The following is a 42,690-nucleotide window of genomic DNA, read 5'->3' as shown; positions in this document are numbered from 1 at the left end:
TTCGCCTTTCGGCGCTCCCGAACTCTACCAGAGTTCTTCCGGCCCGTTTTCCCCGCCCGAATCCGAATCGAGTTCCGAATTCCGGGCGGAGCCGCGCGGCCGGCGGGGCAACTCGGAGAACATTACGCACCGAGCTGCCCCGCGTCAAATCCGGCCGGTCAGCCCCCGAACCGGATCAGACCTCGACCACGACCGGGAGGATCATCGGCCGACGACGGTAGTTGTCGGCCACCCACTTGCCGATGGTGCGGCGGACCAGCTGCTGCACCTGGCGGACCTCCAGCACGCCGTTGTCCGCCGACTTGCGCAGCGCCTCCTCCAGCTTCTGCGCGACCGGCGCGAAGGCCGTGTCCTCGATCCCCGAACCGCGCTCCTGGATGGTCGGACCGCTGACGATCTTGCCGCTGGTGGAGTCGACGACCACGAAGGCCGAGATGAAGCCCTCCTCGCCGAGGATCCGGCGGTCCTTCAGCGAGGACTCGGTGATGTCGCCGACCGAGGTGCCGTCCACGTAGACGTAACCTGCCTGGACCTTGCCGACGATCTTGGCGACGCCGTCCTGGAGGTCGACCACCACGCCGTCCTCGGCGATCACCACGCGGTTCTTCGGGACGCCGGTCTTGATGCCGAGCTCGGCGCAGGCCCGCAGGTGACGCCACTCGCCGTGCACCGGCATCAGGTTCTTCGGCCGGCAGATGTTGAAGAAGTAGAGCAGTTCCCCGGCGGACGCGTGGCCGGAGACGTGCACCTTGGCGTTGCCCTTGTGCACCACGTTGGCGCCCCACCGGGTCAGACCGTTGATCACTCGGTAGATCGCGGTCTCGTTGCCCGGGATCAGCGAGGAGGCGAGCACCACGGTGTCGCCCTCGACGATCCGGATCTGGTGGTCGCGGTTGGCCATCCGGGAGAGCGCGGCCATCGGCTCGCCCTGCGAACCGGTGCAGACCAGCACCACCTCGTTGTCCGGCAGGTCGTCCAGCGTCTTGACGTCGACGATCAGGTTGCCCGGCACCTTGAGGTAGCCCAGATCGCGGGCGATGCCCATGTTGCGGACCATCGAGCGACCCACGAAGGCCACCTTGCGCCCGTACTCGTGCGCCGCGTCCAGCACCTGCTGGATGCGGTGCACGTGGCTCGCGAAGGAGGCCACGATGATGCGCCGCTCCGCGTTGGCGAAGACGTTGCGCAGCGCCGCGGAGATGTCCCGCTCGTGCGGGATGAAGCCGGGGACCTCGGCATTGGTGGAGTCCACCAGCAGCAGGTCCATGCCCTCCTCGGCCAGCTTGGCGAAGGCCGGGAGGTCGGTGAGGCGGCCGTCCAGCGGGAGCTGGTCCATCTTGAAGTCGCCGGTGGCCACCACCATGCCGGCGGCGGTGCGCACCGCGACCGCCAGGGCGTCCGGGATGGAGTGGTTGACCGCGATGAACTCGCAGTTGAAGGGGCCGATCTGCTCGCGCTGCCCCTCCGCGACCTCCAGCACGTAGGGCCGGATCCGGTGCTCGGCGAGCTTGGCCTCGATCAGTGCCAGGGTCAGCTTCGAGCCGATCAGCGGGATGTCCGGGTTCTCCCGGAGCAGGTACGGGACGGCACCGATGTGGTCCTCGTGGCCGTGGGTCAGCACGATCCCGTCGACCTTGTCGAGGCGGTCCCGGATCGAGGAGAAGTCCGGCAGGATCAGGTCCACGCCGGGCTGCTCGTCCTCGGGGAAGAGCACGCCGCAGTCGATGATCAGCAGCCGGCCCGCGTGCTCCAGCAGCGTCATGTTGCGACCGATCTCCCCGAGGCCGCCGAGCGGGGTGATCCGGATCGCGTTGGGCGCGAGTGCGGGGGGCGCGCCGAGTTCGGGATGGGGGTGGCTCAAAAGACTCTCCGTTCACGCAGCGCGCCATATGCCGCGGAGGACTTCCCCCGCCGGCATATGGCGCGCGGCATCGCTCGTTCCTGTCAGTTCGGTCCGCTCGTGTTCGAGCGGCTCGCTGTTGTGCCTCGCGCCTGTCGTCTCCGGTTCAGCGGCAGGTCCCGCAGCGGCGGTGGGGCCTGGCGAGCCGGGGGCGCGCACGTCTTGTGCTACAGATGTACCCCGCCGGCGGCGAGATCCTCCTTCAATCGGGCGATCTCCTCGGGCGTGGCATCGACCAGCGGCAGCCGGACCGGGCCGCCGGGCTGCCCGGCCAGCGCCAGCGCGGCCTTGCTGAGGATCAGGCCCTGGGTGCGGAACATGCCGGTGTAGACCGGCAGCAGCGCTTGGTGGATCGCGGTGGCGCGGGCGGTCTCGCCGGCCTCGTAGGCCTGGACCAGCTCGCGCAGCCGGTCGGCGACCAGGTGGCCGACCACGCTCACCATGCCGACGGCTCCGACCGAGAGCAGCGGCAGGTTGAGGATGTCGTCGCCGGAGTACCAGGCGAGCCCGGAGCGGGCGATCGCCCAGGAGGCGGCGGCCAGGTCGCCCTTGGCGTCCTTGTTGGCGACGATCCGCGGGTGCTCGGCGAGCCGGACCAGCGTCTCGTGGCTCAGCGCGACGCCGGCGCGCCCCGGGATGTCGTAGAGCATCACCGGCAGGCCGGTGGCGTCGGCCACGGCCACGTTGTGCCGGTAGATGCCCTCCTGCGGGGGCTTGCTGTAGTAGGGGGTGACCACCAGCAGGCCGTCGGCGCCGGCGGCCTCGGCCTGCCGGGCCAGCTCGGCGCTGTGCGCGGTGTCGTTGGTGCCGACACCGGCCACCACGTGGGCGCGGTCCCCGACCGCCTCGACCACGGCGCGGACCAGCTGCGCCTTCTCGGCGTCGCTGGTGGTGGGCGATTCGCCGGTGGTGCCGTTCAGCACCAGGCCGTCGTTGCCCAGGTCGACCAGGTGGGAGGCCAGGCGCTGGGCGCCGTCGAGGTCGAGTCCGCCGTCGGGGGTGAATGGGGTCACCATCGCCGTCAGTACCCGGCCGAAGGGAGCGTTCGGTGTGGAGGTCGGAGCCATGGTCCAAAAATACTCGTAGCCGATGAGGAGGCCGGTAGTCCGGTCCGGGGTTAGGACCGGCAAGCGCCCTGAAAAGCCGCTACCGAACGGCCGGAAAGCGGACAATCCATAGGATTCCGGTGCTACCTGCTCGGGGGTTCAAGTAGCACCGGAATCCGTGCCCCGAGCCTATGGAGCACCCCAATCCCCCGCAATCCAGACATGCCGGGTCAGTGCGCCCGTATGCCTATCGCGCCAGGTCAGGGCGCGAGCCGGCCGTGCTCGTTGAAGGCTGCATGGGTGAGCGGCATCAGCTCCGCCCACAGGGCCTCCATTTGCTCGGCCACCAGCTCGATCTCGCGCTGCGGGAAGGACGGCACCTTGGCCCGCTCGTCCTTCGTGCGCAGCGACAGGAAGTGCATCAGCGAACGGGCGTTGCAGGTGGCGTACATCGAGGAGAACAGGCCGACCGGGAGCACCGCCCGGGCCACCTCGCGGGCCACACCGGCGGCCAGCATCTCCTGGTACTCGGTGTAGGCGGCGGTGTAGGCGCGCTCCATCGAGGAGGTGGTGGTGCTGTGCTGCTCGGGGGTGCCCTCGTGGAACTCGTACTTGCCCGGCCGGCCGACCTGGACCAGCTTGCGGTCCTCGGCGGGCACGTAGAACACCGGCTGCAGCTCGCGGTAACGGCCGCTCTCCTCGTTGTAGGACCAGCCGGTGCGGTGCCGGTGGAACTCGCGGAACACGAAGATCGGCGCGCTGATGAAGAAGGTCATCGAGTTGTGCTCGAACGGCGTGCCGTGCCGGTCGCGCATCAGGAAGTTGATCAGACCCTTGGACTTCGCCGGGTCCTGCTGGAGCGCGTCCAGCGACTGCTCCCCCGCGGTCGAGACCCGGGCCGCCCACAGGACGTCCGTGTCGGTGGCGGCACTGCGAACCAGTTCCACCGTGACATCGCTGCGGAAGGTGGGGGTGGCCCCCTGGGCGTCGGTCACGCGTTACTCCTCTTTCTGGACCATCCTCGCGAACAGCCTAGGCCTGGACCAGGACCGTCTGGGCAGTCACTGGTGGTACCAGGCTCAGCCGCGCAGCTTGATGGCGTGGTGCATGGTCTTGCGGGCGCGCGGGGTGTCGCCGGCGTCGGCGTAGGCGACGGCCAGGCGGAACCAGACGCGCCAGTTCTGCGGGTCGGCCTCCGCCTCGGCCCGGCGCTTGGTGAAGACCTCGTCGGCGGAGGCGCGGTCGATCCGGCCGCCGCTGGTGCGCCTGAGCTCGTCGACCGGCAGGCCGCCCTCGGCCGCCAGCTCCCGGGACATCGCCTCGGTGGTGCGCCCGAACCGGATGGTCTGGCGCAGGAACCAGATCCCGATGCCCGGGATGATGAAGGCGCAGATCCCGATGCCGATGCCGGCGGGCTTGCCGGTGGCGATCAGCTGCACGCCCTCGCCCATGCAGACCAGGGAGACCAGGAAGAGGGCGGCGGCCAGGATGAAGAAGCCCGTGCGCGAGGTCATCAGAGGTCCAAGAAGTGTTCGAGGCCGAAGGTCAGGCCCGGGGTCTCCACCACCCGCCGCACGCCGAGCAGGATGCCCGGCATGAAGCAGCTGTGGTGCAGTGAGTCGTGGCGGATCGTCAGGGCCTCGCCGGTGTCGCCGAAGAGCACTTCCTGGTGGGCCAGCAGGCCGCGCAGCCGCACCGCGTGCACCGGCACTCCGTCCACGTCGGCGCCGCGGGCGCCGGGCAGCGCGTGGGTGGTCGGGTCGGACTGCCGGGGCAGGCCGGCCGCGTCCCGGGCCGCCGCGATCAGCTGGGCCGTGCGGGTGGCGGTGCCGCTGGGGGCGTCGGCCTTGCGGTTGTGGTGCAGCTCCACCACCTCGACCGACTCGAAGTACTTGGCGGCCTGCTGGGCGAACCGCATGGTGAGTACGGCGCCGATGGAGAAGTTGGGCGCGATCAGGCAGCCGGTGCCGGGGGCGGCGGCCAGCCAGCCGGTGAGCAGCTCCAACCGCTCCGGGGTCCAGCCGGTGGTGCCGACCACGGTGTGGATGCCGTTGGCGGTGCAGTACTCCAGGTTCCGCATCACCGCGTCGGGGTGGGTCAGCTCGACGGCCACCTGGGCACCGCTGGTGACCAGCTCCTCCAGCGCGGAGTCCCGCCCGAGGGCGGCGACCAGCTCCAGGTCGGGGGCGGCCTCGACCGCCTTGACCGCCTCGGAGCCGATCCGGCCGGCGGCGCCGATGACGGCTACGCGCAGGGTCATCTCTTGGTCCTCACTTCACAGGTAGTCGGCGAGCCCGGCCGCCCGCTTGTCGCTGATCGGACCGATCACCGCGAGCGAGGGGCGGCGCGCCCCCAGCACATCACGGGCCACCTCGTGGACGTCCTCCAGGGTGACCCCGGCGATCTTCGCCAGTATGTCGTCCACCGACAGGTGCTGACCGTAGGCGAGCTCGGCCTTGCCGATCCGGTTCATCAGCGAGCCGGTGTCCTCCATGCCGAGCACCGTGGAGCCGGAGATCTGGCCGATCGCGCGCTGCAGCTCCTCCTCGGTGATGCCCTCGGCGATCACCCGGTCCAGCTCGGCGCGGCAGATCCGCAGCACCTCCTCGACCCGGCGCGGCTGGCAGCCGGCGTAGATGCCGAACAGGCCGCTGTCGGCGTAGGACGAGGAGTACGAGTAGACCGAGTAGGCCAGGCCGCGCTTCTCCCGCACCTCCTGGAAGAGCCGCGAGCTCATGCCGCCGCCGAGCGCCGAGTTGAGCACGCCCATCGCCCAGCGCCGCTCGTCGTGGCGGGGCAGGCCGGGCCCGCCGAGCACCAAGTGGGCCTGCTCGGTGGGGCGGTTGAGCACCTCCAGGCGGCCCGCGGTGCGCAGCTCCCGCTCACCGCGGCGGGCCTCGGCGGGCAGCGCGTCGGACTTGGCCAGCAGCTGGGCGAAGGCGGCCTCGACCTGCCGGACCACCGCCTTGTGGTCCAGGTTGCCGGCCGCCGCGACCACCAGGTGCTCGGGCCGGTAGCGGCGCTTGTAGAAGCCGGCGATCTGCTCCCGGCTGAGCGCCTTGACGGTCTCCTGGGTGCCCAGGATGGGCCGGCCGAGCGGGGCGGAGCCGTAGAGCACCTTGGCGAACAGGTCGTGCACCACGTCGCCCGGGTCGTCCTCGGCCATCGCCATCTCCTCGAGGATGACGCCGCGCTCGGCCTCCACGTCCTCGTGGCGGACCAGCGACCCGGTGACCATGTCGCAGACCACGTCGATGGCCAGCGGCAGGTCGGTGTCCAGCACCCGCGCGTAGTAGCAGGTGTTCTCCTTGGCGGTGAAGGCGTTCATCTCACCGCCGACGGCGTCCAGGGCGGCCGAGATCTCCAGCGCCGAGCGCCGGGCGGTGCCCTTGAAGAGCAGGTGCTCCAGGTAGTGGGTGGCCCCGTTGAGCTGCGGGGTCTCATCCCGCGAGCCGACGCCGACCCAGATCCCGAAGGTCGCCGAGCGGACCGTCGGCAGGGTCTCGGTGACGACCCGCAGGCCGCCGGGAAGCACGGTGCGGCGGACCGTCCCGGCACCGTCGACGCCCTTGAGGAGGGTGCGGGTGCTACCGGGGCGCTGCTGCGCAGCCGAGGCCTGGGCCACGGGCCATTCCTTCTTTCGAATCTTCGGAGACAACAGGGTGCGGCCCGTACGCCGAGCGGGCGTACGGGCCGCGGTGCCTAACGGTGCGTCACTCGGACGCGGGGGCCGCCTCGGCGCCCTCTTCGCCCTCGATGACCGGGATCAGCGAGAGCTTGCCGCGCGGGTCGATCTCGGCGATCTCGACCTGCACCTTGGCGCCGACGCCGAGCACGTCCTCAACGTTCTCCACCCGCTTGCCACCGGCCAGCTTGCGGATCTGCGAGATGTGCAGCAGGCCGTCCTTGCCCGGCATCAGCGAGACGAACGCGCCGAACGTCGTGGTCTTGACCACGGTGCCCAGGTAGCGCTCGCCGACCTCCGGCATGGTCGGGTTGGCGATCTGGTTGATCGTCGTACGGGCAGCCTCCGCCGAGGGACCGTCGACCGCACCGATGTAGATGGTGCCGTCGTCCTCGATGGTGATGTCCGCGCCGGTGTCCTCCTGGATCTGGTTGATCATCTTGCCCTTGGGGCCGATGACCTCACCGATCTTGTCCACCGGGATCTTGATGGTGATGATGCGCGGCGCGTTCGGCGACATCTCGTCGGGCGCGTCGATCGCCTCGTTCATCACGTCCAGGATGTGCAGGCGGGCGTCCTTGGCCTGCTTCAGCGCGGCGGCCAGCACCGAGGCCGGGATGCCGTCGAGCTTGGTGTCCAGCTGCAGCGCGGTGATGAAGTTGCGGGTACCGGCGACCTTGAAGTCCATGTCGCCGTACGCGTCCTCGGCACCGAGGATGTCGGTCAGCGTGACGTAGTGGGTCTCACCGTCGATCTCCTGGGAGATCAGGCCCATGGCGATGCCGGCGACGGCGGCCTTCAGCGGCACACCGGCGTTCAGCAGCGACATGGTGGAGGCGCAGACCGAGCCCATCGAGGTGGAGCCGTTGGAGCCCAGCGCCTCGGAGACCTGGCGGATCGCGTAGGGGAACTCCTCGCGCGACGGCAGCACCGGGATCAGCGCGCGCTCGGCCAGCGCACCGTGGCCGATCTCGCGGCGCTTGGGCGAGCCGACCCGGCCGGTCTCACCGACCGAGTAGGGCGGGAAGTTGTAGTTGTGCATGTAGCGGCGCCGGGTCTCCGGGGAGAGGGTGTCCAGCTGCTGCTCCATGCGGAGCATGTTGAGGGTGGTGACGCCCAGGATCTGCGTCTCGCCGCGCTCGAACAGGGCCGAGCCGTGCACCCGCGGGATCGCCTCGACCTCGGCGGCCAGGGTGCGGATGTCGGTGACGCCGCGGCCGTCGATGCGGACCTTGTCCTTGATGACGCGCTCGCGGACGATCTTCTTGGTCAGCGCGTTGTAGGCGGCGCTGATCTCCTTCTCGCGGCCCTCGTACTCCGGGAGCAGCTTCTCGGCGGCGACCGCCTTGACCCGGTCCAGCTCGTTCTGGCGCTCCTGCTTGCCGGCGATGGTGAGCGCCTTGGCCAGCTCGTCCTTGACCGCGGCGGTCAGGGCGGCGAGCACGTCGTCCTGGTAGTCCAGGAAGACCGGGAACTCGGCGGTCGGCTTGGCGGCCTGGGCGGCGAGCCGCGACTGGGCCTCGCAGAGCACCTTGATGAACGGCTTGGCGGCGTCCAGACCGCCGGCCACGACCTCCTCGGAGGGGGCCTCGGCACCGCCGTTGACCAGCTTGATGGTCTTGTCGGTGGCCTCGGCCTCGACCATCATGATCGCCACGTCGCCGTCCGGCAGCACCCGGCCGGCCACGACCATGTCGAAGACGGCCTCCTCCAGCTCGGAGTGGGTCGGGAAGGCCACCCACTGGCCGCGGATCAGCGCGACCCGGACGCCGCCGATCGGGCCGGAGAACGGCAGGCCGGCCAGCTGCGTGGAGGCGGAGGCGGCGTTGATCGCGACCACGTCGTACAGGTGGTCGGGGTTGAGCGCCATCACGGTGGCGACGATCTGGACCTCGTTGCGCAGGCCCTTCACGAAGGACGGGCGCAGCGGGCGGTCGATCAGGCGGCAGGTCAGGATGGCGTCCTCGGAGGGGCGGCCCTCGCGACGGAAGAACGAGCCGGGGATCCGGCCCGCGGCGTACATCCGCTCCTCGACGTCCACGGTCAGCGGGAAGAAGTCGAAGTGCTCCTTCGGCTGCTTGGACACGCTGGTCGCCGACAGCACCATGGTGTCGTCGTCCAGGTAGGCCACGGCCGAGCCGGCGGCCTGGCGGGCCAGGCGGCCGGTCTCGAAGCGGATGGTACGGGTGCCGAAGGAGCCGTTGTCGATCACGGCCTCGGCGTAGAACACGTTCTCTTCCACCTGGAAGATCTCCTCTTTCGTACGTCTCCGGGAGAGCGCCCCCGCGCTTGCCTGCCGGGGTGGCCCTGACTGCCGGGCCGGTCTTCGATCGAAGCCCCCGGGGCTCCCGCTCGTTCGGCGGGACTCCGGCGGCCACTACCGAGGACCGGCGCCTTCTCGGCTGCCAGGCTGCGGCGGCGGGCGTCTGGACGCTCTCCTGGATGCGGGCGGCTTCCGTTTGAAGCCTTCGGCCCGCGTTCGGGTTGTCATGCGGCTGGTGTGGGCGCGGTGCTCGCGCCATCACCCGGCATGCCCACAACCCTACGGTGCGAATCTCGGCCACCCCGGGAGGCGGACCGGAAATTCTCGGTGCTGGGTACGCGCGAGGGGCGGCCCCCCGAATGGGGAGCCGCCCCAGAGGGCGTTCTCAGCGGGCGCCGCCGGCGGCACCGCGGCGGATGCCCAGGCGGTCGACGAGCGTACGGAAGCGCTCGATGTCCTTCTTGGCCAGGTACTGCAGCAGGCGGCGGCGCTGGCCGACCAGGATCAGCAGGCCGCGGCGGCTGTGGTGGTCGTGCTTGTGGAACTTGAGGTGCTCGGTCAGGTCCGAGATGCGGCGGGACAGCATGGCCACCTGCACCTCGGGGGAGCCGGTGTCGCCTTCCTTCTGGCCGAACTCGGCGATGATCTGCTTCTTGACGTCGGCGGCGAGGGCCACGGCGACTCCTTCTCGATTGACCGAGTGCTCCTGGTCTACGGCACAGGAGCTTCTGGGACTCGGAAGCCCCAGGGTATCAGTCGACGGCAGGCTAGCTGGTCGCGCCCCTGACCAGGGCGTAGATGTCGAGCACTGCCAGGGCCAGCGGCACCAGGGACATCAGCAGCAGGCTGTCCACCAGGTCGAGCACCCGGCCCCAGAACGGCGAGACGCCCAGGCGCGGCACCACCAGGGCGATCGCGATCAGCAGCGCCGCGCCCAGCGCGACCGAGCCGCCCAGCCACAGGGTGCGCAGGTCGACGTCGGTGCTGCTGGCCCTGAGGATGAACAGCGGGGTGTGCAGCGACAGGCCGACGATCAGCAGGCCCAGGCTGACCAGGCCGGCGATGGTGAGGCTGAAGACCTGCGCGGTGTAGCGGAACAGCCGGGCCCGCAGCATGGTGGAGACGCCCAGCGCCAGCGCCAGCACCTCGGGGAACACCTGGTCGCTGAAGCCCAGCACGGCGCAGGCGCCGACCACCACCGCGGCCGAGCCGCCGACCAGGCCGACCAGCACCTCGTGGCCGCGGCGGGCCTGGTGGGCGATCCGCTCGTACTGCACGGCCTCGGCCCGGCTGGTCTCCTCGCCCAACCGGCTTGCCCTGGTGCGGGTCTGACCGGGGGCGCTGAAGCCGACCGGGAGGCGGGCGAACCGCGCCGACAGTGCGGGCAGGAAGCCGACCGCCGCGACCGCGATGACCCCGGCGGCGGCGGCGATGTGGCTGACCGGGGTGGTGGGCAGCAGCACCGCGGCGAAGGTGGCCAGGGTGCCGGCGGCGGCCAGGAAGGCCGATGCGACGAAGACCGAGTCCTGCTCGGGCAGCAGACCGACCAGCAGCACCGAGACCAGCAGCACGGCCACGCAGCCGACCAGGAACTGCAGGCGCCCCGGCCCGTCGTACTTGTGGGCCGGCGCCAGCACGCCGGTGCCGGCGATCAGCGCGTGCGGCAGGGCACCGATGCCCAGCGCCAGCGCGGCGCCCGAGTCGTCGTAGACCCGGGCCCGCACGCCCGCGAAGGCGACCAGCACCACGGCGCTGACGCCGGCGAGCACGCCGGGCAGGCCGTGCATGTCGTGGGTCAGGCTGGCGAACCAGAGCGCGAAGCCGAGCAGCACGACGAGCAGGGTGGCGCCGATCAGGCCGAAGGCCCGCATCAGGTCCGGGCTCCAGAACCGGCGGTCGGCCTCCACCGCGCCGGCGATCGCGTCGGCCACGTCGTCGTAGACGGCCGGCGGCAGCGACTCGGCGAACGGGCGCAGGCTCAGCAGGTCGCCGTCCCGGACCTGCTGGGCGGCCAGCGGCAGCCCGCTGTCCAGCACCGTGCCGTCCCGGCGGACCAGGTGGAACCCGGTCGGCTCGCCGTCGCCCTGGGTCTGTCCGGACAGTCGCAGCACCTCGGGATAGACGTCCGCCAGCGGCACGTCCTCCGGCAACGCGACGTCGATCCGGCTGTCCGGCGCCACCACGGTGACCCGGCAGAAACCGGTCGCTGCGTTCGAACTCACCCGTATCCCCCTTGGTGATCTTTCGGTGCCTCAACCGACGGTGCCTCAGTCGGCGCTGCGTCACCCTACCGTCTCGTGCCGTCGCGGGCTGTGCAGGGCCTGCTTCGTCCACGGGACGGGCTCGGTAGGATCAGCCCCCTGCGCAGGCGGGGGCACGCAGTTGACGACAGGGGAGCCCCGCCGAGGACCTGATGAGTCGCGTGAGGGCGGTAGATGAGTGTCGTAACGGTCAAGCGGCCGGCCAGGGCCTACCCCCCGGCGGTGCCGGACGAGCCGGTGGAGCTGGTCGCACCGCCCGAACTGGCCCGCGGGGGCGGCGACGACTGGGTCATGAGCCTGCTGCCACTGCTCGGGATGGGCAGTTCGGCGGCGTTCTTCCTCGCGCCGGGCGCGCAGCCGATGATGCGGGTCATGGGCGTGTTGATGCTGGCCTCCACCGGCGGCATGGCGGTGGCGCAGATGGTCAGGGCCCGCAAGGGCGGCAACGCGGGGCTGGCGGAGGAGCGCCGCGACTACCTGAAGTACCTGCAGCAGATGCGCCGCAAGGTGCGCCGCACCGCGGAGCAGCAGCGCGGTGCCCAGCTCTACCTGCACCCGGAGCCGGACCAGTTGTGGGCGATCGTGGCCGAGGGCCGCCGCCTCTGGGAGCGCCGCCCGAGCGACCCGGACTTCGCGCAGATCCGGATCGGGCGCGGCCCGCAGCAGTTGAGCACCCCGCTGGTGGCACCGCAGACCGCCCCGATGAACGAGCTGGAGCCGCTCGCGGCCGATGCGATGCGCAACTTCCTTCAGGCGCACGGCACTTTGCAGGAGCTGCCGCTGGCGGTGGCGCTGCGGGCCTTCTACCACATCACGGTCTGCGGCGAACCGGACAGCGTCTACGGCAACGTCCGGTCGATGATCGCCCAACTCACCACCCTGCACTCCCCCGACGACCTGGTGGTCGCGGTGGCCGCCGCGCCCGGAGCACTGGACGAGTGGGAGTGGACCAAGTGGCTGCCGCACACCCAGCACCGCAAGGAGAGCGACGGCGCCGGCACCCGGCGGCTGATCGCCGACCACCTGGGCACCCTGGAGGAGTTGCTGTCCGATGAGCTGTCGGGCCGCCAGCGCTTCACCCGGGACTCCCAGCCGACCCCGGACCAGCCGCACCTGGTGGTGATCCTGGACGGCGCCCCGATCCCACCGGACTCGGTGCTGGCCGGCGCCGACGGCGTGCAGGGGGTGACGGTGATCGAGGTGGTGCCGGGCGAGCTGGACGAGCCGACCGGGCACCTGCTGATCACCGTGACGCCCGAGGAGCTGCTGCTCCAGTCGGCCTCCGGCGCCTCCTACTCGGGAACGCCCGACGCCCTGACCGCCTGGCAGTCCGAGGCGCTGGCGCGGCAGTTGGCGCCGTACCGGATCTCGGCCGGCGGCGACGACGAGCCGCTGCTCTCCAACCTGGACTTCACCGACCTGATGGGCGTCGGCGACGCCGGCTCGGTGGACGTCTCGCGCACCTGGCGCCCGCGCGCCCAGCACGAGCGGCTGCGGGTGCCGATCGGCGTCGGGGCCAACGGCGAGCTGGTCCACCTGGACATCAAGGAGGCCGCGCTGGAGGGCATGGGCCCGCACGGCCTGTGCGTCGGCGCGACCGGTTCCGGCAAGTCGGAGCTGCTGCGCACCCTGGTGCTCGGCCTGGCGCTGACCCACTCCTCGGAGACCCTCAACTTCGTGCTCGCCGACTTCAAGGGCGGTGCGACCTTCGCCGGCATGGCGGACATGCCGCACACCTCCGCGGTGATCACCAACCTGGAGGGTGAGCTGACCCTGGTCGACCGCATGCGGGACGCCATCGAGGGCGAGCTCAACCGCCGCCAGGAGCTGCTGCGTTCGGCCGGCAACTACGCCAACATCAACGAGTACGAGCGGGCCAGGGCCGCGGGCGCGGCGCTGGACCCACTGCCCTCGCTGGTGCTGATCATCGACGAGTTCTCCGAACTCCTCACCGCCAAGCCGGACTTCATCGACATGTTCATCCAGATCGGCCGGATCGGCCGTTCGCTGGGTGTGCACCTGCTGCTGGCCTCGCAGCGACTGGAGGAGGGCAAGCTGCGCGGCCTGGACACCTTCCTCTCCTACCGGATCGGTCTGCGCACCTTCTCGGCCGCCGAGTCGCGGGTCGCGATCGGCGTGCCGGACGCCTACCACCTGCCGCCGGTGCCCGGCGTCGGGTACCTCAAGTTCGGCAACGACGTGCTGGACCGGTTCAAGGCGGCCTACGTCTCCGGTCCCTACCGGGCGCCGGGCCAGCAGCGGGTGGCCGGCCGGGTGTCGGGGGCGCAGCCGGTGCTGTTCACCGCGGCCGAGGTCCCGGTGCAGGAGCCGCAGGTCCAGGAGGAGGAGCCGGAACCGCAGCTGGACGACTCGCTGGTGGACACCGTGCTCGACGTGATCGTGCACCGGATGGTCGGGCAGGGCCCGGCGGCGCACCAGGTGTGGCTGCCGCCGCTGGAGGAGGCCCCCAGCATGGACCAGCTGATGCCGCCGCTCCAGGCCACTCCGGAACGCGGGCTCACCTCCCCGGAGTTCGGCGCGCTGGGCCGCCTGGTGGTGCCGGTGGGCATCGTGGACCGGCCGCGCGACCAGCGCCGGGACGTGCTCTACCAGGACTACTCGGGCGCGGCCGGCCACGGCCTGGTGGTCGGTGGACCGCGCTCCGGCAAGTCGACCATGATCCGCACCATGGTCTCGGGCTTCGCCCTCACCCACACCCCCGTCGAGGCGCAGTTCTACCTGATGGACTTCGGCGGCGGCGGCTTCCAGTCGCTGCAGGACCTCCCGCACGTCGGCGGGGTGGCCGGGCGACTGGACGGCGACAAGGTCCGCCGGATGGTCAGCGAGGTGCACGGGGTGCTGAACCGGCGCGAGGAGCTGTTCCGGGCCACCGGCATCGACTCGATCGCCACCTACCGCACCCGCCGGGCCGCCGGGCAGCTGCCCGACGAGCAGTTCGGCGACGTCTTCCTGATGATCGACGGCTGGCTGACCTTCAAGCAGGAGTTCGAGCCGCTGGAACCGGTGATCAACGACATCGCCCAGCGCGGTCTGGGCTACGGCGTCCACCTGGTGCTCACCGCGGCCCGCTACGCCGAGGTCCGTCCGGCGCTGAAGGACGCCCTGCAGAACCGCACCGAGCTGCGCCTCGGTGACCCGCTGGAGTCCGAGATCGACCGCCGGGTGGCGCAGAACGTGCCGAAGGGCGCGCCCGGGCGCGGCGTGACCGCCGGCAAGCTGCACTTCCTCACCGGCCTGCCGCGGATCGACGGCTCCTCGGACAGCACCGACCTGGTGACCGGGGTGGCGGGCCTGGTGGACGCGGTGAACGCGGCCTGGTCCGGCCCGCGGGCGCCGCAGGTGCGGATGCTGCCCGCGGTGCTGGACGGCCACTCGCTGCCCAAGGGCTTCGAACAGCCGGAGCGCGGTGTCGCCTTCGCACTGGACGAGGTCGAGATGGCCCCGGTCTTCGTCAACTTCGAAACCGACCCGCTGTTCATCGTTTTCGGTGAGAGCGAGTCCGGGAAGTCGGCGTTGCTGCGGATGCTGATCAAGCAGATCACCGAGCGGTACACCGCGGACCAGGCCGGCATCGTGATCGGCGACTACCGGCGCGCGCTGCTCGGTGCGGTGCCGCCGGAGTACCTGGTGGAGTACGCGGCGGCCCAGCCGGCGATGACGGCGATCGTGGAGATGCTGCGCGGGGCCTGTGCCCGCCGCCTGCCCGGCCCGGACGTGACCGCCGAGCAGCTGCGCAACCGCAGTTGGTACAGCGGCAAGGACATGTTCGTGATCGTGGACGACTACGAGCTGGTCGCCACCGCCTCCGGCAACCCGTTGGCGCCGCTGGCGGAGTTCCTGCCGTTCGCCCGGGACATCGGCCTGCGGGTGATCATCGCCCGCAGCGCCGGTGGCGCCGGCCGCTCGCTCTACGAGCCGCTGATGCAGCGGATGCGCGAGCTGGGCGGGCAGGGCGTGCTGCTCTCCGGCAACAGGGACGAGGGCGCGCTGCTCGGCACCGCCAAGCCGCAGGCGCTGCCGCCCGGCCGCGGCCTGTACGTCTCCCGCCGGGTGACGTCCGGCCAGATGGTCCAGACCGGCTGGCTGCCCATCGTCTAGTGACCGAGCGTGGTCGCATGGGGTCGGCTGGGTACTGCCACAGCCGGCCCCATCGACGTTGCGGCGGTCGGCGACGGGGTGTTCCGGAATGTTATCGAGCTGTTTCCGGCGCCGAGCTGCGGATGTCGTCGCCGTGCGAAGGGCCCGCCGACCGCGGGAGACCGCCATGGGCGCCCTTCCTGGTGATCCAAAAATTCAGGCCTTAGCCTTTGATTCCAGCGCAGCCATGCCACTTCACCTTGGATTCATCCCCCGTTGGGCAAAGTTAACAAGTCGGACATCAATTGCGGCAGCGCTGGTCGACCAGCATTGCGGATGGCTATGCGCTTGGCCGCAACGGATTCCGAAGGCAAACCGGCATTGACGCAACCAATACGCGCCCGCAGCATTGGCGACTCGGGAGCGGCCCATCCCAACCGCCAAGCGACCCCCATTCGGAGGCGATAACGCTCCCCACCCCAGCACCGCACAGGACCGCGCAACGCCGCGCCGAGCCGATCGGATCCTCCCCCCATGACCGACACGCTTCGACCGCCCACCACTCCCCCGACGGTGACGGCCGGTACCGCCGAGGCCCCGCGGAAGCTAGCGCGCTCGCTCGGCGTCGTGGGCGGCACGCTGCTCACGCTCTCCTGCGTGACCCCCGCCTCCTCGCTCTTCGTCCTGGTGCCCGGACTGCTCAACTCGCTCGGCACCGCGACCGCGATGACCATCGGGATCGGCGCGGTCATCTGCGTGGCCGTCGCGTTCGCCTACTCGGAGCTGGGCACCCTGATCCCCAGCGCGGGCGGTGAGTACGCGATGGTCGGCACCCTGGCCGGGCGGTTCGCCGGCTGGCTGTCGTTCATTCAGTCGCTGATCGTGGTGATGATCGTCCCGTCCGTCATCGCCGTCGGCACCGCCGCCTACCTGGCACCGGTCGTGCACGTCAGCGGCCCCGTCGCGGGTGCTGCGGTGATGCTCGCCTCGACCGTTGCCGGCCTGCTCGACCTGCGCGCCAACGCCTGGATCACCGGCATCTTCCTGGTGCTCGAAGTGATCGCGGCCGGCGTGGTCTCCGTCCTCGGCTTCGCCCACCAGCAGCGCGGCTTCTCCAGCCTGTTCCACGGCGTCGTGGCCGACGGCCAGGGCCACACCAGCGGCGTCGGCCTTTCGGCCGTCATGGGCGCGATGGGCGTGGCGCTGTTCGTCACCCAGGGCTTCTCCACCGCCATCTACCTCTCGGAGGAGCTGGAGAACCCGCGCCGCAACGTGGCCCGCACGGTGCTGTGGACGCTCGGCCTGTCCTGCGTGGTCATCATGCTCCCGGTGATCGCCATCACCCTGGGCGCCCCGGACCTGGCCACCCTGACCGGCGGCGACCTGTCCGGAATGGTGGCCGGCTGGAGCGACTCCGCGCTCGGCACCTTCATCAGCCTGTGCATCGCGCTGGCCATCATCAACGCCGGCATCGTGATGGTCATCCAGAACTCCCGGGTGCTGTTCGCCTCCGGTCGCGACCGGGCCTGGCCGGAGCCGGTCAACAAGGCCTTCGGCACCCTGAACCGGTTCGGCGCCCCCTGGGTCGCCACCCTGGCGGTCGGCGTCCCCGGCGCGGTCTTCTGCTTCGTGCCGAACACCCTGCTGAGCAGCATCACCGGCGTCGCGGTCGCCGCCCTCTACCTGCTGGTCGCGGTCGGTGCGCTGCTCTCCCGGCGCGGTGCGCACAAGGACGTGCCGGCCTGGCGCCAGCCGCTCTGGCCGGTGCTGCCGGTCCTGCTGATCGTGGCGCTCGGCTACGTCATCACCCAGCAGGACCACACGGCGCTGATGTGGACCGGCATCATCACCGCGGTGGCCTCGCTCTACTGGGTGTTCTACCTGCGCCCGCGGCAGGAGACCCGCTGGGTGATCACGCTGCCCGAGGACGAGCAGGTCTGAGCCCTGCCACCGCGAAGCGGCCCGGACACCCTGCTGGGGGGTGTCCGGGCCGCTTCGTCGTGTCATCGGCCGGGGCCGGGGACCTCAGCGGTCCGCGCGCCGGCGGCGGCCCAGGTCGCGCAGCACCACCGAGCCGCCGAACAGCAGCGCGACGGCCAGGACGGCGGTGCCGAGCACGTAGGTGGCGGTGCGGCGGTCCCGGTCGGCCTGGGTCTCGCCGAGCCCGAGCGGCTGCGGCCGGATCGGGGCGCTGTCCAGCTTCACGGCCGGGTCGGGGCTCGCGGCGTCGGTCGGCGGCGCGCTGTCGGTGACCGCCCTCACCGGGTCGACCACGCCCCAGCCGATGTACTTGTCGGGGCCGCGCTCGGTGCGCTGTGCGGTCTGCTCGATCCGCGCCCGGATCTGTGCGGGCGTCCAGTCCGGGTGGTTCCCGACCAGCAGCGCGGCGACCCCGGAGACGTAGGGCGCGGCGAAGCTGGTGCCGTTGTCCACGCACTGGCCGCCACCGGGCACGGTGGAGAGCATGTCGACGCCGGGCGCGGCCACCTTGACGAAGTCGCCGTACTGGGAGAACGGCGCCCGCTCGTTGTTGCGGTCGGAGGCGCCGACCGCGAGCACCGTCGGATAGGCCGCCGGATAGGTCGGCGCCTCCTGGCCGTCGTTGCCGGACGCCGCGACCACCACCGCCCCGGCCCGCTCGGCCTTGTCGATCGCCGCCTTGAGCCGGTCGCTGCCGCCGAAGTCCGGCCCGTTGACGCCCCGGACGTCCTGCGAGATGTTGATGACCTTGGCGCCCTTGTCGACCGCCTCGCCGATCGCCTGGGCCAGGGACGGCACGTCGCCGTCGCCCGCGTCGTCGTTCTGTCGGATCGACAGGATCCTGGCGCCGGGCGCCAGGCCGACGAAGCCGACCTTGTCCCTGTGGCTCGCGGCGATGATCCCGGCCACCTTGGTGCCGTGGCCCACCGTGTCGGTCAGGGAGTCGCCCGGGACCTTCTGCGGCGGGTTCTGGCTCTTGTCCATCAGGTAACTGGTGCCGTTGAGCACCTTGCCGTCGCCCGACAACTGCGGATTCCTGGGGTCGACCCCGGTGTCTATCACCGCGACCGTCACGCCGCCGCCGTCGTGCACGGCACCGCCCGCGTCCTTGCCCCAGAGCTGGTCGAGCAGCACCCGCTGCAGCGCCCACGGCTCGGCCGCCACGTCCGGCGCGGGGAACGTGCAGTTGCCCGCCGCGGAGATGCTCAACGAGGTCCAGCCCGCACCGGACGGATCAGCCGCTGCCGCCGGGGTGGACCCCAGCAGTGCGAGCACCGCCGCGATCGCCGCCGACCGTCCGAGTCCTAGCCTCACCACGACTCCAACTCCCCTTGCGCTGCGGCGGAGCGCCGCACCTGCTGAACTGCTGACCCGACCCGACACCGACGGAGCGGAGCGGGCGCCCGATCCGGACGCCCGCTCCGTTGCCTCGACGCCCCCGTGGCGAGAGCCGCGATCAGCCGGCCCAGACGTTGGTGTTGGTCTGCTCGGTCTGGGTGTAGCTCTGGTGCGCGTTGTCCAGCGCGGTGGCGATCTGGTTCAGCGTGGTGTGCAGGTCGGTCGCCTTGGCGTCCCAGGTGGCCTGACGCTGCTGGTAGCCCTGCTGCGCCGCGCCCGTCCAGGAGTTGGCGACGCGCTGCACGGCCGTCTTGAGGTCGTCCAGCTGGCCCTGGATGGTGTTGGCGGCGGCCCGGACCTGCGCGCCGGCGTCCTGGATGGTGCCGAATGTGACCTTGATGGACCCGTCGGACATGGTGAACTCCTTACCGAGAAGAGGTGAGCCGGGCGGCTCTGCTCAGCGCCGCCCCGAACGTGCGGTGCCGCGTCGATCCGGAACGGATCAGGCGCCGGTCACACCCGAGATCGAGCTGCGCTGGTCCTCTTCGGTCTGCGCGTAGCCCTTGGCGGTGGCGTCGATCGCGTCGCGGATCTGGTTCAGCACGTCGTTCAGCTGCTTGGCGTCGTCGTTCCACTTCGTCTGAAGGTTGTGGTACGCCGTCGCCGCCTGGCCGGACCAACCACCCGCCACCTGGTCGATCAGCGAGTTGAGCTTGGCGATCTCACCCTGGATCTGCCCGTTGACCTCGGTGATGCGGCCCGAAAGCGTCCGCATCTCCTCAGCGGTCACTGTGAACTGACCAGCCATGTTCCACCGTCCCCCATGAGACATACCTGCTTCGGGCCACTCGGTAACTCAGCCCACCCGAAGGACATCACGGTGTGACGTCTGCGAGCACTGTAGCCTCCGGGGCCGACAGCCCCAACACCGGATAAGCGTTGGTTACCGAGTTATGACGTGCTCCCACCACCAACCGCCGCGGCCGGATCAGGAGTTCTGCTCCTGAGTGGCCGTCATCGTGTTCAACGCGGGGCCGGCCGGGAGCAGGTCGGACCAGGCCTTGGGCACCGGCACCGGCACGTCGTCCTTGTAACCCAGGCGGGCCTGCGCCTCGTTGACCTGCGGCTGGGTCTGCTGACCGCCCGCCGACGGGCTCGGGCTGGGGTTGGCGCCGCCACTCGGAGTGCCCTCGCTGTTCGCCGGTACGGAGTAGCGCAGACCGGTTTCGGTGACCAGGAAGTCGGAGCCGGAGCCCTGGGCACCGTTGTCCATCGCCCGGTAGAACAGACCGTGGCCGGGGCTGACATGGGCGGTCGCCGACCCCGTGGTGACCGGCGCCGGGAAGTCGGTGCCCGCCCAGACGCTGCGCTGCGGGTTGCCGTCCGGGTCGTAGCCGCCCTCGAAGGTGGAGCAGACCACCGGCCGCGCGGTGCTCGGGTCACCGCCGTTGACCTGCCCCGGCGGCACCTTGGTCGGCCAGTCGTCCTGCAGCCCCAGCACGCCGCCGGTCTGCGGCTGCCCGCCCAGCGAGCTGTTCTCGGCCGGGGTGATCTGCGCGAAGTCCGGGGCGACACCCGCCTTGTAGGCGCCGGCGGTGAGCGGGTTCATCTTGGCCAGCTGGGCGGCGAACGGGGTCAGCGGCAGCAACTGGTCCTTGCCCACCACGTACTGGGCGTCCGCGCTGTAGACCAGCTTGCCGACGTAGCGCAGACTCGGGTCGGAGAGCGGGACGTTGGAGGGCACCAGGTGGTCCCTGACCAGGCCGGGCACGGTCGGGAAGGCGATCGGGTGGCCCTGGCCCAGCGTCGCCAGCCACTCGGCGCTGACGTGCTCGGGCTTGGCCTGGTTGCCGAAGATCGCGATCTGCAGCGCCTTCACGTCGTCGCCCGGCCCGCCGAGCTTGTGCCCGATGCCCTTGGCGTCGACCAGGAACTCCGGTCCCTCCGAACCGTCCTGCTGCCGCGGGCCCTGGACCAGCATCGCCTGGGTGCCCGACAGCTCCCGGTCCTTGCGGGCCAGGGTGGCCGCGTCCGCGTCGGCGGCCACGAAGACGCCCTGGTTGGGGTGGTCGTCGTCGGCGCCGGGGCGGTCGCACACCGACCACTTCTTCGCCTTGCCGGCGTCCGTCGCACTGGGCAGCTTGTCCGGGGCGAACGGGATGCCGATGGTCGCGCCGTGCGACTTGTAGTGGTCCAGCACCGAGTCGGCGACGAACACCACCTTGGAATCGGCAGGCAGCACCAGCTTCGCCGAGGCCATGTTGACCACCGGGTGCAGGGTCTTGGTGCCGTCCGGGTTCTGCAGCACCACGTAACGGGTCGTCGAGTCCTTGCCGACGATCACGTTCTTGCCGCTGTCCCAGTCCAGTGGCGCGCTGGGCTTGATCATGCCCCAGAGTCCGAAGCCGGCCATCACCAGCGCGCCGACCACCATCGAGGGCACCACTGCCCGGATCGGACGCGGCGCGTCCTCGTCGCTTCCGCCGTTGCCCGGCTGCAGGAACGCGCCCACCATGCGCTTGCGCGCGAACGTGTAGGCGTTGAGCTCGTCCCGCCGTGATGCCATCTGCTCCGTCTCCCCTGTTCGAGCGTCCAGCCCGCCATTCTGCCGCCCGGCGGCTCCGGCCGACGGCCCAACCCTCTACGATGCGGCAGACGGTGAGTACCGTACGGGTACGGTTCCGTACGCTGCCAACCGGACCGTGACAGCGAATCAGAGAGGGTCACGCGGGGGATGCCGAGCAAGACCGCTCCAGGGCGACGCAGGACGGCACGGGGCCGGGCCAAGCCGTCCGCCGACACCGCGCCGGTGCCGCAGCAGCGGCCGGCCAAGGGCAGGGCCGACCGGTCCGCGGACTCCGGCCCGGCGCCGGTCGCGGTGAAGCTGCACCCCGAGCCGGGACTGCTCGGCCGACGGCTACGGTTGCAGCAACTGGTGCTGATCGAGGTCGCGGTGGCGCTGGTGGCCATCGGCTTGACGGTCAACCACGCCACCGCCATCGCCATGGCGGTGCCCGCCGTGGTGCTGCTGGTCTTCGCCCTGGTGCCGCTGCACGGACGCGCCCTGGGTGAGGCACTGCGGATCCGCTCGCTCCAGCGCGCCCGCCGCAAGGACGCCCCCACCAATGTGCCGCCCGGCACCGACCCGGCGCTGGCCCCGGTGCTGGAGCTCGACCCGGCGCTGCACACCACCACCCACGCCACCGAGGCGGACCTCGGCGGCGGCCGGCCGGTGCGTCGCGAGACCGGCATCGTCAGCGACGGCACCTTCCTGACCTCCGTGCTGCTGGTGCAGGCCAAGGACCAGCCGCTGCGTCCGACGCGGAACGCACTGCCGCTGCCGCTCGACGTGGTGTGCTCGGCGCTGACGGTGGACGACATCGCCCTGGAGTCGGTGCAGCTGGTGCAGCACACCCAGCCCGCCCCGGCTCCGCACCTCCCCGAGCAGGCGCTGGCCACCCGCGCCTACCAGGAGCTGCCGGAGGGCGCCAACACGCCCGCGCTGCGGCTCACTTGGGTCGCCCTCAAGCTCGACCCGGAGCGCGCGGCCACCGCCGTGCTGGCCCGCGGCGGCGGCGAGGAGGGCGCCCGCAAGGCACTGCAGCGGGTCACCGACCAGCTGGCCGGGCGGCTCAACGGTGCCGGGTTCAGCGCCACCGTGCTGGACGAGCGGGAGCTGATCTCCGCGCTCTCCATCGCCACCTGCGCCAACCCGCTGGCCACCACCGGCCGGCAGGGCTCCGGCAGCGGCGACCAGGTGGCCCGCCGCACCCAGGAGAGCCGGCGGTTCTGGCGGGTCGACGACCGCTTCCACACCACCTACTGGATCTCCCGCTGGCCGCAGCTCGGCCGCCCCGGCGGCCCGGGCCGGATCTCCTCGCCCGACCTGGTCAACCTGGTCACCAGCATCCCGGCGCTGGCCAGTGCGTTCAGCCTCACCGCCCGGCCGGGCACCGGCGGTTCGGTCGCGCTCAGCGGGCACGTCCGGGTGGTCGCGCGCAGCGAGCAGGACGTCGCCAAGTTCGGGCGGATGCTGGAGCAGCGCGCCCAGAGCGCGGGTCTGGGCCTGTCCCGGCTGGACCAGGAGCAGGTGCCCGGCCTGCTCGCCACGCTGCCGCTTGGGGGAACTTCCTGATGGCCTACCAGACGTATCCGACCACGCCGCCCGTCCAGGAGCGCGGCAAGGTCACCACCCGGATCCGAGCCGGTTTCGGCCTGCGCGGCCCGCGCCGCGAACTGCACGTGCTGGCGTCCGCGGACCTGTCCGCGCTCTCCTTCCCGGTCGGCGACGACGGTGTGCTGATCGGCGAGGACTACCCCGAGCAGCGGCCCTCGGTGCTCGGCCTGTTCCGGCCCACCGCCTATGACGTGGTGTTGGTCGGCGGGGTGTGGACGGCACAGGTCCTGGCGCTGCGGGCCGCCGCGACCGGCGCCCGGGTGGCGGTGGAGACCGCTCGGCCGCAGCTGTGGGCGCCGCTGGCGCAGGCGGCGGGCGGCGGGCAGCCGTGCGTGACCGTGCACCAGATCGGACGCCTCGGTGCGCAGGGCGCGTCGGTGTCGGCTCCGGTGCTGGTGGTGCGCGACCTGGGGCCGAAGCCGCCGCGCAGCCGGCTCTCCGCCACCCCTTGGCAGTCCACCCTGACGCTGCTGCCGTTCCTCGGGCCGAACGCCGCCCGGGTGCTCAACTCCGCCGATCTGGTGGGGGTGCAGCGGGTCTCCCCGCCGGAGGCCGAGCTGATCGGCCGTCTGCTGACGGTGAGCGGCGAGGACGTCGCCGCGCTGCCCACCCTGGGCGACGAGTACACCCTGTGGGCCACCCGGATCCGCCGCCAGTACGTGCGCCTCGACCCGGCGCAGGCGGAGCAGCAGCTGCTCGGCCCGGCCCGCCGGGTCGACTGAGCAACCGTGATCGGACCGGGAGCGTCATCCACTCCACCATGAGCAACTACCAACCGCCGCGAGCCGCACCCCGACCGTCCCGGTTCGGTCCCGTCAACTGGCGGGTGGTCCGGGTGTCCGTCCCGATCACCCTGCTGTCGGTCGGGCTGATCACGGCGGTGAGCTGGTCGTCGGTCACGAAGGAGTTCGATCCGCCGCCGACCGTGCACACCCTGAGCTCGCCGAACACGGTCACGATGCACGGCCGGCCGCTCAAGCTGCTCCTGCCCACCGCCGCGAACCGCCCGCGCAGCGACGCCGAGAGCGCGCAGAGCGGCCGCGAGAAGCAGTTCGTCGGCCTGGTCCGGGTCAAGCTCTCCTACAGCCCGGACGGCACCCTGGGCACCAACCCCGACTACCAGGTCTTCTCCGCCTACGGAAAGATCGACGACCCGGCCCACCGGATGCAGTTGGCGATCGACGACCTCCAGCCGGCCGGGATCCAGCAGATCACGCCGCTGCACAGCTACTCGGCCGGACCGGCCGGTTCCGGCGACGTCCCGATCAAGTGCGGCGGAATGCAGCTCAACGACGGCACGCTCAAGTTCGGCTGGTGCACCTGGGCCAACCGCAGCACCATGGGCACCGTCCAACTGGCCAACTACCGCAGCGGCGGCCCGAACGAGGACGACCTGGCCGGTCTCGCCAACGACACCCTGGCTCTGCGGGCCCAGCTGTACGCGAAACCCTGACCAGGCGTCGGGCGACCTGATCCGGCCGCCGCACGGTCAGATGGGAGCAAACACACGGTCAACCTGGCAGGGTTCAGGTTCTAGTCTTGTGCCTACGGCACCGCGAAGAGCGGCGGCGAACACGAGGGAGCCAAGGTGAGCAGCGATCGGGACGGCGTCTACGTCGGCGACAACCCGGCGGAGGACGACGACGACTGGTCGGACGCGCCCGACTACACCCCGCCCTCCTGGTACACGCAGGGCGAGGCGGCGGCCCCGTCCACCGTGACGCCCTCGGCGACGCCCACCGCCACCCCGCCCGCACCGGCACCGGCACCCGCGCCGGCCGCGCCTGCCACGCCGGAGCCGACCCCCGCCGATGTGGCCGTGCCGGTCGATCCGGCACCGCCCGCGGCACCGGTGGCGGACACCCCGCCGCCCGCCGCGCCGTCGCCCGGCGGCCCGCAGCCGCGCCCGGTCGACGCCCCGCCGACGGCACCGCAGGACCAGACGCCCGGATGGCCGGGTGCCGCGGGGGCACCGGCCGCACCCGAGGCGACGTCGTTCTGGGTGGCCCCGCCGCAGTCACCCACCGGTCCGGGTCAGCCGGGTCAGCCGGGTCAGCCGGGACAGCCGGGACAGCCCGACAGTGCCTACCCGCCCAGCGCCTATCCGCCACACCTGCAGCAGTACCCGGGTGCTCCGCAGTCCGGCCTGCCGCTCCCGCAACCGCCGGTCGCCGACAGCCTCCCCACTCCGCCGAGCGCTCCTTCGGCAGGTCCCTACCAGGGCCAGGCCCAGCCGCCCGGCCCGTGGCAGGCCCAGCCCCACCAGGCCCAGCCCGGCCCGGCCCAGCCCCACCAGGCCGGGCCCGGTCCCGCACACCCCCACCAGGCCCAGCCCGGCCCGGCCCAACCCCCGGCCCCGCAGCCGCCCGTGGACCCGCGCCAGGCCGGCGGCTGGCCGCAGCCGGGCCCCGCCTACCCCGCCGGCCCGCAGGCGCCGCAGCCGCTCCCGCAGCAGCCCGTCCCCGGCCAGCAGCCGTACCCGAGCCAGCAGCAGGCCGTGCCGCAGGCCCCCGCCGCGTTCCAGCAGCCCAACCAGCAGCAGCCGGTGGCCCAGGGCGCGCCGCTCGGCTTCACCGCCGCCGTCGAGCTCAACTCGGACCGCCTGCTGCGCAGCCAGCCCAAGCAGCAGCGCCAGACGCCGCGGCTGAAGTTCGGCGGCAAGGCGGCGGCCGCGGAGCGCGAGCGCCGGCTCGGGATCATCCGGACGCCGGTGCTCAGCTGCTACCGGATCGCGGTGATCAGCCTCAAGGGGGGCGTCGGCAAGACCACGACCACCACCGCCCTGGGCGCGACCCTGGCCAGCGAGCGCCAGGACAAGGTGATCGCGATCGACGCCAACCCGGACGCCGGCACCCTGGGCCGCCGCATCAAGCGGCAGACCGGTGCCACCATCCGCGACCTGGTGACGGCCATCCCGCACCTGCACAGCTACATGGACATCCGCCAGTACACCTCGCAGGACATGAACTCCGGCCTGGAGATCATCGCCAACGACGTGGACCCGGCGGTCTCCACCACGTTCAACGACTCGGACTACCGGGCGGTGATCGACGTGCTGGGCCGCCAGTACCCGATCATCCTGACCGACTCCGGCACCGGCCTGCTGTACAGCGCGATGCGCGGGGTGCTGGACCTGGCCGATCAGCTGATCATCGTGGCCACTCCCAGCGTGGACGGTGCCAGCAGCGCCAGCACCACGCTGGACTGGCTCTCCGCGCACGGCTACGCGGATCTGGTGCAGCGCAGCATCACGGTGGTCTCCGGGGTCCGCGAGACCAGCAAGATGATCCGGATCGAGGACATCGTGGCGCACTTCCAGACCCGCTGCCGCGGCGTCGTGGTGGTGCCGTTCGACGAGAGCCTGGCGGCCGGCGCCGAGGTCAACCTGGACATGATGCGGCCCAAGGTCCGCGAGGCGTACTTCGATCTGGCCACCCTGGTCGGCGAGGACATCGTCCGGGCCCAGCAGGCGCAGCAGGCCGCCTGGCAGCAGCAGGCGGCCGGCGGTCCGCAGCAGGGCGGTCCGCAGCAGTGGGGCCGGCACCCGGCCGCGCCCGGCGGGCCGTGGCCGGCCGCTCCGCAGCCGGGCGGTTACGGCTACCCGCAGCAGGGGGCGCCGCAGACCGGCCAGCCGTGGGCCCAGCAGCCGCCCCAGGGTGGCTACGGCTACCCGCCGCCGCCGCAGCAGTGAGCGGAACCAGCGGGGCCCGCGTCCGGTTCGAACCGGACGCGGGCCCTCGCCATGCACCGACGTGCCGTCAGGCGGTCAGCTCCCGGGCCTGCTTCACGTCGTCGGCCATCCGGTCGAGGAGCGCCTCGATGGTGTCGAACTTCTCCATCCCGCGCAGGTAGGCCAGGAACTCCACCGCCACCTGCTGCCCGTAGAGGTCCAGGCCGACCCGGTCGATCGCATAGGCCTCGACGGTGCGGACGGTACCGTCGAACGTCGGGTTGGTGCCGACCGAGATGGCGGCCGGCATGCGCTCGCCGAGCGCGGTGAGCCAGCCCGCGTAGACCCCGTCGGCCGGGATCGCGCTGTGCGGCACGGTGTCCACGTTGGCGGTCGGGTAACCCAGGTCGCGGCCGCGCTGCGCGCCGCGCACCACCAGCCCCTCGACCCGGTGCGGCCGGCCGAGCACCTCGGCGGCGCCGGTCATGTCGCCCTCGGCGATCAGGCGACGCACCAGGGTGGACGAGAACGGCTCGCCGCCGCCCGCCGTGCCGCGCACCTTGAGGTCGAGCACCTCCACCTCGAAGTCGGCCGCCCGACCCAGCTCCGCGAGCAGCTCGACGTTGCCGGCCGCCCGGTGTCCGAAGCGGAAGTTGGGACCCTCGATCACCAGCTTGGCGTGCAGCGCGTCCACCAGCACCCGCTGCACGAACTCCTGCGGCGACTCCTGGGAGAGCGCCGCGGTGAACGGCAGCACCAGTACCGCGTCGGCGCCGCGCGCCGCGATCAGCTCGGCCCGGAACGGCTGCGGGGCCAGCAGCGGCGGATGGCTGCCGGGGCGGACCACCTCGCTGGGGTGCGGGTCGAAGGTGACCACCACGGCCTTGGCGCCCAGTTCACGGGCCCGGGCGACCGCCCGGTCGATGATCAGCTGGTGCCCGAGGTGCACACCGTCGAAGGAACCGATGGTGACGACGCTACGTCCCCAGTCGCCGGGAATCTCCTCCAGGCCACGCCAGCGCTGCACCCTGACCGCTCCTCTACCAGACCGCCCCGCTCGCTTGGGGGCTCGCACGCTCCGACTCGAACCCCTATAGCGTGCCATGCGCCCGCAGCCGGCCCGGCACCGGAACGCCTCCTGAGCCGAGCGGCAGGGCCACGACCGGGGCGCGCTCGGCCTCGGCGGCCGCGTACTGCGGATCCCGGCCGCGGGCCGGCAGGGCCCGCATCCGCCGCAGGCGCGGCCCGCCGGCCGGCGGGCGGGCGTCGAGCGGCCATTCGGCGAGCAGCCGGGCGAACCCGGCGCTGTGGCCCGCGCAGCGCACCAGCAGTGCGTCGAGCCCGGCCGCGCCGCCGTCCTCCCGGGGCCACAGGTCGGCGATCCGGCGCACCACCGCCCGGCTGCGTTCCGGCTGCTCCCGGTCCGCGTGCTGCGCCACCCGCCGCAGCAGCGGGCCGAGCACCGCAGGGTCGCGTTCGCTGGCCAGCAGCCGGTCCAGGAACGCCCGGCGCAGCGGCTGGCCGGCCGCGGGCTGCGCCAGCACCAGGGCGAACGCCCGGCGCACCGCCGGTGGCCGCAGGCCCGGGGCGGCACCGAGCAGCGCGGTCAGGTCGCCGGGCCCGGCGCACTGCCGGGTCAGCCGGCGGCTGAGGTATTCGGCAACCGGCTCGGCCCACTCGGGGTGCCCGTGCAGCAGCCGCCCGGCCAGCCGGGTCGCCGGGTCGGGCAGCGCGCTCGCCGCGTTGGCGCCGCCCAGCAGCGGCGCCGCCTCGGCGAGCACCCGCAGCACCGGGCCCGGCACGCCGTCGGGCCGGGCGAGCCGGGCCTCGAAGGCGGTCAGCACGGCGGCCGGGTGGCTGGCCAGCGCCAGGCCGAGCACCTCGGGGGTGACGAACGGGTCGTCGGCCGCGTAGGCGGCCAGGGCCGCCATCAGGTGGGCGGACCGGGTGAGCGGATCGCGGACCAGCAAGGCCAGTGCCGCGCCGTGCAGTTGGGGCTCGCCCTCGCGGGCCAGCAGGGTGAGTGCGGTGAACCGCAGCAGCTCCCGCCCGGTCCGGCCGGCGTACGGCGCGGTGCGCAACCCGTGCACGGCGGCCGCCACATGGCGTTCCGGGCGCGGGTCGTGGCTCCAGCGGTCCACCGCGCGGCAGAGTGCCGAGGGCTCCTCGACGGCGAGCACGGTCAGCAGCGCGTCCGCCCGCGGATGTGCCGCCGCCACCAGCGCCTCCGTCAACTCGTCGATGGCGAGCGCCCGGTGGGCGTACAGCAGGTCCTGCACCAGGTCGGCGACGGTGACGCCGGGGCGGGCCGGTAGGCCGCGGCCGTCGGCCAGCCAGCGGCACAGGTGCGGCAGCGCGGCCGGGCCGTCGGCGCGCAGCCGGGCGGCGGCCTGCTGGAGGTGGGCCTGTTCGGGGCCGTCGGCCCGGACCAGGACGCCCAGCAGCTCCCAGCGGAGCGGATCGGGCAGCGCCAGGCCCGCCCAGAAATCGGGGCCGAACCCGGTCAGGGCGCTGTGCGGGCCGTCGGCGGCGAGCCGTTCGGCCAGCGCGGTGAGCAGGGCGCGGTGGGCGGTCGGCGCCGGGCTGCCGGCCAGCGCGGCGCGCAGCAGCCGGGTCGCCCACCAGCGCGCCTCGGGCCCGGCGGCGGGATCGGTGACGGCCCGCCAGAGGCGGCGTAGCCAGGGCTCCAGGGCCGCCGCGCCGCCCCGGTCGCCGACCGCTCCCAGGGCCGCCGCCACCACGCCGATCCGGTGGTGCGGCAGGCCGGGGCGCGGTGGCGCGGCGAGCAGCCGGCCGAGGGCGGCGTCCAGGTCGAGCTGCCGGCCCTGCAGCCAGTCGGAGACCGTCTCGTGGGCCGGCCGGTAGCCGTCGCCGGCGGGCACCAGCAGCCGCTCGGCGAGCACCGCCCGGGCCCAGCCGCCGCCGACCGGGAAGAGCTCCGCGAAGTCGGCCCGGCTGAGGGCGCCCTGGCCGGGGCCGAGCATCCGGCGGGCCGCCGTGTGCAGCCGCCCGGCGACCGCGGCGGCCAGTCGGCGCACCAGGCCGGGGGTCACCGCAGCGGTGGCCGGGGCGGGCGCGCCCTTGCGGTGCGAGGCGGGGCGGGCCGTCTCCTCGGCGATCCGCTGGGCGGCGCGCAGGCACCGCAGGTCGACCCAGCCGCTCACCAACTCGGCCTGGTCGCACGGCTGCTGGGTGATACCGGCGGCGCGCAGGTCGCCGGCCAGCCGCAGCCGCAGCGGGTCTGCCGCAGCGGTCGGCACCGGCACCCCGTAGCGGCGGGCGGCCCGGTCCAGCGCCTCGCCGTGCAGCGGGCCGAGGCGGTGCAGCCGGACCGGGCCGACGCCGGGGGGCGGCTCCCAGCTCTCCGGTCGGCAGGCCACCAGCAGCCGCACGCCCAGCCCCGTCAGCTCGGGCAGGGCGGCGGCCCACCAGGCGGGGTCCAGCACCGCCGGCGCCTCCTCCGGGCCGTCCAGCAGCACCAGCAGCGGGCGTCCTGCGGCGGCGCAGACGGCCGCCACGGCGGGCGGCGGCACCGCGTCACCGAGCGCCCGCCGCACGGCGGGCAGCAGGGTGGCGTCGCCGGGGCGCAGGTCGGCGCCGCGCAGCCAGAGGGTGGGCAGCGGGCGGGCGCCGCCGGTCCGGCGCACCACCAGGGCGGCCAGTTCGGTGCTGCGGCCGCTGCCCGGTTCGCCCACCAGCACGGTCAGGGCGGTGCCCGGTTCCTCGCCGGCCAGCCCGTCGGGGCGGTCGACCCGGTCCGCGGCCAGCTCGGCGATCCGGCCCGGGCCGGCGGCCGCACCGGCCAGTTGGCGGGCGGTCAGCCGCAACACGGCACCCAGGTCGAGGGCTGAGCCGGTCCCTGCCGGCTGTCGGCCATCCGTCATCGCGCTGCCTCCCCGCACGTGCTCACGGCGGGGAGCCTGCCCGGCGCGGGGCGCGGGCCATCCTGCCCGCGCCCTTCACCACGCCCGTTCACACCCCGCGCTCGTCCGTTCGAGTGAGGCGAGGTGAGGTGACGTCAGGGCGGGTCAGCCCACGAAGACCGCCACCGGCTTGGCCTGGCCGCCCTGCTCCTCGACCAGCGCCAGGAAGGTCTGGTCCGGTCCGAACACGGCGATCGGCCCGCCCGCGTCCAGCCCGGCGGCCTTGAGCCGGGCCCCGGTGGACAGCCGGCGGGCGTCCTCCTCGCCGATGTCCCAGCGCGGGAAGGCGGCGGCCGCGGCGGCGCCGATCGGCAACACCGAGAACCGCTCCTCCAGCTGCTCCAGGGTCAGCGCGGACGCCACGTCGTACGGGCCCACCTTGGTGCGCCGCAGGGCCGTCAGGTGGCCGCCGACGCCGAGCGCCGCGCCCAGGTCGCGGGCCAGCGCGCGGATGTAGGTGCCGGAGGAGCAGTCGACCGTGACGTCCAGGTCGAGCACCGCGGTGCCGTCCTCGGCCACCGTCTCGCGCAGCCCGTGCACCGTGAAGGAGTGCACCGTGGTGGGACGGGCCGGCAGCTCGAAGTCCTCGCCCTCGCGGACCCGGTGGTACGAGCGCTTGCCGTCGATCTTGATCGCGCTGACCTTGGACGGCACCTGCATGATCCGGCCGGTCAGCTTGGCGATCTCGGCGTCGATCGCGGCCCGGCTCACCCCGCTCGCCGGGACGGACGCGGTGACCTCGCCCTCCCGGTCGTCGGTGATCGTGGTCTGGCCGAGCCGGACGGTCGCCTCGTAGGTCTTGTCGGTGAGCATCAGGTGGCCGAGCAGCCGGGTGGCCCGCTCGACCCCGATCACCAGCACGCCGGTGGCCATCGGGTCCAGGGTGCCGGCGTGGCCGACCTTCCTGGTCCCGGCCAGCCGCCGGATCCGGGCCACCACGCCGTGCGAGGTGATGCCTTCGGGCTTGTCCACGATGACCAGGCCGTCGGGCCCGGTGCCTTTGCGCTTCATCAGATCTTTCTACGTTGTGGTCAGAGAGCGGCCTTGAACCGGGCCACCGTCTCCGGCACGGCGGCCCGGACCGAGAACCCGGCCGCGGAGGTGTGCCCGCCGCCGCCCAGCGCGGCGCAGGCCGCGGCCACGTCCACCGCGCCCTTGGAGCGGCAGGAGCCGCGCAGCGTGCCGTCCGGGTCCTGCTTGAGCACCAGCGCCACCTCGGCCTCGGCCGGCTTGCGCAGGATGTCGATCAGGCCCTCGATCTCCTCCACGGTGACGCCGAAGAGCGCCAGGTCCTGGTACGGCACCCAGGTCCACACCAGGCCGAGCCCGCCGGCGGCACCGGGCTCGAAGACGGCCCGGTCCAACGCCGCGGCCAGCACCTTGAGGTAGCCGAACGAGGCGGTGTCCCAGAGCCGGCGGGAGATCAGGTCGTGGCGGATCCCGGTGGCCAGCAGCCGGCCGGCCAGCTCATGGGTGGCCGGTGTGGTGGCGGCGTACTTGAAGGAGCCGGTGTCGGTGGCGATCCCGGTGTAGAGGCAGGTGGCCAGCTCCTGGTCGAGCGGCACCCGCAGCCGCCGCAGCAGTTCGTCCACCAGGACGGCGGTGGCGGGCGCGGTCGGGTCGATGATCCGGTGGGTGCCGAAGCCCGGGTTGGAGGCGTGGTGGTCGAAGACCACCAGGGACCGGGCCGCGAACGCCTTGTCGTGCAGCAGCCCGAGCCGCCCCTCGGCGGCGACGTCGAAGCAGAGCACCAGCTCGGGCCGGTCCGGCACGGCGGCGGCCGGCACGATCAGCTCCTGACCGGGCAGGAAGGCCAGTGACTCCGGGATCACCTGCGGGTCGTCGCCGAACGAGACCCGCACCCCGTGGCCGAGGGAGCGCAGTGCCAGGCCCGCCGCCAGCGACGAGCCGAGCGCGTCGCCGTCGGGGGTGATGTGGCAGATCAGGTCGATGGTCCGGGCCCGGCCGATGGCCGCCAGGATCCGCCGCCACTCCGGCTCGAAGCCGCCCGGCCCGCCGCATCCGCGCGCCGGCTCGCGCTGCCCCGGAAGCACCGCGAGGGCGTCCGTCACCGGGGTGACGGACGCCCTCGTCGAACCGGCCGCCGCCGGCTCAGCGGCCATGACTACTCGTCCTCGTCCGCGTCGCGCTCGGCGGCGGGCACCCGGTACGGGTCGGCCTCGCCGGCGTACTGGGCCCCGGCCGCGGCGGTGCGCACCGCCGCGTCGGAGACCCGGACCTTGTCGAGCAGGTCGTCGATGTTCCGCGCGTTGTCCGGCAGCGCGTCCGCGACGAAGGTCAGCGACGGGGTGAAGCGCACCCCGGTCTGCTTGCCGACCTCCGAGCGGAGCACACCCTTGGCGCTCTCCAGCGCAGCCGCGGTGGCCTCCCGCTCGGTGTCGTCGCCGTAGACCGTGTAGAAGACCGTGGCCTCCCGCAGGTCGCCGGTGACGCGGGTGTCGGTGATGGTCACGAAGCCCAGCCGCGGATCCTTGATCCGCCGCTCCAGGGTCTGGGCGACGACCACCTGGATGCGGTCGGCGAGCTTGCGCGCCCTTGCGGTGTCGGTCACGTTGCCTCCTCGTGCAGTGGGCACGGTACTGCGGTCGACTGACACGATCGACTCGCGGTCTTCGGGGCCCACGCCCCAAAGTACCGGCCCGCGCCCAGCGGTGTGAGCGCTCTTCGTCCTCGTCGGTGTGACGGTGGTGACGTTCCACCGCCGTGCCCGAACTCATTCATCGTCATCGCCGTAGTAGCGCCTCCTGGCGGAGAGCAACTGCACCTCGGGGCGGCCGGCGACCAGCCGCTCACAGCTGTCCAGGATCTCGGTGACGAACCGGTGCTCGCCCGAGACGACCGCCAGGCCTATCTCGGCCCGCCGGTGCAGGTCCTGGTTCCCGACTTCGGCAGCGCACACGCTGTACTTGCGCTGCAGTTCGGCCACGATGGGCCGCACGATCGAACGCTTCTCCTTGAGCGAATGCACATCGCCCAGCAGCAGGTCGAAGGTGAGTGTTCCCACGAACATGAGTGGAAGGTCTTGCCGACCTCAGGGCCTCGTAGTTCCCCCCGCCGCGGCGGGGGCCGCTGTCGAGGAACCCTACACAGCGAGACCGGGGCCGGTCGACGGGAATTCCCGCCGGCCGGCCCCGACCTCTGCCAGCGCCTCAGGCGCGCGGCTTCTCGCGCATCTCGAAGGTCTCGATGACGTCGTCCACCTTGATGTCGTTGTACGACCCCAGGGTGACACCGGCCTCGAAGCCCTCGCGGACCTCGGTCGCGTCGTCCTTGAAGCGGCGCAGACCCTCGATGGTGAGGTTGTCGGCGACCACCTTGCCGTCGCGGATGAGGCGTGCCTTGGCGTTGCGGCGCAGCAGGCCCTCGCGGACCAGGACACCGGCGATGTTGCCGAACTTGGAGCTGCGGAACACCTCGCGGATCTCCGCGGAGCCGAGGCGCACCTCCTCGTACTCCGGCTTCAGCAGGCCCTTGAGCGCGGCCTCGATCTCCTCGATCGCCTGGTAGATGACCGAGTAGTACCGGACGTCGACGCCCTCGCGCTCGGCGGCCGTGCGGGCACGGCCCTCGGCGCGGACGTTGAAGCCGATGATGATCGCGTCCGAGCCCATCGCCAGGTCCACGTCGGACTCGGTGATGGCACCGACACCGCGGTGCAGGATCCGCAGCTCGACCTCCTCGCCCACGTCCAGCTTGACCAGGGCGTCCTCGAGGGCCTCGACCGAACCGGAGACGTCACCCTTGATGATCAGGTTGAGCTGCTGGATGCCGCCGGCCGCGATCGCCTGGTCCAGGTTCTCCAGGGAGATCCGCATCGGACGCTTGGCGAACATGGCGTTGCGGTCGCGGGCCGAGCGCTTCTCGGCGATCTGGCGCGCGGTGCGGTCGTCGTCGACGACGATGAAGCTGTCGCCGGCGCGCGGCACCGAGGTCAGACCGAGCAGCAGGACCGGACGGGACGGACCCGCCTCGTCGACGTTCTTGCCGTTCTCGTCGAGCATCGCGCGGACGCGGCCGTGCGCGTCGCCCACCGCGATCGAGTCGCCGACGCGGAGGGTACCGCGCTGGACCAGGACGGTCGCCATGGCGCCGCGGCCCTTGTCCAGGTGCGCCTCGATGGCGATGCCCTGCGCCGCCTGCTCCGGGTTGGCCCGCAGGTCCAGCGAGGCGTCCGCGGTCAGGACCACGGCCTCCAGCAGCTGGTCGATGTGCAGGCCCTGGCGGGCGGAGATGTCGACGAACATGGTGTCGCCGCCGTACTCCTCGGCCACCAGGCCGAACTCGGTCAGCTGACCGCGGACCTTGGTCGGGTCGGCGCCCTCGACGTCGATCTTGTTGACGGCGACCACGATCGGCACACCGGCGGCCTTGGCGTGGTTGAGCGCCTCGACCGTCTGCGGCATGACACCGTCGTTGGCCGCGACCACCAGGATCGCGATGTCGGTGGACTTGGCACCACGGGCACGCATGGCGGAGAACGCCTCGTGACCCGGAGTGTCCAGGAAGGTGATCTTCCGGTCCTCGCCGTTGACCTCGGCGGCGACCTGGTAGGCACCGATGTGCTGGGTGATGCCACCGGCCTCGCCGGCCACCACGTTGGACTTGCGGATGGCGTCCAGCAGGCGGGTCTTACCGTGGTCGACGTGACCCATGACGGTCACCACCGGCGGACGCGGCGCCAGCTCGTCCTCGCCGCCCTCGTCGGCACCGAACTCGATGTCGAACGACTCCAGCAGCTCGCGGTCCTCGTCGTCGCGGCTGACGATCTCCAGCTCGAAGCCCATCTCCTGGGCCAGCAGCTGCAGGGTCTCGTCGGCCACCGACTGGGTGGCGGTGACCATCTCGCCGAGGTTGAACATCACCGAGACGAGCGCGGCCGGGTTGGCGTTGATCTTCTCCGCGAAGTCCATCAGCGAGGCACCACGCGACAGCCGGACCGTCTGGCCGTTGCCGCGCGGCAGCATCACGCCGCCGACGGACGGGGCCTGCATGGCCTCGTACTCCTGGCGCTTCGCCCGCTTCGACTTGCGACCGCGCGCCGGGCGACCGCCCGGGCCGCGACCGAAGGCACCCTGCGTGCCACCACGGGCACCCGGGCCGCCGGGACGACCACCGAAGCCGCCCGGACGCGGGCCACCACCGAAGCCGCCACCGCCGGCGCCACCGCCCGGACGCGGGCCGCCGAAGCCGCCACCGGCCGGACGCGAGCCCGGACCGGCCGGACGGCCGGCGAAGCCGGGACGGGCGCCACCGGGCGCACCCGGACGACCGCCGCCGGGACCACCCGGACCACGGCCACCGGGGCCCGGACGCGGACCGGCACCCGGACCGGGACGCTGCGGCATCATGCCCGGGTTCGGGCGCGGCATGCCGGACGGGCTCGGCGCACCCGGACGCGGGGCGGCCGGACGGGGCATGTCGGGACGCGGGGCACCGGCACCCGGGGCACCCGGACGCGGGGCACCGGCACCGGGACCACCCGGACGCGGCGCGTTGCCGCCCGGACGGGGACGCTCACCCGGGCCGCCGGGCCGCGGGGCGTTGCCACCCGGACGCGGGGCACCGGCACCGGCACCGCCCGGACGCGGACGGTCGCCACCCGGACGGGGACGCTCACCCGGCGCGGCCGGACGGCGGTCGCCGGGGCGGGCCATGCCGGTGGCGCTGCCGGAGGTGAAGGGGTTGTTGCCCGGACGCGGGCCGGGCTGGCGCGGACCGGGGCGGGCACCACCGGCCGCGGGGCCGGACGGGCGCGGCGCCGGAGCCGGAGCCGCCGGACGCGCGGGGGCCTCACCGGCGGGCGCCGGGGAGGAGAACTCGGCCGCCGGAGCAGCCGGAGCCGCCGGACGCGCGGGACGCGGACCAGGGGTCGGAGCCCCCGGGCGCGGGCCGGAGGCGGCCGGAGTCGGACGGGGACCCGGGGTCGCGGCGGGCCGCGGACCAGGGGTGGGGGTGGGCGCCCCCGGCTTGGGGGCCGCCGCGCCGGTACCGCCGGCGGGCGTGGGCGCCGCGGGCTTCCGCGGGCCAGGCTTGGCAGCCGAACCACCGCCGGACGGCGGGGTAGCTCCCAAAGCGTCAGTCAACTTGCGCACGACCGGCGCCTCGATCGTCGAGGACGCCGAACGGACGAACTCACCCAGCTCGGTCAGCTTGGCCATCACGGCCTTGCTCTCCAAGCCGAGTTCCTTGGCGAGTTCGTAAACCCGGACCTTAGCCACTTCGCTCCTGTCTATAAGTCCGGGGTCGTCGTCCGCCGGACCGTCGCTACTTCATGGGCGTACTCATCGCGTACTCATCGAGTGCTCATCGCAATCTCGACCTACTTCCAACTCGCGAGGTACCTGACTGGTGGCGCGGAACACCTGGGTGCCCGTGCCGTGCTCCGTACGGTGGTTCTCCCCCAGGGCCCTCAGGACGCCGGGGTACTGTCTGCCCTGGCCGCGACGTGCTCACGCAGCGGATCCGTGTCGAGCGAACCGTGGGCCCGGAAGGCCCTCGGCAGCGCCCGGCGACGGACTGCCAGGTCGAGGCAGGCCAAGTCGGGGTGCAGGTACGCGCCCCGACCGGGCAACGTGGCCCGGGGGTCGGGGACGCAGACGCCCTCGACCGCCGTGACACGCAACAGCTCGTGCTTGGCCGCTCGCTTGCGGCAGCCCACGCAAGTGCGCTCAGGGCATGCGCGGACACGCGTCCGGCCGGACATCTTCAAGTCTACCCCTCAACCGGGACTGAACGCGGCCCCACCGATCAGGGCAGGGCCGCGATTCTGTTACGACAACACGACTAACGCGAGCTGGATTCCCCGTCCGAGCCCTCGGTCCCGCCATCGGTGTCCGGACGGATGTCGATCCGCCAACCGGTCAGCCGGGCGGCCAGTCGGGCGTTCTGGCCCTCCTTGCCGATCGCCAGCGAGAGCTGGTAGTCGGGCACGATCACCCGGGCCGAGCGCTGCTGCAGGTCGACGATCTCGACCTTGGTCACCCGGGCGGGGGACAGCGCGCTCGCCACCATCTCGGCCGGGTCGTCCGACCAGTCGACGATGTCGATCTTCTCGCCGTGCAGTTCGGCCATCACGTTGCGCACCCGGCCGCCCATCGGGCCGATGCAGGCGCCCTTGGCGTTCAGACCAGGGCGGCGCGACACCACGGCGATCTTGGTGCGGTGGCCGGCCTCGCGGGCGATCGCCGCGATCTCCACCGAGCCGTCGGCGATCTCCGGCACCTCCAGGGCGAAGAGCTTCTTCACCAGGTTGGGGTGGGTGCGCGACAGGGTGACCGAGGCGCCGCGGACGCCGCGCCGCACCGCCACCACGTAGCTGCGCAGCCGGGTGCCGTGCTTGTACTCCTCGCCGGGGACCTGCTCCTGCGGAGGCAGGATCGCCTCCAGCTTGCCGATGTCCACCAGCACGTTCTTCGGGTCGTTGCCCTGCTGGACGACACCGGTGACGATGTCGCCCTCCTTGCCCGCGTACTCGCCGAAGGTCTGGTCGTCGGCGGCGTCCCGCAGGCGCTGCAGGATCACCTGCTTGGCGGTGGTGGCGGCGATCCGGCCGAACCCGCTCGGGGTGTCGTCGAACTCCTTGGGCTCGGCGCCCTCCTCCAGCTCGCTCGCGTCCTCAAGCGCCCACACGGTCACGTGGCCGGTCTTGCGGTTCAGCTCGACGCGGGCGCGGCGGCGCGAGCCCTCGGTCCGGTGGTAGGCGATGAGGAGCGCCGACTCGATCGACTCGACCAGCAGGTCGAACGGGATGTTCTTCTCGGCCACCAGCCCACGCAGGGCACTCATGTCGATGTCCACGGCTACGCCTCCTCTTCTTCCTCGGCGAGCGGCTGCCCGTCCGTCTCTTCGTCGGACAGCAGCTGCTCGTCCTCCTTGCGGTTGAACTCGACCTGGATCCGCGCCTTGGCCACCTCGGTGAACTCCAGCCTGCGCTCCTTGGGGCGGCCGCGGCCCTTCACCGGCTGCACCTCGACCAGGGCGCCGTCCTCGTCCGCCGACAGGATCCGGGCCACCAGCTCGCCGCCCTCGACGAGCTGCACCTTGACCAGCCGGCCGGTGTTGCGGCGCCAGTGGCGGGGCGCGGTGAGCGGGCGGTCCACGCCCGGGGAACCGACCTCCAGCAGATAGGCCGAGTTGCCCATCAGGTCGCCGGCGTCCAGCGCCTGGCCGACCTCGCGGCTGAACTCGGCGATCGCGTCCAGGTCCACGCCGCCCTCGGCGTCCACGTCGATCTGCAGCTGGCGGCGGCTGCCTGCCTGGGTCAGCTTGATGTCCTCAAGATCCAGGCCCGCCTGCTCGGCCAGCGGCTCCAACAGGGCACGCAGCCGATCGGTGGGGGTGGTGCTCATCCGGGTGACTCCTCGGCCGCGTCTGCTGTTGTCAGAGGTCGTAACTCGGGCAAAGCCTATCGGGTCGACCGCCCAACCGCCGATTCCGGTGCCCGGCGGCGAGCCCCGCCTAGGCGCACAGCCATTCGAACGGTAGCGTCCGTCCGGGTGGGCACGACACTTTCACCGTGTGCTGTTCGCATCGCGGCGCCCCCACACTCATGTCTCTGCAGCGGGGGTTCCGGGGGCTCCCGCCCGATCACGGGGGAGCACGTCGATGCAGTCGCCCAGCCGGCGGACGTTCCTGGCCACCGGGGCGCTGGCCGCTGCCGGCCTGCTGACCGCCTGCACCGCCGGCTCGGGCGCGGGCTCCGGGGCGGGCGGCAAGGCGCACGACCGGGCGGGGGCTCCCGAAACCGATCCGGACCTGCCGCTGCGCACCCGGGCGGTGGCCGGCGCGGACGCGCTGCTCGTCCAGTACGCGGCGGTGCCGGCGGCGGCCGGCGGCGGGGCTCCGCTGGACCAGCTGCGCACCGAGGTGACCGCCGAGCGGGCCGCGCTGGCCGCCGGGCTGCCCGGCAGCGCGGCGGCGAGCGGTTCGCCGAGCGCTGCGGCGTCCGGTGCGAGCGGCTCACCGAGCGGCTCGCCCAGTGGTCCCCCCGGCGGTTCGCCCAGCGGCTCCCCCGGCGGGGCCGCCGGGCTGGCCGCCGCCGAGAGGAGCACCGCAATGGCCCGGCTCGCCGACCTGTCCACCGCCTCGCCCGAGCTCGCCCGGCTGCTCGCGGCGGTGGCGGCGGCCGGTGCACTGCGGGCCGTCCGGCTGGGCGACCGGACCCCGCTGCCGGCGCCCGCCGACCAGCCGTCGACCGCGCCGGCTTCCGCCGCACCGTCGGCCTCCGGCACACCGGGCGCCACCGCCTCACCGGGCGCCACCGATGCGCCGTCGGCCACCGCCGTCACCGCCCTGCAGGAGGCACTGGCCGCCGAGCACGCAGCCGTCTACGCCTTCGGCGTGGTGGGCGCCAAACTGCCGCCCGGCCCAGGGCGGGACGACGCCCGCAGCTGCTACGCCGCCCACCAGGCCCGCCGGGACGCCTGGGACCGGCTGCTCACCGGCGCCGGCGCCACCCCGACCGCCGCCGCCCCCGGCTACCGGCTGCCGTTCCCGGTGCCGGACGCCACCGCCGCCGGACGACTGGCCGCCGAGGTGGAGCAGCGGCTCACCGCGGTCTACGGCGACCTGGTCGCGGCCACCGCCGGCGACCTGCGGGCCCGGGCCGCCGCCGCGCTCTCCACCGCGGTGCTGCAGTGCGCCCACTGGGGCGGCACGCCCGGCCCGCTGCCCGGCGTGCCGGCCGGCACCGCGGCCGCCGCTACCGCCACCGACAAGCCGTCCACCGCACCACGCTGAGCTGCGCGGCTACCCGACCGCGCCGGACCGATGGCCGACAATGGGCGGCAGACAACGGTGGCAGCACCCACGGAAGGCCGGCATGGCGCAAGCAGCAGGACAGCTCACCATTCCGGACCGCCTGCGCCAGGGCGTCGTCGCCCGCCAGGGCGCGGCCGGGGAGCGGTGGCTCGCCGCACTGCCCGACCGGGTGGCCAGGCACCTGGACCAGCAGCGGCTGACCCTGGACCGGGTGGCCGATCCGGGCGGCCGGCTGAGCCTGGTCTGCCTGGTCCGCCGCGACGACAACTCCCCCGCCGTGCTCAAGGCCGGCCTGGTCACCCCGGAGACCGCCCAGGAGCCCGCCGCGCTGACGCACTGGGCCGGCCGCGGCGCCGTCCTGCTGCTGGACGCCGACCCGGCCGAGGGCTTCCTGCTGCTGGAGCGGCTGCACGGCGACATCCCGCTGCGCTCGCTGACCGAGGCCAAGGCGATGCTGGAGGCGACCAGCCTGCTGCGCCGGCTCTGGACGGCGCCGCCGGACGGCCACCGGTTCACACCGGTGGCCGAGCAGGTGGCGCAGCGCAGTGCCTGGCTGGGCGAGCACCGAGGCACCGCCGACCGGCTGGACGCCCGGCAGTTGCTGGACGAGGCGCTGGAGACCGCCGCCGGGCTGCTGGACTCCGGCGACGAACGGGTGCTGCTGCACGGCGACTTCCACCACGGCAACGTGCTGGCCGCCGACCGGGCGCCCTGGCTGGCCATCGACCCGCAGCCGCTGGTCGGCGAGCGGGCCTACGACCTGGCCTGGCTGGCGCAGGACCGCAAGGAGACGCTGGTCGCCGCGCCCAGCCCGCAGGGCGCCGTCCGGCGCCGGCTGCAGCAGCTCTCCGAGGCGGTCGAGGTCGACGCGGACCGGCTGCGCGGGTGGACGCTGTTCCGGGCCGTGGCCGCCGGGTTGACCGCGCTGGCGACCGGCGACCGGGCCGGCGCGGAGCGCTACCTGGAGTTCGCCGGCGCGCTGTAGGGCCTGTCCAGCAACGGGAGCCGGGCACCCATCACGGCGTACGGTCGGTCGGTGTTCGGGAAGTGCACGGCACGGGCCAGGTCGCGGTAGCCGAGTGAGCGGTAGAGCCGCCGGGCCGGGGTCTCGGCGTCGATCGCGGAGAGGATGCTGCGCGGCAGCCCGGAGCGCTCGCAGAGGGTGCGGATCAGGGTGGTGCCCAGGCCGCGACCCTGGTACTCGGGCAGCACGTGCAACTCGGTGACGGCGAACACGTCGTCCAGCCAGTCGCCGTAGCCGCGGGCTTCCAGGTGCGGCTCGATCACCGTGCTCCACCAGTGCTCGCGCCGGTTGGGCATGCCGTAGCCGAAGCCGACCAGCCGGCCCCCGACGAGCGCGCCGAAGGCCAGCACCCCGGGCTGCTGGGCGTGCCGCCCGACGATGTGCAGCCGCACCGCGACCTCCTGCGCCGACAGGCCGAAGGCCTGCGCCTGGACCTCCAGGGCGTACGGCGCCCAGGCCGCCAGGTCGATCGGCTGCACGGTGACCTCGGTGAGCTGCTCCATGCCCGGGACGTTACTCCTGAACCGGCCCGGGAAGCAGCGACATTGGCGAGAAGGAGCGATCAGAAGAGCACCGACATGAAGGCACCGACCTCGCGGAAGCCCACCCGGCGGTAGGCGGCCCGGGCCGGCAGGTTGTAGTCGTTGACGTAGAGGCTGACCACCGGGGCCACCTCGCGCAGCGCGATCTCCAGCACCGCGGCCATGCCGGTCTCGGAGAGCCGCCTGCCGCGGTGGTCGGGGGCCACCCAGACCCCCTGGACCTGGCAGGCGCCCTTGGTGACGGCACCGATCTCGGCCTTGAAGAGCACCTCGCCCCGTTCCGAGATCCGCGCGAAGGACCGTCCGGTGGTGACCAGTTCGGCCACCCGGGCCTGGTAGAGCAGTCCGCCGTCACCGGCCAGCGGCGAGATCCCGACCTCCTCGGTGAACATCGCCACGCAGGCCGGCATCAGCAGGTCGAGCTCGTCGCGGCGGACCCGGCGGACCAGCGGGTCGGGGGTCACCCCGGTGGCCGGTTCGCTGGTGGCCATCAGCGGCTGGTGGCCACGGACCTCGCGGGCCGGACCCCAGCTGCGCTCCAGCAGGGCCCACAGCTCGGCGGTGGGGCCTGCCGGGCCGACGATCGAGGAGCAGCGCCGGCCCTGCCGCCGGGCCCGCTCGGCGAAGGCCCGCACGGCCTGCGGGCCGGCGTTGATCAGCACCAGGTTGGCGCCCGCGTAGCAGAGCGACTCCAGCCGGCCCTGCTGGTCGTACCAGCCCCACATCTCGCCGCCCAGCCGCCACGGGTCGAGGCCGACCGCCTCGACCCGGGTGGCCACGAAGGCGTTGGCCACCGGGTCGCGGTGCAGCACCTCAAGAGCGGCCGCCAGGTCGGCGGCGTCCAGCACCCGGGTGGCGGCCAGCGAGCGGGCGGCCTGCAGTGCGCCCGGGAGGATCATGCCTCGGTCGAGCACGGCGTCCCACTCGTCGTCAGTCGGCGGCGATCACGGTCGGAGCGCCGGCGGCGACGCCGTCCGCCTGCATCTCCTCGGCCAGCTTGAGC

At 72.9% G+C, this 42,690-nt stretch carries 33 protein-coding genes; 8 read left to right on the top strand and 25 right to left on the bottom strand.

Annotation, left to right across the window (positions count from 1 at the left end; genetic code table 11):
- Positions 1-175: 175 nt before the first annotated feature.
- The 9 genes from LN042_RS30840 to eccD all read right to left on the bottom strand — a co-directional run bounded on the left by LN042_RS30840 (position 176) and on the right by eccD (position 11,116).
- Positions 176-1,861, bottom strand: a complete 1,686-nt coding sequence (locus LN042_RS30840) for a ribonuclease J (protein WP_230054719.1) — start codon at positions 1,859-1,861, stop codon at positions 176-178.
- Positions 1,862-2,067: 206 nt separating this feature from the next.
- The gene (gene dapA, locus LN042_RS30835) at positions 2,068-2,967 is read right to left on the bottom strand and encodes a 4-hydroxy-tetrahydrodipicolinate synthase (RefSeq protein WP_230054718.1); all 900 of its coding nucleotides are present in this window, start codon (positions 2,965-2,967) and stop codon (positions 2,068-2,070) included.
- Positions 2,968-3,206: 239 nt separating this feature from the next.
- Positions 3,207-3,941 carry an FAD-dependent thymidylate synthase gene (gene thyX / locus LN042_RS30830; protein WP_230054717.1) on the bottom strand — a complete coding sequence of 245 codons (735 nt, stop codon included), beginning with the start codon at positions 3,939-3,941 and terminating at the stop codon, positions 3,207-3,209.
- An 84-nt stretch (positions 3,942-4,025) separates the two neighbouring features.
- Positions 4,026-4,460: a tetratricopeptide repeat protein gene (locus tag LN042_RS30825; protein WP_230054716.1), complete on the bottom strand. Its 435-nt coding sequence runs from the start codon at positions 4,458-4,460 to the stop codon at positions 4,026-4,028.
- The gene (gene dapB, locus LN042_RS30820) at positions 4,460-5,206 is read right to left on the bottom strand and encodes a 4-hydroxy-tetrahydrodipicolinate reductase (protein WP_230054715.1); all 747 of its coding nucleotides are present in this window, start codon (positions 5,204-5,206) and stop codon (positions 4,460-4,462) included. The genes LN042_RS30825 and dapB overlap by 1 nt, the downstream gene beginning before the upstream one ends.
- Before the next feature lie 15 nt (positions 5,207-5,221).
- Positions 5,222-6,571, bottom strand: a complete 1,350-nt coding sequence (locus tag LN042_RS30815) for a M16 family metallopeptidase (RefSeq protein ID WP_230054714.1) — start codon at positions 6,569-6,571, stop codon at positions 5,222-5,224.
- An 88-nt stretch (positions 6,572-6,659) separates the two neighbouring features.
- Positions 6,660-8,873, bottom strand: coding sequence for a polyribonucleotide nucleotidyltransferase (locus tag LN042_RS30810; RefSeq protein ID WP_230054713.1), 2,214 nt, complete (start codon positions 8,871-8,873; stop codon positions 6,660-6,662).
- Between the two features lie 406 nt (positions 8,874-9,279).
- Positions 9,280-9,570, bottom strand: a complete 291-nt coding sequence (gene rpsO / locus LN042_RS30805; RefSeq protein WP_030462697.1) for a 30S ribosomal protein S15 — start codon at positions 9,568-9,570, stop codon at positions 9,280-9,282.
- Between the two features lie 91 nt (positions 9,571-9,661).
- Entirely contained in the window at positions 9,662-11,116 is a 1,455-nt protein-coding gene (gene eccD, locus LN042_RS30800; RefSeq protein ID WP_230054712.1) for a type VII secretion integral membrane protein EccD, read from the bottom strand.
- A gap of 213 nt (positions 11,117-11,329) precedes the next feature.
- Between eccD and eccCa the strand changes: the two genes are divergently transcribed.
- Positions 11,330-15,274, top strand: coding sequence for a type VII secretion protein EccCa (eccCa, locus tag LN042_RS30795; RefSeq protein ID WP_230054711.1), 3,945 nt, complete (start codon positions 11,330-11,332; stop codon positions 15,272-15,274).
- 513 nt (positions 15,275-15,787) lie between these two features.
- Positions 15,788-17,194 carry an APC family permease gene (locus LN042_RS30790; RefSeq protein WP_230054710.1) on the top strand — a complete coding sequence of 469 codons (1,407 nt, stop codon included), beginning with the start codon at positions 15,788-15,790 and terminating at the stop codon, positions 17,192-17,194.
- A gap of 84 nt (positions 17,195-17,278) precedes the next feature.
- On the opposite strand, the gene mycP is transcribed toward LN042_RS30790, so the two are convergent.
- The 4 genes from mycP to eccB form a co-directional block, all read right to left on the bottom strand.
- Positions 17,279-18,547: a type VII secretion-associated serine protease mycosin gene (mycP, locus tag LN042_RS30785; RefSeq protein ID WP_230054709.1), complete on the bottom strand. Its 1,269-nt coding sequence runs from the start codon at positions 18,545-18,547 to the stop codon at positions 17,279-17,281.
- A 142-nt stretch (positions 18,548-18,689) separates the two neighbouring features.
- Positions 18,690-18,986: a WXG100 family type VII secretion target gene (locus tag LN042_RS30780; RefSeq protein WP_230054708.1), complete on the bottom strand. Its 297-nt coding sequence runs from the start codon at positions 18,984-18,986 to the stop codon at positions 18,690-18,692.
- Positions 18,987-19,073: 87 nt separating this feature from the next.
- A complete protein-coding gene (locus tag LN042_RS30775) occupies positions 19,074-19,379 on the bottom strand; it encodes a WXG100 family type VII secretion target (RefSeq protein WP_283843964.1) in 306 nt (101 codons plus the stop codon).
- A gap of 180 nt (positions 19,380-19,559) precedes the next feature.
- Positions 19,560-21,137, bottom strand: a complete 1,578-nt coding sequence (gene eccB / locus LN042_RS30770) for a type VII secretion protein EccB (protein WP_230054706.1) — start codon at positions 21,135-21,137, stop codon at positions 19,560-19,562.
- 168 nt (positions 21,138-21,305) lie between these two features.
- Between eccB and eccE the strand changes: the two genes are divergently transcribed.
- From eccE to LN042_RS30750, 4 genes are all read left to right on the top strand, one after another.
- Positions 21,306-22,706, top strand: coding sequence for a type VII secretion protein EccE (gene eccE, locus LN042_RS30765; RefSeq protein WP_230054705.1), 1,401 nt, complete (start codon positions 21,306-21,308; stop codon positions 22,704-22,706).
- Entirely contained in the window at positions 22,706-23,470 is a 765-nt protein-coding gene (locus LN042_RS30760) for a hypothetical protein (protein ID WP_230054704.1), read from the top strand. Before eccE ends, LN042_RS30760 begins: the two co-directional genes overlap by 1 nt.
- A gap of 38 nt (positions 23,471-23,508) precedes the next feature.
- The gene (locus tag LN042_RS30755) at positions 23,509-24,201 is read left to right on the top strand and encodes a hypothetical protein (RefSeq protein ID WP_230054703.1); all 693 of its coding nucleotides are present in this window, start codon (positions 23,509-23,511) and stop codon (positions 24,199-24,201) included.
- Between the two features lie 135 nt (positions 24,202-24,336).
- A complete protein-coding gene (locus LN042_RS30750; RefSeq protein ID WP_230054702.1) occupies positions 24,337-26,439 on the top strand; it encodes a MinD/ParA family ATP-binding protein in 2,103 nt (700 codons plus the stop codon).
- Between the two features lie 67 nt (positions 26,440-26,506).
- Here the strand turns inward: LN042_RS30750 and LN042_RS30745 are convergent, their stop codons facing one another.
- The 10 genes from LN042_RS30745 to rimP form a co-directional block, all read right to left on the bottom strand.
- A complete protein-coding gene (locus tag LN042_RS30745) occupies positions 26,507-27,445 on the bottom strand; it encodes a bifunctional riboflavin kinase/FAD synthetase (protein WP_230054701.1) in 939 nt (312 codons plus the stop codon).
- Positions 27,446-27,509: 64 nt separating this feature from the next.
- Positions 27,510-30,302, bottom strand: coding sequence for a serine protease (locus tag LN042_RS30740; protein WP_230054700.1), 2,793 nt, complete (start codon positions 30,300-30,302; stop codon positions 27,510-27,512).
- 144 nt (positions 30,303-30,446) lie between these two features.
- Positions 30,447-31,352, bottom strand: coding sequence for a tRNA pseudouridine(55) synthase TruB (truB, locus tag LN042_RS30735; protein WP_230054699.1), 906 nt, complete (start codon positions 31,350-31,352; stop codon positions 30,447-30,449).
- A 20-nt stretch (positions 31,353-31,372) separates the two neighbouring features.
- Positions 31,373-32,464, bottom strand: a complete 1,092-nt coding sequence (locus LN042_RS30730) for a DHH family phosphoesterase (RefSeq protein ID WP_230054698.1) — start codon at positions 32,462-32,464, stop codon at positions 31,373-31,375.
- Positions 32,465-32,466: 2 nt separating this feature from the next.
- Complete coding sequence (gene rbfA, locus LN042_RS30725; protein ID WP_230054697.1) at positions 32,467-32,913, bottom strand: 30S ribosome-binding factor RbfA; 447 nt, start codon at positions 32,911-32,913, stop codon at positions 32,467-32,469.
- A gap of 162 nt (positions 32,914-33,075) precedes the next feature.
- Complete coding sequence (locus LN042_RS30720) at positions 33,076-33,372, bottom strand: DUF503 domain-containing protein (RefSeq protein ID WP_101380358.1); 297 nt, start codon at positions 33,370-33,372, stop codon at positions 33,076-33,078.
- Between the two features lie 139 nt (positions 33,373-33,511).
- Positions 33,512-36,580 (bottom strand): translation initiation factor IF-2, encoded by a 3,069-nt coding sequence (gene infB, locus LN042_RS30715; RefSeq protein WP_230054696.1) that lies wholly within the window; start codon positions 36,578-36,580, stop codon positions 33,512-33,514.
- 191 nt (positions 36,581-36,771) lie between these two features.
- Entirely contained in the window at positions 36,772-37,065 is a 294-nt protein-coding gene (locus tag LN042_RS30710; RefSeq protein WP_230054695.1) for a YlxR family protein, read from the bottom strand.
- A gap of 80 nt (positions 37,066-37,145) precedes the next feature.
- Positions 37,146-38,159 (bottom strand): transcription termination factor NusA, encoded by a 1,014-nt coding sequence (gene nusA / locus LN042_RS30705; protein ID WP_230054694.1) that lies wholly within the window; start codon positions 38,157-38,159, stop codon positions 37,146-37,148.
- Positions 38,160-38,161: 2 nt separating this feature from the next.
- The gene (gene rimP, locus LN042_RS30700; protein ID WP_230054693.1) at positions 38,162-38,710 is read right to left on the bottom strand and encodes a ribosome maturation factor RimP; all 549 of its coding nucleotides are present in this window, start codon (positions 38,708-38,710) and stop codon (positions 38,162-38,164) included.
- A gap of 256 nt (positions 38,711-38,966) precedes the next feature.
- Here rimP and LN042_RS30695 point away from each other — a divergent pair, with 256 nt between their 5' ends.
- Together LN042_RS30695 and LN042_RS30690 are read left to right on the top strand one after the other, a co-directional pair.
- A complete protein-coding gene (locus LN042_RS30695) occupies positions 38,967-40,100 on the top strand; it encodes a ferritin-like domain-containing protein (protein WP_230054692.1) in 1,134 nt (377 codons plus the stop codon).
- Between the two features lie 82 nt (positions 40,101-40,182).
- Positions 40,183-41,106: an aminoglycoside phosphotransferase family protein gene (locus LN042_RS30690; protein ID WP_230054691.1), complete on the top strand. Its 924-nt coding sequence runs from the start codon at positions 40,183-40,185 to the stop codon at positions 41,104-41,106.
- Here the strand turns inward: LN042_RS30690 and LN042_RS30685 are convergent.
- On the bottom strand, positions 41,079-41,648 hold the full coding sequence (locus tag LN042_RS30685; protein WP_230054690.1) for a GNAT family N-acetyltransferase: 570 nt from the start codon (positions 41,646-41,648) through the stop codon (positions 41,079-41,081). The genes LN042_RS30690 and LN042_RS30685 overlap by 28 nt on opposite strands.
- 59 nt (positions 41,649-41,707) lie before the next feature.
- Positions 41,708-42,586 carry a GNAT family N-acetyltransferase gene (locus tag LN042_RS30680; protein ID WP_230054720.1) on the bottom strand — a complete coding sequence of 293 codons (879 nt, stop codon included), beginning with the start codon at positions 42,584-42,586 and terminating at the stop codon, positions 41,708-41,710.
- Positions 42,587-42,690: the final 104 nt, after the last annotated feature.

Origin of the sequence: Kitasatospora humi (genome assembly GCF_020907985.1) — a bacterium.
In the GTDB taxonomy this organism is placed as follows: Bacteria; Actinomycetota; Actinomycetes; order Streptomycetales; family Streptomycetaceae; genus Kitasatospora; species Kitasatospora humi.
The sequence above is the reverse complement of the archived record's forward strand: the minus strand, read 5'-3'. Positions and strand labels throughout refer to the sequence as shown.

Coding starts and splice junctions, on each gene's coding strand:
- dapA (WP_230054718.1), bottom strand. CDS start 2,967: ATGGCTCCGACCTCCACACCGAACGCTCCCTTCGGCCGGGTACTGACG.
- LN042_RS30825 (WP_230054716.1), bottom strand. CDS start 4,460: ATGACCTCGCGCACGGGCTTCTTCATCCTGGCCGCCGCCCTCTTCCTG.
- dapB (WP_230054715.1), bottom strand. CDS start 5,206: ATGACCCTGCGCGTAGCCGTCATCGGCGCCGCCGGCCGGATCGGCTCC.
- eccCa (WP_230054711.1), top strand. CDS start 11,330: ATGAGTGTCGTAACGGTCAAGCGGCCGGCCAGGGCCTACCCCCCGGCG.
- LN042_RS30790 (WP_230054710.1), top strand. CDS start 15,788: ATGACCGACACGCTTCGACCGCCCACCACTCCCCCGACGGTGACGGCC.
- LN042_RS30780 (WP_230054708.1), bottom strand. CDS start 18,986: ATGTCCGACGGGTCCATCAAGGTCACATTCGGCACCATCCAGGACGCC.
- LN042_RS30775 (WP_283843964.1), bottom strand. CDS start 19,379: ATGGCTGGTCAGTTCACAGTGACCGCTGAGGAGATGCGGACGCTTTCG.
- eccB (WP_230054706.1), bottom strand. CDS start 21,137: ATGGCATCACGGCGGGACGAGCTCAACGCCTACACGTTCGCGCGCAAG.
- eccE (WP_230054705.1), top strand. CDS start 21,306: ATGCCGAGCAAGACCGCTCCAGGGCGACGCAGGACGGCACGGGGCCGG.
- LN042_RS30760 (WP_230054704.1), top strand. CDS start 22,706: ATGGCCTACCAGACGTATCCGACCACGCCGCCCGTCCAGGAGCGCGGC.
- LN042_RS30755 (WP_230054703.1), top strand. CDS start 23,509: ATGAGCAACTACCAACCGCCGCGAGCCGCACCCCGACCGTCCCGGTTC.
- LN042_RS30740 (WP_230054700.1), bottom strand. CDS start 30,302: ATGACGGATGGCCGACAGCCGGCAGGGACCGGCTCAGCCCTCGACCTG.
- truB (WP_230054699.1), bottom strand. CDS start 31,352: ATGAAGCGCAAAGGCACCGGGCCCGACGGCCTGGTCATCGTGGACAAG.
- LN042_RS30730 (WP_230054698.1), bottom strand. CDS start 32,464: ATGGCCGCTGAGCCGGCGGCGGCCGGTTCGACGAGGGCGTCCGTCACC.
- LN042_RS30720 (WP_101380358.1), bottom strand. CDS start 33,372: ATGTTCGTGGGAACACTCACCTTCGACCTGCTGCTGGGCGATGTGCAT.
- LN042_RS30710 (WP_230054695.1), bottom strand. CDS start 37,065: ATGTCCGGCCGGACGCGTGTCCGCGCATGCCCTGAGCGCACTTGCGTG.
- rimP (WP_230054693.1), bottom strand. CDS start 38,710: ATGAGCACCACCCCCACCGATCGGCTGCGTGCCCTGTTGGAGCCGCTG.
- LN042_RS30695 (WP_230054692.1), top strand. CDS start 38,967: ATGCAGTCGCCCAGCCGGCGGACGTTCCTGGCCACCGGGGCGCTGGCC.
- LN042_RS30690 (WP_230054691.1), top strand. CDS start 40,183: ATGGCGCAAGCAGCAGGACAGCTCACCATTCCGGACCGCCTGCGCCAG.
- LN042_RS30685 (WP_230054690.1), bottom strand. CDS start 41,648: ATGGAGCAGCTCACCGAGGTCACCGTGCAGCCGATCGACCTGGCGGCC.
- LN042_RS30680 (WP_230054720.1), bottom strand. CDS start 42,586: ATGATCCTCCCGGGCGCACTGCAGGCCGCCCGCTCGCTGGCCGCCACC.